General features: G+C 41.5%; 30 protein-coding genes, 2 tRNA genes, 3 pseudogenes and 1 riboswitch (1 of these 36 running past the window's edge). Of the genes and pseudogenes, 28 read left to right on the top strand and 7 right to left on the bottom strand.

Features of this window, described 5'->3' with window-relative positions; genetic code table 11:
* Nucleotides 1-93, top strand: a pseudogene (locus AC0SAP_RS05125) (IS5/IS1182 family transposase); the annotation flags it as partial.
* A 126-nt stretch (nt 94-219) separates the two neighbouring features.
* Here the strand turns inward: AC0SAP_RS05125 and AC0SAP_RS05120 are convergent.
* Entirely contained in the window at nt 220-1,005 is a 786-nt protein-coding gene (locus AC0SAP_RS05120) for an ion channel (protein WP_286482062.1), read from the bottom strand.
* A gap of 417 nt (nt 1,006-1,422) precedes the next feature.
* Here AC0SAP_RS05120 and AC0SAP_RS05115 point away from each other — a divergent pair, with 417 nt between their 5' ends.
* Nucleotides 1,423-2,241 (top strand): D-glutamate cyclase family protein, encoded by an 819-nt coding sequence (locus AC0SAP_RS05115; protein ID WP_473383234.1) that lies wholly within the window; start codon nt 1,423-1,425, stop codon nt 2,239-2,241.
* 146 nt (nt 2,242-2,387) lie between these two features.
* Here AC0SAP_RS05115 and recG read toward each other — a convergent pair whose 3' ends face one another.
* Nucleotides 2,388-4,439: an ATP-dependent DNA helicase RecG gene (gene recG / locus AC0SAP_RS05110; RefSeq protein WP_473383232.1), complete on the bottom strand. Its 2,052-nt coding sequence runs from the start codon at nt 4,437-4,439 to the stop codon at nt 2,388-2,390.
* A gap of 270 nt (nt 4,440-4,709) precedes the next feature.
* Here recG and ypfJ point away from each other — a divergent pair.
* Nucleotides 4,710-5,471 (top strand): annotated as a pseudogene (gene ypfJ / locus AC0SAP_RS05105) (KPN_02809 family neutral zinc metallopeptidase); the annotation flags it as partial.
* 156 nt (nt 5,472-5,627) lie between these two features.
* On the opposite strand, the gene AC0SAP_RS05100 reads toward ypfJ, so the two are convergent.
* The gene (locus tag AC0SAP_RS05100) at nt 5,628-7,019 is read right to left on the bottom strand and encodes an NAD-dependent succinate-semialdehyde dehydrogenase (protein ID WP_473383231.1); all 1,392 of its coding nucleotides are present in this window, start codon (nt 7,017-7,019) and stop codon (nt 5,628-5,630) included.
* Between the two features lie 290 nt (nt 7,020-7,309).
* Here AC0SAP_RS05100 and AC0SAP_RS05095 point away from each other — a divergent pair, with 290 nt between their 5' ends.
* The 3 genes from AC0SAP_RS05095 (at nt 7,310) to AC0SAP_RS05085 (ending at nt 10,768) form a co-directional block, all read left to right on the top strand.
* Nucleotides 7,310-8,245, top strand: coding sequence for a hypothetical protein (locus AC0SAP_RS05095; protein WP_473383230.1), 936 nt, complete (start codon nt 7,310-7,312; stop codon nt 8,243-8,245).
* Nucleotides 8,246-8,506: 261 nt separating this feature from the next.
* A complete protein-coding gene (ispB, locus tag AC0SAP_RS05090; protein ID WP_109236078.1) occupies nt 8,507-9,481 on the top strand; it encodes an octaprenyl diphosphate synthase in 975 nt (324 codons plus the stop codon).
* Nucleotides 9,482-9,643: 162 nt separating this feature from the next.
* Nucleotides 9,644-10,768 (top strand): sodium-potassium/proton antiporter ChaA, encoded by a 1,125-nt coding sequence (locus AC0SAP_RS05085; protein ID WP_473383228.1) that lies wholly within the window; start codon nt 9,644-9,646, stop codon nt 10,766-10,768.
* Between the two features lie 523 nt (nt 10,769-11,291).
* Here the strand turns inward: AC0SAP_RS05085 and AC0SAP_RS05080 are convergent.
* Nucleotides 11,292-12,209 carry an AEC family transporter gene (locus tag AC0SAP_RS05080; protein WP_473383226.1) on the bottom strand — a complete coding sequence of 306 codons (918 nt, stop codon included), beginning with the start codon at nt 12,207-12,209 and terminating at the stop codon, nt 11,292-11,294.
* A gap of 11 nt (nt 12,210-12,220) precedes the next feature.
* Nucleotides 12,221-13,318, bottom strand: a complete 1,098-nt coding sequence (locus AC0SAP_RS05075; RefSeq protein WP_473383225.1) for an extracellular solute-binding protein — start codon at nt 13,316-13,318, stop codon at nt 12,221-12,223.
* Between the two features lie 147 nt (nt 13,319-13,465).
* Nucleotides 13,466-13,574, top strand: a riboswitch (TPP riboswitch).
* A 43-nt stretch (nt 13,575-13,617) separates the two neighbouring features.
* Between AC0SAP_RS05075 and AC0SAP_RS05070 the strand changes: the two genes are divergently transcribed.
* The 5 genes from AC0SAP_RS05070 (at nt 13,618) to AC0SAP_RS05050 (ending at nt 17,592) form a co-directional block, all read left to right on the top strand.
* Complete coding sequence (locus tag AC0SAP_RS05070) at nt 13,618-14,268, top strand: thiamine phosphate synthase (protein ID WP_473383223.1); 651 nt, start codon at nt 13,618-13,620, stop codon at nt 14,266-14,268.
* Between the two features lie 103 nt (nt 14,269-14,371).
* On the top strand, nt 14,372-14,578 hold the full coding sequence (gene thiS, locus AC0SAP_RS05065) for a sulfur carrier protein ThiS (protein WP_286482114.1): 207 nt from the start codon (nt 14,372-14,374) through the stop codon (nt 14,576-14,578).
* A 1-nt stretch (nt 14,579) separates the two neighbouring features.
* Nucleotides 14,580-15,350, top strand: coding sequence for a thiazole synthase (locus AC0SAP_RS05060; protein WP_109236066.1), 771 nt, complete (start codon nt 14,580-14,582; stop codon nt 15,348-15,350).
* 134 nt (nt 15,351-15,484) lie between these two features.
* Complete coding sequence (locus AC0SAP_RS05055) at nt 15,485-16,585, top strand: ThiF family adenylyltransferase (RefSeq protein ID WP_473383222.1); 1,101 nt, start codon at nt 15,485-15,487, stop codon at nt 16,583-16,585.
* 197 nt (nt 16,586-16,782) lie between these two features.
* Nucleotides 16,783-17,592: an ankyrin repeat domain-containing protein gene (locus AC0SAP_RS05050; protein WP_473383220.1), complete on the top strand. Its 810-nt coding sequence runs from the start codon at nt 16,783-16,785 to the stop codon at nt 17,590-17,592.
* 105 nt (nt 17,593-17,697) lie between these two features.
* Here AC0SAP_RS05050 and AC0SAP_RS05045 read toward each other — a convergent pair whose 3' ends face one another.
* Complete coding sequence (locus AC0SAP_RS05045; protein WP_473383219.1) at nt 17,698-18,399, bottom strand: class I SAM-dependent methyltransferase; 702 nt, start codon at nt 18,397-18,399, stop codon at nt 17,698-17,700.
* 401 nt (nt 18,400-18,800) lie between these two features.
* Here AC0SAP_RS05045 and AC0SAP_RS05040 point away from each other — a divergent pair, with 401 nt between their 5' ends.
* The 11 genes and pseudogenes from AC0SAP_RS05040 (at nt 18,801) to AC0SAP_RS04990 (ending at nt 29,963) form a co-directional block, all read left to right on the top strand.
* Nucleotides 18,801-20,102: a ferredoxin reductase family protein gene (locus AC0SAP_RS05040; RefSeq protein ID WP_473383217.1), complete on the top strand. Its 1,302-nt coding sequence runs from the start codon at nt 18,801-18,803 to the stop codon at nt 20,100-20,102.
* Nucleotides 20,103-20,357: 255 nt separating this feature from the next.
* Nucleotides 20,358-22,295, top strand: coding sequence for a peptidase U32 family protein (locus AC0SAP_RS05035; RefSeq protein ID WP_473383216.1), 1,938 nt, complete (start codon nt 20,358-20,360; stop codon nt 22,293-22,295).
* Nucleotides 22,296-22,302: 7 nt separating this feature from the next.
* Nucleotides 22,303-23,193 carry an NAD(P)H-hydrate dehydratase gene (locus tag AC0SAP_RS05030; protein ID WP_473383215.1) on the top strand — a complete coding sequence of 297 codons (891 nt, stop codon included), beginning with the start codon at nt 22,303-22,305 and terminating at the stop codon, nt 23,191-23,193.
* A gap of 47 nt (nt 23,194-23,240) precedes the next feature.
* A complete protein-coding gene (locus AC0SAP_RS05025; protein ID WP_473383213.1) occupies nt 23,241-23,978 on the top strand; it encodes a murein L,D-transpeptidase catalytic domain-containing protein in 738 nt (245 codons plus the stop codon).
* A gap of 392 nt (nt 23,979-24,370) precedes the next feature.
* Nucleotides 24,371-24,886 carry a carbamoyl-phosphate synthase domain-containing protein gene (locus AC0SAP_RS05020; RefSeq protein WP_473383212.1) on the top strand — a complete coding sequence of 172 codons (516 nt, stop codon included), beginning with the start codon at nt 24,371-24,373 and terminating at the stop codon, nt 24,884-24,886.
* Nucleotides 24,887-24,897: 11 nt separating this feature from the next.
* A pseudogene (gene carB / locus AC0SAP_RS05015) lies at nt 24,898-28,029 on the top strand (carbamoyl-phosphate synthase large subunit); the annotation flags it as partial.
* A 311-nt stretch (nt 28,030-28,340) separates the two neighbouring features.
* Nucleotides 28,341-28,592 carry a hypothetical protein gene (locus AC0SAP_RS05010; RefSeq protein ID WP_473383211.1) on the top strand — a complete coding sequence of 84 codons (252 nt, stop codon included), beginning with the start codon at nt 28,341-28,343 and terminating at the stop codon, nt 28,590-28,592.
* Between the two features lie 99 nt (nt 28,593-28,691).
* Nucleotides 28,692-29,156: an amidase family protein gene (locus tag AC0SAP_RS05005; protein WP_473383209.1), complete on the top strand. Its 465-nt coding sequence runs from the start codon at nt 28,692-28,694 to the stop codon at nt 29,154-29,156.
* 23 nt (nt 29,157-29,179) lie between these two features.
* Complete coding sequence (locus AC0SAP_RS05000; RefSeq protein WP_473383208.1) at nt 29,180-29,515, top strand: hypothetical protein; 336 nt, start codon at nt 29,180-29,182, stop codon at nt 29,513-29,515.
* Between the two features lie 156 nt (nt 29,516-29,671).
* Nucleotides 29,672-29,747, top strand: a tRNA-Val gene (locus AC0SAP_RS04995).
* 140 nt (nt 29,748-29,887) lie between these two features.
* Nucleotides 29,888-29,963 (top strand) — tRNA-Val (locus AC0SAP_RS04990).
* A gap of 244 nt (nt 29,964-30,207) precedes the next feature.
* On the opposite strand, the gene clcA is transcribed toward AC0SAP_RS04990, so the two are convergent.
* Nucleotides 30,208-31,515 carry a H(+)/Cl(-) exchange transporter ClcA gene (gene clcA, locus AC0SAP_RS04985; RefSeq protein WP_473383246.1) on the bottom strand — a complete coding sequence of 436 codons (1,308 nt, stop codon included), beginning with the start codon at nt 31,513-31,515 and terminating at the stop codon, nt 30,208-30,210.
* 633 nt (nt 31,516-32,148) lie between these two features.
* Here clcA and trhP point away from each other — a divergent pair.
* From trhP to AC0SAP_RS04955, 6 genes are all read left to right on the top strand, one after another.
* The gene (gene trhP, locus AC0SAP_RS04980) at nt 32,149-33,597 is read left to right on the top strand and encodes a prephenate-dependent tRNA uridine(34) hydroxylase TrhP (protein WP_473383207.1); all 1,449 of its coding nucleotides are present in this window, start codon (nt 32,149-32,151) and stop codon (nt 33,595-33,597) included.
* Between the two features lie 310 nt (nt 33,598-33,907).
* On the top strand, nt 33,908-35,635 hold the full coding sequence (locus AC0SAP_RS04975; protein ID WP_473383205.1) for a ShlB/FhaC/HecB family hemolysin secretion/activation protein: 1,728 nt from the start codon (nt 33,908-33,910) through the stop codon (nt 35,633-35,635).
* A gap of 59 nt (nt 35,636-35,694) precedes the next feature.
* Nucleotides 35,695-44,622, top strand: a complete 8,928-nt coding sequence (locus AC0SAP_RS04970) for a hemagglutinin repeat-containing protein (protein ID WP_473383204.1) — start codon at nt 35,695-35,697, stop codon at nt 44,620-44,622.
* 538 nt (nt 44,623-45,160) lie between these two features.
* Nucleotides 45,161-47,146 carry a VENN motif pre-toxin domain-containing protein gene (locus AC0SAP_RS04965; protein WP_473383203.1) on the top strand — a complete coding sequence of 662 codons (1,986 nt, stop codon included), beginning with the start codon at nt 45,161-45,163 and terminating at the stop codon, nt 47,144-47,146.
* A 12-nt stretch (nt 47,147-47,158) separates the two neighbouring features.
* Nucleotides 47,159-47,566, top strand: a complete 408-nt coding sequence (locus tag AC0SAP_RS04960) for a barstar family protein (RefSeq protein WP_473383201.1) — start codon at nt 47,159-47,161, stop codon at nt 47,564-47,566.
* Between the two features lie 171 nt (nt 47,567-47,737).
* A protein-coding gene (locus AC0SAP_RS04955; RefSeq protein WP_473383200.1) for a VENN motif pre-toxin domain-containing protein crosses the window boundary here: on the top strand, nt 47,738-48,576 show its 5' portion. Its footprint extends 613 nt past the window's final position; 839 of the gene's 1,452 nt are visible here — the first part of the coding sequence; the start codon lies at nt 47,738-47,740; its stop codon lies beyond the right edge, outside the window.

Raw genomic sequence — 48,576 nt, 5'->3', positions numbered from 1 at the left:
TTTAGAAGTGTAGCAACAAGATATGACAAGCTAAAACAACATTATGAAAACAACGTGGCTTTAGCTTGTGCTTACATTTGGTTAAAATTATGAATGTTCAACAGCCCCTAGACTTTTATAGATTTTTGTAGATTTTACGAACACCCATCAGTTCTCACCATTTGTTGATGAGAGCTGATGGATAGAGAGGGATAGAGAGGAATGAAGTAGATAAATCTCTTATTGAGAAGGTGTGGAGGGAGTAGGGGGCGTTGCTGTTGCAATAGCTGATTGAACACTACCGCCTTTAGCAAGGAGCGCCGCCGTTTTTGCCTGCTCTTTCTCTTTCTCCTTTGTTTTCCAATCTTGAATCATAGTGGTGATATAGACTGTAAAGATAGGAAAGATCGTAATGCCGGTAATAGCAACGATAGCAGTACTGACTTTACCGATACTGGTCACGGGAATAATATTAGAGCCGAGTGTTGTCACCGTCATCGAAGCCCACCAAAGGACATCATAATAGTTTTTAACTTCTGGGTTGACAGGCGATTCTGTTAAAAAGAAGACGAGCGTCTGTATATAGGTAATGGAGATAAAAATAGAGAGGTAGGCGATAAAGAGCCCGGTAATTCGATTACTAATGACCAGATTAATTAAGAGAATAAGCGCAAAAACGCCTCGGAAGATTGGGATAAATTTTAAAAAGTAGACCGCTTCAGAGGTTAGGTCGATGGAGTAGTAGGCAAGAAGATTGCTATAAGGGATCGATAGTGGCAATAGTATAAAATACTTTTTAAAGTAGGCCATCTTATCCTCTGCAATGAGCATTAGAAGGATAAAGTCGATAATAAAGTAGATACAGATCCAAAATTGTAAGCGTGTTGGCTCAACATCGAGATTTTTCTGAATATTGGGAAGATCAACAATGGTGATATCTGCGATCAGAATCAGAGAGGCCAAGATGGTTGCAAAATAGAGGAACTTTCGGGCATAGAGCCGAAAATCGAAATGTCGCTTTGTCATCGGTTATTCACTTTAGTATAGATCGATATGGTAATTTTAGAAGGTGATTAATAAGCTCTATTGTAGACGAAAAAGCGCTTTGATTCTTCCTCTAGTAAAATGTTTTTACGATAGTTTATTTTGTAATGAGGCCTATTTTTAATGGGTAGCTTTTTAGCTAGATTGATCCATCTCTGATCTATCTCTTTATCTACCTCTTTTCCCTCCCTCTCTATTTATCAATAAATGTAAAAGATTGAGGACTAAAATTTGTGCGATTGATATAATGATCGATGGAGTATAAAAAGGAGGCCTTCGATTGATCGATAGCGCAGGAGCCCTTAAATACCAATAGAGATACCAATAGTAAATTTTTATCGAATTTTCTATCTAATGTTCTATTTATATTTGGGATAACTTTGAAGTCATTGGGAAAATATGTTGGATAATAATTACAATAGTGAGGTTCTTCAGCAACTACTGCCGCAGAAGGTTCGAGAGTTAATTCGAGAAGGGAGATTGCGTGAGCCAACGGCAAAGATGGCAACGCGTTATACAAAAGGGACATTGATCGTTATCCCTAAGTGTGAAGCATACGATTTTTTAATCTATACACAGCGAAATTCAAAAGCGTGTCCGGTTTTAGAGGTATCGGATGCGGGATCGAAAGAGTTTCGTCTCACCGCCCCAGGTTCTGATATTACGCGAGATATTTCTCGTTATTCGATCTATGAGCGGGGAGAGTTGGTAGGCGAAGCAGATTCCTTAGAGCGTTACTGGCGTCCCGATTTAGTCAGTTTTCTATTAGGCTGTAGCCGTAGTTTTGAGGCAGTCTTACAATTTGCCGGTGTTCAATTGCGACATGTAGATGATGGCTATGATATTCCGCTCTTTATTACCAATATTAAGACGATTCCTAGCGGTCATCTTAGTTCGCCGCTTGTGGTCAGTATGCGCCCAATCAAACGTCAAGATTTGATGAAAACGATGAAGATCACAAGTCTGTTAGAAGATATCCATGGTGCGCCGATCCATATTGGAGATCCAGAGTTGATCGGAATTAAGGATCTTCGGACGCCCGATTTTGGTGCGCCTCTACTGTTAGCTGAAGATGAAGTCCCTGTCTTTTGGGCAAGCAGTATTACAGCAAAGCTAGCATTGATTAGAAATCGTAGTGAATTTCTTATCACTCAAGCACCGGGGCACGATTTTATTACAGATATTTTAAGCGCGGATCTGTCATCACTAATGGAGTAGGAGTGGTAAGAGGGATTGGAAGGCGCTCAGATTGATGAGGGTTATTTCTGTGCTGAAATATAGATAATCCAACCTTCATCTTTTTCTCAATCTATTATCTCTCAATCTATTATCTCTCAATCTATTATCTCTCAATCTATTATCTATTAACTCCAGATAAATTCATTACTCTCACCAATCCAGCGATCGATCAATTTTTGACTGAGCTGATCATCTTTAATGACGTTATCGGCAATAGCGGTCGCCTTCTCAATGAGATGTTGGTGTTCAAAGAGATCGGCCATTTTAAATTGAAATTCTCCAGTTTGACGTGTGCCAAAAATATCGCCGGCGCCGCGAAGTTCAAAGTCTTTTTCTGCTATCTCAAAACCATCATTGGTCAATTGCATAATCTCTAATCGCTCTCGAGTCATATGGGAGAGAGGGGGAGAGTAGATTAAGAGGCAGAAAGAGGCTTTTGAGCCACGACCAACGCGACCTCTTAATTGGTGGAGTTGGGAGAGTCCAAGACGTTCGGCATTTTCAATCACCATAATCGATGCATTGGGAACATCGACACCCACTTCAATGACGGTTGTTGCCACTAAGATATCGAGTTCATGCGCTTTAAAGGCATTCATAACCGCCTCTTTCTCAGCACTCTTTAAGCGTCCATGAATTAAGCCGATACGAAGATTTGGCAATTTTTCGCAAAGATCAGTGTATGCCATTTCTGCAGCTTTTGCCGGGAGCTGCTCCGATTCTTCAATTAATGTACAGACCCAATAGACTTGAGTTCCCTCTTCACACTGTTTTTTTACGCGCTCAATCACTTTGTCGCGAGCTTTATCACTCACGACAGAGGTAGTGATCGGGATACGGTTTGGTGGGTATTCATCAATCACAGAGCTTGAAAGGTCGGCGTAGAGTGTCATCGCTAATGTTCGGGGAATAGGCGTTGCTGTCATCATCAATTGATGAGGCGTGAAACCTTCTGGTGCTTTCTTTTGTAGCATGAGACGTTGCTCAACCCCAAATCGATGCTGTTCATCGATCACAACTAGGTTGAGGGCTTGATAGGAGACGCTCTCTTGAAAGAGGGCATGTGTTCCAATAATGACATCAATTTTGCCCGTTGCGATCTCCTCAACTCGTTCCCGCTTCTGTTTCTCTGTCAACTTTCCTGTTAAGAGCGCTGTTTTGATACCAAGAGGTGTTAACCAGCGTTCTAGATTGATAGCGTGCTGCTCTGCGAGAAGTTCTGTCGGCGCCATGAAGACCGCTTGAAATCCGGCCTTTGCTGCATGAATTAATGCGCTTGCAGCAACAACTGTTTTTCCAGAGCCGACATCGCCCTGCACAAGACGCATCATCGGAGAGTGGGATTGGATATCATTTTCAATCTCTTTCACAACACGCTCTTGTGCGTTCGTTAAGGTAAAGCCTAAGCTTCCTTTAAAGGTGTTAAGAGCCTCAGGATCGAGATAGATCGGATTCGCTCTCTCTTGGAAGAAGCGATTACGTGATTTTTTAAGTGCTACTTGATGGGCGACAATCTCTTCAAGTGCAAGAATTTCTTGAACGGGATAGTGCTTCTTCTCTAACCGCTCAATATTGACATCTGTGGGTGGCTTATGCAGGAAGTAGAGCGCATCTTTTAGATTAGTCTCTCTCTCTTCTAAAAATGCGGGGAAGTGTTCATCTTGTAACTCTTCGAGCAGATTATTGATCAATGCTTGCATCTGTTTTTGGGTGATGCCGGCAGTGAGGGAGTAGATCGGGGTCATGCGCTCTTCTAACTCAACATTTTGATCGGCAAAGTTGAGAACTTCGGGGTGGCTCATCTCTAAGCGGTTAAGCCCGTAACGTACTTCGCCGTAGCAACGTAATACTTTTAGTGCATCAAAGCGCTTAATCATGCTGGTGTAGAAATTAAAAAAGCGAACAGCAATAACGCCACTCTCATCTTTAAGCCAAACAAGAAGAGTAGGGCGACGACCATGAGTCATCTCTTTTTTAAAGATCTCCCCTTCAATAATGGCGATTTGTGAAGGCTGAAGTAGTGCAATCGGTGTGATACGTGTCCGATCTTGGTAACGAAATGGTAGATGGAAAAGGAGATCAAGATAGCTCTTAATTCTCAACTTTTCTAATGTTTCAGCCATTTTCGGCCCTACACCTTTTAGTGTTGTAATAGGTCGGTTTTTTAAAGTTTCCACAATTGCGCTCTAAGAATCCTTCATGAAATTCGTGAGTTGATTTTAAAGATAGTTCTACTTTCAGCTATTTTGCCATCTTTTAATGGTGTTGCGAATACTTTTCATGATTTCTGTTTCTGCCATTAGATGCTTTAAGCCTAATGATCAATATATTATGCAGTGTTTTATAGGCCGTTTCTGTGACTCTAGCGCTCTTTTTTCTAGGCATATGCTTGTTTTACTTTTTTATCTTGCTGATAGATCTGTTTCTTGGGGGGATAGAGAGAATCAATTTTAGCCGTAGTGATTGCTGCGGGTTATTTTGGTCTTGATTTAACACCACTCCTACAAGGTGAAATACTGACATTGGAGCAGAGTAGTCAGCAAGGATCTCAGGCATCTTATCAAGCATCACCGGCAGAGCAGAGAATGGCAGACTTTACAGCGGTTGCTCTCGCTAAGACAGAAGATCTCTGGAGAGCTCGTTTTAAGGAGCAGGGAATGCGTTATCGTGAGCCGACCTTAGTGATCTATAGTGGCAGCACAAGTACAGCTTGTGGTTATGGGCAAGCGGCGATGGGGCCTTTTTACTGTCCTGCCGATGAGAAAGTCTATCTCGATCTGAGCTTCTATAATGATATGAAACGGAGTTTAGGGGGCGGTGGTGATTTTGCTCAAGGATATGTGGTTGCCCATGAAGTGGGGCATCATGTACAAAATCTTTTGGGAATTTCAACAGCCGTTCGTCAAGAGCAGACTCGGGTGAGTAAGGTTGAGGCGAATCGCTTATCGGTGAAGATGGAATTACAGGCAGATTGCTTTGCTGGTATCTGGGGGCGATCGGTACAAGAGCAAAATCTCCTAGAGGTTGGCGATGTTGAAAAAGCGATGAAAACCGCAGCGGCGATTGGCGATGATCGACTACAGAAACAGGCAAATGGCGTTGTTGTTCCCGACAGCTTTACACATGGCACCTCTAAAGAGCGTCAAGAGTGGTTTATGCGAGGTTTTAATAGTGGTGATATCAAAGCTTGTAATACCTTTGAGAATTGATATGAGTATTGATGTAAAGTATCTGCCACTGAGATTTCACATCTTAGTTATAAAGCGCTGATAGAGAAGAGCTGATAGAGAAAATGAAGAGGGCGAATCAATGATGATTCGCCCTTTTTCTTATAAAGTCTATTAGCTATATCGAGAATGATGGAACTAGAGTCCGGCAATAGACAGATATTTGGTTTGAAGATAAGGCTCGATCCCTTCTGTTCCCCCTTCACTCCCAATACCGCTCTCTTTCATACCACCAAAGGGTGCTTGTGCAGTACTTGGTAGGCCATCATTCCAACCTAAAATGCCAAAATCGAGGTTTTCTTGGAAGTAGATACCGCGTTTATAATTATCTGTAAAGAAGTACGCAGCTAATCCAAATGGAGTGCTATTAGCGATCTCGATCGCTTCTTCATCACTTTTGAATGGGGTGATGGGTGCTACAGGGCCAAAAGTTTCTTCCTGCATAATCTTCATATCTAACGTAACATTCCCCAATACCGTTGGATTAACAAAATAGAATCCTTTTTCATCATCAAAGTGGGTTGTTCCGCCGGCAAGGAGTGTTGCCCCTTTTTCTTTCGCATCCTCAATTTGCGCCACAATCTTATCAAACCCTTTTTTATTGATCACAGGGCCAACTTCAACTCCCTCTTCTAAGCCATTTCCTACTTTGAGTGCTTTTGCGGCTTGTGCAAATTTTTCACTAAACTCATCAATCACCGCTTCATGGACGAGGAAGCGATTAGCGCAGACACAGGTTTGGCCAGCATTACGGAATTTTGAAGCAATCGCTTGTGTTACGACATAATCAATATCAGCATCTTCACAGATAATAAAAGGGGCATGGCCACCAAGCTCCATTGAGACCCCTTTCACAGTTTCAGCACTCTGTTGGATCAGTAGTTTTCCAACAGGTGTTGAGCCAGTAAAGGTGATCTTTCTAACATAAGGACTACCGGTAAAAAGCGGACCGATATCAGCGCCCCTACCATTGACGATCTGCACCACATCTTCCGGAATCCCCGCTTTATGAGCAAGCTCGACTAGGCGGATCATGGTAAGGGGAGTATCTTCTGCCGGTTTTACAATGAAGGTACAGCCTGCCGCCAATGCCGGACCCGCTTTTCGTGTCATCATTGCCGCCGGAAAGTTCCATGGCGTAATAGCCGCCACTAAGCCAACACCCTGACGCGTGACTAAAAGTCGTTTATTAGTGCTATTAGCAGGAATTGTACGACCATAGAGTCGTTTTGCCTCTTCTGCAAACCAAGTGAGATAGCTTGCGGCGTAGAGAACTTCACCACGAGATTCAGCGAGTGGTTTACCATTCTCTTCGGTCATAATTTTGGCCAAATTTTCTTGATCTTCAATAATCAGCTCAGCCCAGCGATTGAGTAGTTGCGCTCGCTCATAAGCACTACTTTTAGTAAATGTTTTAAACGCTTCATATCCCGCTTTGAGTTTAGTCTCGATACTCTCAGGGCTATCGATGGTTACTTTTGCTAAAGTTTCTCCCGTAGCGGGGTTTGTGACTATTAATTGTTCGCTCATAACGTCTCCTATCTGTGTGATTAGTTATCGTGTATCTCCATTATTTATCTATATTTTGACAATATCTATTAATTTACCTATTAAATTTCTATATAAGTTTTACGCTATCTATTTGGACCGAGTATTACTAACGTTAGTGGCAATATTAAATATGAGTGAGAGGACCTGGAAACTTTATTGTGACGATCTTAGAAAAATTGATCTTGAATATCTGATCTTTAAGACAATTTTAAGCTAATATGGTGCCATTATAATTGATAATGTTAAGCAAAAGAGGAGTCATATTAGCGATGAATCGACACTGGAATAAGATTGCTTTATTAGTCGGCAGTTCACTTTTACTAGCGGCCTGTCAGCCTGCGGGACCTGATCTTGCTGATCTTCAGGCGCTTCGTGATCCATCTTCCGGAATTGAGATTACAAGTAGTCATATTAAAACCGTCTCTCCGATAGATGAGCATCGAGCGCTCTATGATATTAATGGCACCTTTAAATATCGTGATGGTCGCTATCAGTTTTTGACCACCTTTGGCAATATTAAGATCTACACGCCTTTAAATGGGGAAGAGAATAATCAGTTTGATGCCGTTGTTGTTGCCCAAGAGGGAGATGATCAAAAATGGCTGATTGAGATGGAGACATTACCTCGTTTTACCGGAGAGGAGACGGCGCAAACGCTCTCTCATCGAGCGCTCTTTGCCAATAGTGTTGAGCATCTTCCCGGCATCTATACTCATCAAGATGGTACGCTTTTTGCCCTCAATGATAAGACGCTCGATAAGCGCATTAAGAACTTAATGAATGAGTATGAGGCGCAATTGCAGAAGAATTTAGAGCTCGATAAAGATCTCAAAGCAGTCGATGAGGCGCTTGCGCTCCACTATCGAAAGCAGGAAGAGGCGAGTCGAAAATATTTAAAAGAGCAGTTAAAAGAACCCTTAAAAGCAGTCGATAATGGGGACGATCTATTGCAAAATCATGTTGAACAACAGCTAGCAACCGATGAAAAATATCAGCACCTTTTACAAGAGCGTGAAGGGTATCGTTTAGCGCTGCAAGATCTCCAACAATCGATGCCGGAGCTTTGGCGCGTTGATCAATGTTATGAGAGTGATTACCGCTTTCATGGACGTATGTGTCATCAGCTGATGAGTATTAATCGTGATTATCTACCAAAGATCCGCTTTCAGTATCGTCCTGATGCATCTCTTTATACGGCTCAGTAATATTAGGAAAATTGAGAACTTAAGGTGATTATGTCATAACTTCTTAGCAACTTTGATCGGGAGAGATTACCTTTGTCGCTAATAACCCTTATAATGGGGTATTAAGCATGATCTTTGAAGGAATCTCCCCTTCTTTGGGGATATTTTTGTAGAGATTCGCCCGAAAGATCCAAGGAAGATCGGAAGAAGATCAAGGTAGAAGTAATTTATCCTGTAAAATGGATACTATTTATTTTATTTAATCATTAAGGTAGCAAAGCAATGTCAATAGAAGCTGTTCAAGCGCTTGCAAAGAAAGATTTCAATGCTGTTAACGAGAAGATATTAACGGCACTCCATTCAGATGTCGTCCTGATCAATCAAGTCGGACAATATATTGTCTCATCTGGCGGCAAACGTTTACGGCCCTTGATTACGCTTCTTGCTGCGCGTGCTGCAGGGTATGAGGGAGAAGGGCATATCACGGCGGCTGCCTTGATTGAGTTTATTCATACGGCAACGCTTCTTCATGATGATGTCGTTGATCACTCCGATATGCGTCGTGGTCGAGAGACCGCCAATGAGTTGTGGGGAAATGAGGCCGCGGTCCTTGTGGGCGACTTTATCTATACTCGCTCTTTCCAGATGATGGTCAGTCTCGATTCGATGCCTATTATGCGGATTCTCTCTGATGCGACAAATGTGATTGCAGAAGGGGAGGTGATGCAGTTGATGAATATTGGTGATCCCGATACCACCGAAGAGAATTATATGAATGTCATCTACTCTAAGACGGCGCGTCTTTTTGAAGCTGCCGGGGCAGTTGCCGGAATCCTAACGCGAGAAGCGGGAGGCGATGATTTTGAAAAAGAGCTGGCAACTTACGGCATGTATCTAGGGACAGCGTTTCAATTGATTGATGATATCTTAGACTACACCGCAACGGCCGCAGAGATGGGTAAAAATACCGGGGATGATCTTGCAGAAGGAAAACCGACGCTCCCCTTGATCTATGCGATGCGTGCAGGGACGGAAGAAGAAGCAGCCTTAATTCAAGATGCACTTGTCAATGCCGATATCTCAAAATTAGATGCTATTTTAGCGGTGATTGAGAAGACAAAATCGCTCGATTACACACATCAAGTAGCAGTTGCGCAAGCAAAGCTTGCGATTGAAGCATTGAGCCGTCTACCAGAATCTCCTTATAAAGAAGCGCTGAAAACATTGGCAAATTATGCTGTAGAGCGAAAATTTTAGAGAGCAGCTTTATCAAGAGTGATCGAAGTTGAAGAAAGGATGGCAACATCCTTTTTTTATTGCCTTTAATTTATACTCTCGATTTTTTTAACGTCTTAATTTATAAAGTGAGATAATAGAACAATAGGCTATATCGACAACAGTTAGCAAGAGGAGTTGCAGATGAGTGAAGTAGTGAGTGAAAAGAGAGGAACGCGGCATAAGGAGTATGCGCTCCTATTGGCAATTACTGTAATTGCATTTGATCTCTTTTTTGGAAGTACGAAATCGACCCTTTTTTTGATCTTAATTAATCTCATCTCATTAGTGGCTATTCTCTATAGTGCCTTTAGTGTGGTGCGTCATGCAGATATCTTTGCCCATCGCTTAGGAGAGCCTTATGGTTCGTTGATCTTGAGTCTTTCAGTTGTGATCTTAGAGGTGAGCTTAATTACGGCGGTGATGTCATCAAGTCCTGGTGTTGGGGAGAATGGGGTCGATCCTTATGCCACACTGATGCGAGATACGCTCTATTCATTAATTATGTTAGTAATTAGTGGTTTTGTGGGGATTTCGCTACTTTTAGGGGGGCGAAAGTTTAAGACACAACATGTCAATTTAGGTGGGGTGACGCAATATACAACAGCGATTATTCCACTTGTTCTAGTGGTTTTGATTCTACCAAGCTTTATGCCGGGTGGAGCCTTTAGCAAAGGACAATTAATTGTTGTAGCATTTCTTTCAGCTGTTCTTTACGCTGTTTTCCTTGTGATTCAGACAAGAACGCATCAGAATCTCTTTATCTATGATCATGAAGATCAGGATGAGAATCATGAAGGGATTCCCTCTCCACATTCCAATCTTTGGCATGGTATCTGGTTGGTGATTCATCTGATCTCGGTGGTTGCAATTACTAAGGTGGATTCAGCTCCTTTAGAATCTCTTCTCGATAATCTCAATGCACCGAAAACTTTAACAGGGTTGATTGTGGCGATTTTGATCTTTGCGCCGGAAGGATTAGGTGCGATGCGAGCAGTCTTGAATAATAAGTTACAACGCGCAGTTAATATGTATTTCGGTTCTGTTTTAGCAACAATCTCTCTAACCGTTCCTGCGGTGGTTATTATCTCTCTCTTAACAGGGCATCAGATTGTTTTAGGTCTGCCCATTACCGATGTTGTTCTGTTAGCAGGATTATTTGTACTCTGCCAGGCAACATTTGATAGTGGCCGAACCAATAAGGTGGATGGTGTTGCTCATCTTGTCATTTTTGGCGCATTTTTAATGTTGCTATTAGGCGGTGAATAGAGAACAATGTTCAAATCGATCTTGCTCTATAGAGTAGAGAGTTAGGAATATGGAAAGGCATCATCATTGATGGTGCTTTTTTGCTATCTGAAGTAAGAAGATTTGAGTGCTGCCGGAGAGAACGATCATGTTCTTTTAACAATCGTATGCCGGCATGTTGGTATTTTCAATACTAGAAAAAAGTATTTATGCTAATACCGCGACGATAACGCTGGTCGCTTCTGCACATTAGTGTAAGGTTTCAACTGTTGCAGCCATATCTGTGTCCAGATATTCTGTAATGGCTTACTGGTATCAACCATATCGAGTGTGGTTGTTTCTTCTTGATGTTATGCTACTAGACTGCAAAATCACAGTATCACCTTTTAGGCTTTATTAGAGATATTTTAATTCAATAGTATGATTTAACAGGTGTTTTGTAACTTTTGCTGCTGTGTTGATCACACTTTTATTGATAGGGAGAAGATACTTTCTAAAATAGCATTATCGAGTGATGGATAGTAATATTTTTTGTATCTTAATATTAGGACACTACACTCATAATCAGTGGGATTGTGATGATGGAGAGCAGGGTGCTCCAGGTGATTATCGAGGCCATAGCATCGGAGTCACCTCCCATCTGCCTTGAGAGGATATAGGCATTGCCGGCAGAGGGCATCGTGGCAAAGAGTAGTGCAATGCCGGCAGTGACTCCTTCAACCCCCAATATCTTTAAGAGAAAAATAGTGATGGCCGGCATTAAAAGTAGTTTGAGAGCAATTGCAAATGTGATCGCTTTCATCTTGCCGGCATCCATCATAATAATTAGCCCCGCACCGACGGACATCAGGCTCAAAGGAGTTGCGCTATTGCCAAGATAGAGCATCCATTGTTTAAATGGACCACTTAACTCGATCTGCAGAAGATTGGCGGCAATTCCGATCAGAACTCCGATAATGAGCGGGTTTTTAAGAAGGGCGAGCAATATTCCCCCAAGACTCTTTTTCCCACTCTGATTGCTCCCATAGAGGTTGAGAACAGAGATACAGAGAATATTGATGGTGATAATCATATAGGCCATAAAAACACCGGCAATAATAATGCCGGGACTGCCAAAAAGCGATTGTGATAGCGCTAAAAAGACATAGGAGTTATAACGTGTTCCGCCTTGAAAAATGGAGGTAAAGAGTCGATTTTCGATCTTAAAAAAGTGTTTGATCGGAAAGAGTAAGAGGGCGATAAGAAGCGTTGCAAAAAAAGTAGCTAACAGCGCCTCTATCAACCCCGGTTCTGAGAAGTTTGCTTTTGAGATCTCTAAAATCAGTAAGATGGGGAAGAAGAGGTAGTAGACCAAGGCTTCAATCCCCTTCCAGAGATCATGGCTCGGGAGGAATCGTTTTGCGATAAATCCTGTCATTACAAGTCCAAAGATAGGAATGACCGATAAGAGCGTTGCAAACATCCGATTTTTTCCTATTGACCACTCTTCATCTTAATCCACATACGCGTGAGTGCTTTCTGTTGGCGAAGATCATAGGGGCGCTTAATATGAACATTTTTTAAAGATTCTTCCGAGGGGAAGATGATCGGATTATTGCGTAGTTCCGGCTCAATATACTCAAATGCGGCCTCATTTGCGGTGGGGAACATAATCTTGTTTGCAGCGCGCGCACTATTTTTAGCATCTAACATAAAATTGATAAATTGATACGCTTCATCCACATTTTTCGCATCTTTGAGAATCACCATCTCATCAAACCAGACAATGGTTCCCTCTTTGGGGAGGATATATTGGATATCATTCTCTCTTCCCATCTCTTCTGCGGCATTTTTAGCAATAAAGAAATCACCAGACCAACCTACCGCAAGACAGGCATCGCCATTGGCAATCGCACTAATATATTCTGATGAGTGAAATTTTTTTACATAGGGACGAATGCTCTCTAATGTTGCTTGCACCTGTTCGATATCTTTTTTATCGGTCGACTCTGGGTCGATTCCAAGATACATATTGATCAGTGGCGTTGTCTCAATTGGGCTATCGAGTACATAGATACCACACTCAGCCATTTTTGAGGCATATTGTGGATCGAGCAGTAACGCATAAGAATCGAGTGGTGCATCGGGTGCAAGTTCTTTGATCTTTGCTGCATCAAAGCCTATTCCGGTAGTTCCCCAAAAATAGGGAATGGCGTAATCATTGATATTTTCAAAAGATGAGAGACTCTCAAGTGCAAAAGGCCAAATATTTTTATAATTGGGAATCTTCTCCTTATCGAGTTTTAGCAGTTGATCTGCTTCCATCAGATAGGTGACGGCAAAATCAGAAGGGACAACAATATCATATCCAGAATTGCCAGTGAGCGTTTTAGCGAGTAGCGTCTGATTGCTATCTAGAGCATCCGCAATCACTTTAATGCCAGTTTGTGCCGTAAATTCATCGATCAGCTCTTGATCGATATAGGAGACCCAGTTATAGATCTTTAACTCTTTAGTGGGCTCTTTAGCCATTGAGAACTGTGTCAATCCGCAGAGAGCGGTGAGAGTGATTAAGCGAAAAATAGCGCGCATTGAGATCTTCTCCTCATAGAAAGATATCGAATTCTGATTTTTAGCATAAAAGGGGAGAAGATGATAGCCCTAAAAAAAAGAGATTTGCTCAAAGGGGTGAGATCTTCTATACTCAAAATCGACTGAAAAAACATTAAAAAATGATTGTTATTCCCCTAGAGGTGCTGTTGAAAACAGCTGAGATTGAAGTAGAACTTCGGGACTCTTATCACCTGATCTAGTTAATACTAGCGGAGGAAAGTGGCGAATACACTGCGCTCGTGGCTGTGTGTGCCGACTCTCTGCAATGGAGAAAATAGATGACATTATTACACGCCGTAACGAGAGATATCCCCACCATTTCAGATGAAAATTTAGTGGCAATGATCGAAGCGATTACCCCTTATGTGGATTATATTCAGCTTCGAGAAAAGTCACGTTCTTCCAAAAGTTTAGGTCTTTTAATAGAGCGAATTTTAGCGCGTGGAATTCCCCTTGAAAAATTGATTGTGAATGATCGGGCGGATATTGCCCAAGTTTTTGGTATTTCTCGCACCCATCTGACAGAGCAGAGCCTCTCTATTGCGCGAATGCAAGATGCTTTTCCGGAGATGAAGTTTGGCCGCTCTTTTCATACGGTCACTGCTGTTGAACGGGAGCTCTCCCGTTATGATTATGGCTATTTAGGCCATATTTTTCGTACCAGTGAAAAACATTATCCGGCTTTAGGTATCGAGCCTTTAATCTCCGCATTTAAGACGATTAATCGTGAAGATGGAGAGTCACGGGGAAAATTGATTGCGATTGGCGGGATCGATGTCGATACATTACCGAAGATACGGGACTATATCGATGGCGTTGCTGTGATGTCGGCGCTCTTTCCTGTGGCAAATCATCTTTTCGATATTGAGCGAGGACGATTGAAGGCAAAAGCATTGAGAGAGATCTTAGAGCAGAGATCGGGGCAGTAGGGAGAGATCATAAAGATAGCAGAAATGGTATCGATAGGGATCTTTATCTAAAGATCAGTTAGCAGGCCAATGAGAGGGAGATCAATGATAGGGAGATCACTATATGAAGATTATGATTAATGGTGAAAAGGTTAAGATCGCGGCAGATATTGATAATATCGCCAAGCTGATTGAACACCTTGATCTAAAGAATCGAAGGTTCTTTATTGTTGAGAAGAATCGTGAAGTTGTAAAAAAGGAAGATTACGCAACAACAGCAGTTGTTGCTGGTGATCAATTTGAAATTGTACATTTCGTAGGCGGCGGCTAGGATGACACTTAAAATAGGAAAATTTGAATTTAACTCCCGACTCTTTTTAGGAACAGGGAAATATCGCACATTTGAGGAGCAGAAAGGGGCGGTAGAGGCGAGTGAATCGGAGGTATTAACTTTCGCTGTTCGTCGTATGAATATCTTTGATGATAATCAACCTGATCTTCTTGAAGCGCTCGATCTGACAAAGTATAAGTTGCTCCCTAATACTGCCGGTGCAAATACGGCAGAAGAGGCGGTAAGAACTGCAAAGCTTGCGCATGCTTCTGGTCTTTGCGATATGGTCAAGGTGGAAATTATTGGCTGTCCTAAAACATTGCTACCCGATCCTGTAGAGACGCTTCGGGCAACAGAGATGCTCCTTGAAGAGGGGATGACAGTATTGGTCTATACCTCTGATGATGTTGTTTTAGCAAGACGACTGCAAGAGATGGGCTGTCATGCCATTATGCCGGGAGCTTCACCGATTGGTAGTGGTTTAGGAATTATCAATCCGCTCAATCTGCAATATATTATTGAACAAGCAACTGTGCCGGTAATTGTTGATGCCGGATTAGGGAGCCCCAAAGATGCTGCTTTTGCTATGGAGCTTGGGGCAGATGGTGTCTTGATGAATAGTGCCGTCGCTTATAGTGAAGATCCCATCAAGATGGCATTAGCGATGAATCTTGCAACAAAAGCGGGACGCTTAGCTTATGAGGCAAAGCGGATGCCGATGAAGGGGCATGCCACCGCAAGTAGTCCATTGACAGGATTGATCAGCTCCTGACCCCTGACCTTGTAATAAGCTTTAACTTTGCAATGAGCTTTAATTTTAAGGGCCTCATCAAATCGGTGGGGTCTCATCATAAAATAGAGTGATAATTTAGAGTGTAATTCCCTCAAGAGATAGAGAGAGTGTAGATGAGTGAGATCGATTCCCGTTATGATCGTTTAGCCCGTTTTTATAAGATTGGCACTGCCGGGATCAAGGCATTTAATCGTGCGAATGTAGTGATATTAGGTTGTGGGGCGTTAGGTGCTCAACATGCGGAAACTTTAACGCGCGCTGGTTTTGGGCGATTAACATTGATCGATCGAGATTTTGTCGAGCGCTCTAATCTACAGCGGCAGACGCTCTTTACTGAGGAGGATGCGGAAAAAGCACTACCTAAAGTGATCGCTCTTAAAGCGCATCTGAGTAAGATCAATCAAGATATTGAGATTAGTACCCATATTGCTGATGTTTCGAGTGATAATATTGAATCCTTGATTGCAGGGCATGATCTACTACTCGATGGGACCGATAATCTTGCATTACGGATGTTGATCAATGATGCTTGCTATAAGTTGGGTATCCCCTGGATTTTTGGTTCAGCGCTAGAGAGTTATGGCATGAGTTATAACTTTAATTTTGATTTTGATTTTGACTCTAAATCTAACATCTCTTTAGAGAATAGAAATATTCGGAATAGAAATATTCGATCGAATCAAGAGATTGCCCCCTGTTTACGATGTCTTTTGCAGACGCTCCCATTAGAGAGTCATGATACCTGTAGCTCTGTGGGGGTGATTCAACCCATATTGCAGATGATCTCTAGTATCCAAACCACTGAAGCGATGAAATTTTTTGCCGATCGCGAGGCGGTCAGAGAGACCCTCTTCTCTATCGATCTTTGGGATTTTCATCCTCAAAATATCTCCCTTCATCGCCTTAAAGATCCGGAGTGCCTAACATGCGGGCCTAATCCTACCTATCCTGCGCTGAATCAGAAAAATCGAGAAGCACAGCGCCTCTGTGGTGATGGATCTGTGATGATTCGGGAAGTGGCACCGCTCAATCTCAAGCAGCTAAAAAATCGTCTTGATCAGCGTCATATTGATTCTCAATATAATGAGTATTTTCTCAATATCCATCTTCCTTCACATCGCGTGATTCTCTTCGCTGATGGGCGGGGAATTGTTTATGGTGTTACCGATACGGAGGAGGCGTTACAACTCTATAATAGAGTTGTGACGTTTTAATGGTGTTGAGCTATTTGATTCTATATAGATCTCATTGACACTCCTATTGTTATTAATGCCGCGTAGGCACAACTTAATTTCTTAAAGAGTTGTTTTTCTTCATTTAAAAGCGTGTTATTTTGTGCAGGTTGATTAATGATCGTTATTTAGAACGAATCATATCCCCATTTTTTGATGCTTTTTAGGAGAGTTAGTGGATGAAAACAAATGTGCAATCTAAAAAAAATTTAAAATCTTTCAGTCAGCAGATTTTAGCGGCAACCCTTGCCTCTCTGCTCTTCTTCTCTCATGCTGATGAGATTGTCGAAGTAGTGACTACAGATGTTGTAGATGTTGCGTCAGAAGCAATGCCCGCGGATAGTGGATTTCGATTCAATTTAGAAGAGATGCAAGATATTGCTAATGAGAAGAAGCTACGTCATCGGATCTTTTATCAAGAGCCCTCTAAGGGGCCTGATGCGCTCTGGTTTGATGCCGTCAAACAGGGAGATCTTGAAAAGGTGAAAGCGATGGTGGCTAATGGTCAAGATATTGAAGTGAAAGATGTTGGCAGTTTAGATCAGACTGCGTTAGGGTGGGCCGCATTTATTGGTTATGAAGATATGGTCGATTTCTTAATGGAACAGGGGGCAGATCTTTGGGCGACTGATAAGGGTGATGTCTATCACGCCTTAAAATCGGCCGTACTCGGTAAAAATGTCAATATTGTGAAGAAGCTCCATGAGGCATTAAAAGAGCAATATGATATTAACGATACCTCATATGAAGATGATGGAGAGTCACTGGTGATGGTCGCAGCGAGTAATAATCGCTTAGATGTTGTGGAGTATCTGATCGCGCAAGGCGCCGATCTTAATAAAGTCACCACCGAACAGAATCCTAATCGACCCTCCTATAATCAGAGTGCATTGAGTTATGCTTGCCAAAATGATTATAAAGAGATGCAAGCACTACTCATTGCGCATGGTGCAATCAATCATCGGACCGGTGATGCAACCTGTCAGTAAATCTAGTCAGTATTAGTTATAGTATTAATAAAGCATCAATAAAGTATCTGCGCATCAAGATTGATGTTATCTAGTTTAGTTTTGGATCAATCTTGAGCGCTTTTTTTAAGTCGTTCGCTGATAAACCATTAAACGACCCCGGTAAGGTTCATTGTTAACAGGGCTCGTTAATAGCAGCATCTCTATTAAACTAAAACCATATTGTGCCATGGCGCGTTTAAAATGGTTATGGTATCCGCGATTAGGATCGATAATCCAAACGGTACACTCTTTCGCACCAAAGCGATCGATCAGTTGGGCGACCTCTTTTGCCGCATTGGGCTCATAGAGAACATCACTGGCGATGATGTGATCATATTGGGATTGTAGAAGAGGTGCGTTAGTATCCTCTAAGGAGGGGGTTGGAACATCCCCCCATTGACTATGTTTAAAGCGAATCGTGGGAATCTTATTTTGTTCGCTATTTTTTTGTAGAAATTTTCCGGCAAGTGGATGTCGATCACTGGCGGTTATATCATAACCTAATAGTTTTGCGGTCATACTGGCAATACCAAGGCCACAACCAATCTCAAGGAGCGACTGATCTTTTGCTATCGGGCGTTTAATTAATTTATTGGCTAATTGAATACTAGAGGGCCAGAGCATTCCAAAGAGAGGCCAAGCAGCGGAACAGATACCGAGTCTTGCGGCTTGGTTAAGTGGGTCGAAGAATTGTTGTTGATCGAAGAGGGAGGTGATATTAAGCGAGAGATCAGGATGAATCTCGATCTGCTGCTCTTTAGTCTTATAGGGAGTTATATTATTCATGAATGCGTATGAAGATGCCTCACTTAATTGCCAATAGAATATTCACTATCGCAAATCCCCTGTCATAAAGCTAATAATGGGGAATATAAATAACATTTTTAAAAATAGCATTTTGAAAATAATATTTTCTTCTGCTTAAAAATGTAATCTCTTATATTTTGTAAATAACAAAAGCTCTCCAAAAAACATCCAACAAAGCACCTAGCAAAACATTTAGTAAAACATTCAATAAAAAATTCAATAAAGCACTCAACAAAATCCCATAAAAATAACTAGTCAACAATTTTTAAAATATTTTTTATTATCCGTCGCAATGCTTAAGATGCCTTTAAGATTAAATTGTCATGATAATGATACCGGTAGTCGGTAGAAGCATAAAATAGCAAGTAAGAGGCGATAAAATGGTAAGAGAGAAGCAGATTGTTTGGGGGGTATTGATCCTCTCCTTTCTTTTATGGGGTGCAGATGTTGTTAGCAATTATAGTGCAAGCGATTGGGGCGTATGGCTTTGGCGTAAGGAGCTTATCAATCTGACCGGCATCTTAGCGCTTATTCCGATGGGCGTAATTATGTTATTAGCGCTTCGTCCTCGATTCTTAGAACCGCTCTTTAATGGGATGGATAAGATCTATTATGTCCATAAATGGTTAGGAATTTGGGCGATTACGGCAGCACTTCTCCACTATGGTGTCAAATTGAGTAAGAGTTTCTTAAAGCCCTATTTTGGACAAGGTCCTAAGCCGAAAGCGGAGACCCTCGCTTGGCTCGATAGCTATCACTCCTTAGCAAAAGATGTGGGGGAGATCCTCTTCTATCTCTTTGCCATTATGCTCATTATTACACTGCTGAAAAAGATCCCTTACCGATTTTGGCGGAAAATTCATAAAGTGATGGGTTTACTCTTTTTAGCCGTTGTTTTCCATACGGTTGTTTTAGCACCGGCACGTTATTGGGGGGAGCCGCTCGGCATTGTTTTGATCGTTATAATGCTCATTGGTATTTATGCTGCATTGGTCTCTCTTTTCGGGTTTATTGGTCGCGGTAAGCGTTATCAGGCGACAATTAAATCGCTCGACTTCTCCGCAAATAGCGCCATTGTGGATTGTGAAATGCCGATGAATTGGACGCATACTTCAGGGCAATATGCTTTTGTGCAACATCCAGCGTATAAAGAACGACATCCCTTTACGATTGCTTCAAGTGTGCATGATGATCAAACAATCCGCTTTGTGATTAAGGAGTTAGGGCATTATACGCGTAAGATCCCTAAACGTTGGAAAGTGGGGGATAGACTCAATATAGAAGGGCCTTATGGTCGATTCTCATATGAGAGTTCACTTTTACCGAAACAGATCTGGATTGCCGGCGGCGTTGGAATTACCCCTTTTATTGCTTGGTTAGAATCCTTGCAAGGGAAAGTGTCGAAGTACGATATCACTCTCTATTATCTCGTAAGAAATCGAGATGAAGCGTTAATGGTCGATTATTTGGTAGCGCTTGCTGAGAAAGCAGGAGTTACACTATATATTCATTATAGTGATGAGAAAGGGTATCTTGATTTCAAAAAGCTTCCCTTTGATACGGAGACATCGGTCTGGTTCTGTGGACCAACAGGGATCGCAAAAACGATTCGATCTACCTTAAAAAGTAAAAATCTATCGCCGAAAAAATATCTTCATTGTGAATATTTTGAGATGCGTTAATGGGAGGGTTATTAGAGGTAATTGAAGTTGATGCGTTCGCGTCAATACTCCTTTGATGCACTTTTTAAAAGTCTGCAAACTTTCTCGATTCTTAGTATCCTATAGTTGATTAGAGTATCAGCCAAAGATCCCGCAATGTGTGGGATCTTTCTAATTAAACGACACTTTTTTTCATATGTGTCTCTCTTATCGATTCTTATCGATTTTCTGTCCTATTTTCCTATTTTAATAATTACTTGAGCTGTAGCGAGAAAGATGAGCCTATTATCCCACGAATTAGAGTTATTAAGTCCTGCCCGAAATGTTGAGATTGCCCGTGAAGCGATTATTCATGGAGCCGATGCAGTCTACCTAGGCGGTCCTGAATTTGGTGCTCGGCATGCCGCAGAGAATGATGTTGTTGAAATTGCCAAGCTCACCTCTTTTGCCCATCGATTTAATGCAAAGGTCTTTATTGCGCTCAATACGATTTTGCATGATAACGAGTTAGAATCGGCCCGTAAGCTTATTTATGAACTCTATGATGCCGGCGTTGATTCTTTGATTATTCAAGATATGGGATTATTAGAGCTCGATCTTCCCCCGATTGAGCTACACGCTTCGACACAGACAGATATTCGGACACTGGATAAAGCGAAATTTATGGCGGATGTCGGCTTTTCTCAATTAGTGCTGGCACGTGAATTGAGTCTTAAAGAGATCCGGGCGATTCATGAGGCGCGTCCTGATACGGCATTAGAATTTTTTGTCCATGGTGCGCTCTGTGTCGCCTTCTCTGGGCAATGTTATATCTCTCATGCCGAGACGGGGCGCTCAGCGAATCGGGGAGATTGTTCACAAGCTTGCCGTTTACCCTATACACTGAAAGATAGTGAGGGGCGTGTGATCGCTTTTGATAAGCATCTATTATCGATGAAGGATAATAATCAATCGAATAATATCGATGCGCTGATTGAAGCGGGGATTCGCTCATTTAAAATTGAGGGGCGCTATAAAGATATGGCGTATGTTAAGAATATTACGGCCCATTATCGTCGTCTGATTGATCGTTATATTGAGCAAAATCCTGAATTTACTCGCGCTTCCTATGGCAAAGTCGTTCACCATTTTGAACCCAATCCTGATAAAACCTTTAATCGTGGCAGTACTGATTACTTTGTTAACGAGCGCAAAGGGGATATCGGTGCATTTGATTCTCCTAAGTTTGTGGGTTTACCGATCGGTTATATTCTCGATATTAAGAAGAACTTTATCGAGGTAAAAACCACAGAACCTCTGGCAAATGGTGATGGGCTCAATATTCAGATTAAGCGAGAAGTGGTGGGATTTGCCGTCAATCGCGCGGAGAAGATTGGGGAGAATCACTATCTTGTTTATCCCAATGAGATGCCGGAGGAATTTGTCACAGAACGCGCCAATATTCAGAAAAAGCATCCTCTGAATCGTAACCATGATCAGGTTTGGAGTCAGTTATTAACGAAAGAGTCGGCAGAGCGTCTTTTAGAGGTATCACTCATTTTTAGTAGAGTGGCAGAAGGGTATCAATTAGAGCTCTTTACAAAAGAGGGGCACTATGCAAAATCGATCTTAACGGGAGATTTTGAGCCGGCGAATGATCCTGAAAAAGGATTATCGGCATTAGAGAAGAATCTTAAGCGTTTTGGCGGTACGGGCTTTGAGCTGATAGATGTGATGATTCAGCTAGATGAGATCCCTTTTATTCCGGCAAGTATGATCAATCAGCTACGCCGTGATGCTATCGAGCAGCTAGAGGCTGCGATAGAACAAAATTACGTTAGGGGTACACGTCAATCTCCGGTTGAACCGCCGGCGATTTTCCCTTTTGAGGAGCTCAGCTTCTTAGCAAATGTCTATAATGAGAAGGCGCGAGAGTTCTACTTTAAGCATGGCGTGAAGATGATTGAACCTGCCTATGAGGCGCATGAAGAGCTTGGGGAAGTACCGGTGATGATCACGAAACATTGTCTTCGTTTTTCATATAATCTCTGCCCGAAACAGACTATCGGTGTGACCGGTGTTCAAGGGCAGATTAAACCCACGCCACTCACGCTTTCCCATAAAGGGGAAGAGTACACACTGAAGTTTAATTGTCGCCCCTGTGAAATGCATGTGATGGGGAAAATGAAGCCCCACATTGCTAAACAAGCGTTATTAGGATCAGAGCTGAAATAGAGGCCCTATGAGATTAACCATTGATGAAAAAGATTGGTTTAGAGCACAGTTCCCAACATTAGTGCAACCGCGTCCTGAGGAGAGCCATAAGGGGACTTTTGGCACGCTCCATATTATTGGAGGCGGAGTCGGTATGACAGGAGCGCCAGTACTTGCTGGGATGGCTGCATTAAAAAGTGGTTGCGGGAAGGTGATTTTAGGATTGAATCAAGAACCACTTGAACTCTCTTTAGTGGCGACAGCGCCTGAATTGATGTTGCATCAGGCGAAAGATCTCATGAATGAGAAGAGCGCGAGCGCTTGGGTCTTTGGTTGTGGCTTAGGTGTTGATCATTCAGCACAAGCATTGCTGGCGCTTCTTTTAAGGGAGATCCCAGCTTATCAACCACTGTTGATTGATGCCGATGGACTCAATCTCTTATCAGAGCGGTGGAATATTGATGGGAAGATCAATTGTGGGACGATAGGGTTAGGTGCGCAATCGGTTTTAACGCCGCATCCTAAAGAGGCGGCAAGATTATTAGGAGTCTCTGTAACAGAGGTTCAGGCAGATAGAGCCGGAGCTGCAAAGCGATTAGTGGAGAAGTTTGGTTGTTGGGTGATCTTAAAAGGGCACCATACGCTTATCGCCTCTCCTACTCAAGAGATTTGGCGCAATGAGACCGGTAATAGTGGCTTAGCTACCGCAGGAAGTGGCGATCTGCTCTCAGGGATTATTGGGAGTCTATTAGCGCAAAATATTCCGATGATGGAAGCGGCTCGCAGCGGTGTTTGGCTCCATGGTAAAGCGGCCGATCTTCTTGTTGCTAAGGGGATGGGTCCCATTGGTTTAACGGCTCATGAAATCATTGATGAGGTACGAATGTTGAGAAATCGATTAGTTCTCTCTTATGTGTGATAAAAATCAATCCACCATGATCGTATGATCGAGCAATAAGGTTTTATGTGAAACATATCGATAAAAAAGATTCCCATCGCGCCTCTTACCATTCTCTTAAAAGAGTGGGAGGAGCGCTACTTCTGCTTCTTCTCATCTCTCTTGTGGGAACAGCGCTCTATTTTCATGATCGTTTATGGTTATTACCGAAATATTTTGAGTCAGGTGAAACATCGCCGGTGGAGATAGAGAAAGAGAGGGATCCACATTTTTCCCCAGTAGATTTGGAAGTTCGTGCATTAGAGGCATATCAATATGCAAAGGCAAATGATTTTGATTTGGAACATGCGATTTTGATCGATTATGGCCGGCATTCTGGAAAGAATCGTTTCTTTGTTTGGAATTTTACAGACAATCGCGTTGAGATTGAGAGTCTTGTCGCCCATGGTTATGGTAATCAAGGATTTGAGAGTAGCAATCAAGAGATTGTCTTTAGCAATACGCCCAATAGTTATGCCTCTTCCCTTGGGAAATATCGTATTGGGGCGCGTGCGCCGAGTCGGTGGGGGATCAATATTCACTATAAGATGCATGGTCTAGAACCGACGAATGATAAGGCTTTTGAACGTTATATTGTTCTGCATTCTTTTGAGATGATTCCTGATGAGGAGCAATATCCTGCTTATCTGCCGATGGGATTTAGCCAAGGATGTCCTGTGATCGATAATGGTACGATGGTGAAAGTTGATCAGTTATTGCAGCATAAAGAGAAGCCGGTATTACTTTGGGCTTACTATTTAGAGTAAGCGTGGTGAGCGTTATTAAGTGGTAAAGCATCTCTGCTATTTGGCCTACTATTCTGGCTTTTTTCTCATCATTTGATAGGGGATTTAGCCTAAGACTTAAAAAAAACTTTCTGTAAAAAAAAGAGCTTACCGCAATAGAGGTGAAAAAATATTGTATAAGAAAAGGGATCTCGTTATGATGAAATGCTTCTAAGGCATGAAGCATTGATTGTCTAAAAGCACGTAAAACTCTCATCTTTGAGAGGGACGTGTTTTTTTTTGCCCTAAAAAAGTGAAATGATAAAGCGTGAAATGAAAGCACAGCTCAATCACCGCTGAGTCAGAGTTCAATCAGAGTTCAATCAGAGTTTAATTAAAACACAACACAATATAGAGATGGAGAAAGAAGAGAAATGATAAATCCTGCGGCATTGGTATTAACAGATGGCTCAATTTTTAGAGGAGAGAGTGTTGGCGCTGAAGGTGAAGTGGTTGGTGAATTGGTTTTTTATCGCAGCGCAACAGGGTATCAGGAAGCTTTAATAGATCCTGCTTATGCCGGAAAAATCGTGACCTTCACTACTTCCCATATCGGAAATACCGGAATCAATGATCAGGATAATCGCTTCGCATCGATAGCGCCCTCTGCTGTTGTGATGCGAAGTCTCTCTCTTATTCCCTCCCATTTTCGAAGTCGGGAATCCTTTTCTGATCTTTTGCGGCGACGAAATATTATCGCACTCTCCGAGATCGATACTCGGGAATTGAGTCAACGCGCATTAAGTGCCGGCACTCTACTAAGCTGCATTATCACCGGCAACTATAGTGATCGAGAGCTACAAGAGAAGGCCGCACAATCTTTCACCAAGAGAGAGTCCACTCTTCTGACCACTTTTTCTAATTTAAGTAATCATCCATTAGAGGCATAAGGGGGAGCATCATGCCAAAACGTCAAGATTTAAAATCGATTCTTATTATTGGTGCTGGCCCTATTGTCATCGGTCAAGCTTGTGAATTTGATTATTCAGGTGCGCAAGCATGTAAAGCAATTAAGGAGGAGGGGATTCGCGTCATCCTTGTCAACTCTAATCCGGCAACGATTATGACCGATCCGGAGCTTGCAGATGCCACCTATATTGAGCCGATTGAGTGGCAGACAATTGCTAAAATTATCGCAAAAGAGCGTCCCGATGCGATTTTGCCAACGATGGGTGGGCAGACGGCACTCAATTGTGCGTTAGATCTCAGTCGTCATGGGATATTAGCAAAATATGGAGTGGAGCTTATTGGGGCCACAGAAGATGCTATCGATAAGGCGGAGGATCGAGGTCGCTTTAAAGAGGCGATGGAGAAGATTGGTTTAAAGTGCCCGCAAGCATTTGTTGTTCACTCCATGGAGGCGGCATTTGAGGCGCAGAAGAGAGTAGGTTACCCCACATTGATTCGCCCCTCTTTTACTATGGGGGGAACAGGAGGTGGTATTGCGCATAATGAAGCGGAATTTATCACCATTTGTGAGCGAGGATTTGAAGCTTCTCCTACACACGAGTTATTAGTTGAGCAATCAGTCCTCGGTTGGAAAGAGATTGAGATGGAAGTTGTACGGGATAAAAAAGATCACGTTATGATTATCTGCTCCATTGAGAATTTTGATCCTATGGGGGTTCATACCGGCGATTCGATTACGATTGCACCGGCACAGACCTTAACAGATTCGGAATGTCGAGCGATTCGTGAGGCGACTTTTGCTATTATTCGAGAGATTGGGGTTGATACGGGGGGCTCTAATGTTCAGTTTGCCGTAAATCCCGCGAATGGTGAGTTGGTGGTAATTGAGATGAATCCACGCGTCTCCCGCTCATCTGCGCTTGCTTCAAAAGCAACAGGATACCCCATTGCGAAGATGACCGCTAAGTTAGCGGTGGGTTATACGCTCGATGAACTCAATAATGAGATTGTTGGTGATGCTCTTAGTGCTACTGTGGAGCCTGTAATCGACTATGTTGTAACAAAAGTACCCCGTTTCGCTTTTGAGAAATTTCCTAAAGCGAATGACCGGCTCACCACACAGATGAAGTCGGTTGGCGAAGTCATGGCGATGGGGCGAACCTTTCAAGAGTCGTTACAGAAGGCGCTTCGAGGTTTAGAGGTCGGTTTGTCAGGGCTTAATCCGCGAACAAGATCAGAAGCAAGCGTGATTGCCGAATTAGCGATGCCGGGACCGGAAAGATTACTCTATGTTGCCGATGCTTTTCGTTTAGGAATGAGCCGGGAGGAAGTTCACCACTATTGCCAAATCGATCCGTGGTTTTTGGCACAAATTGAGGATCTGATTGTCGAAGAGCAACAACTCGAGAGAGAAGAGTTGCGAGATCTCAATTTTGAGCGTCTACTGCAATTGAAGCGTAAAGGATTCTCTGATCATCGTATTGCGACATTATTAGATATGAAAGAGTCCCATATTCGCGCATTGAGAAATGAGTATCAACTTCATCCTGTCTATAAACGTGTTGATAGTTGTGCCGGGCGTTATCCTACGGATGTGGCTTACTTCTACTCAACTTATGAAGCATATTGCGAAGCCCGTGTGAGTGATCGCCGTAAAATAATGATCTTAGGGGGAGGTCCCAATCGAATTGGGCAGGGGATTGAGTTTGATTATTGCTGTGTACATGCTTCTCTTGCGCTTCGAGAATCAGGCTTTGAAACGATTATGGTCAATTGTAATCCAGAGACTGTGTCGACCGATTTTGATATCTCCGATCGTCTCTATTTTGAACCGCTCACATTAGAAGATCTTTTGGAGATTATTCGTATCGAAAAACCTGAAGGGGTGATTGTGCAATATGGCGGGCAGACACCGCTTAAATTGGCAAAAGCCTTAACTGCTAATGGTGTTCCCATTATTGGAACATCGGCTGCAAGTATCGATTTAGCGGAAGATCGGGAACATTTTCAAAAAATTGTGGATCAACTCGGTTTAAAGCAGCCTGAAAATCGTATCGCTCATCATAATGATGAAGCGTTACTGTTAGCTGAGGAGATCGGTTACCCATTAGTCGTCCGCCCATCTTATGTTTTAGGTGGCCGGGCGATGCAGATTGTTCATTCTAGTGAAGAGTTAACACAATATATGGTGGAAGCGATTGAGGTATCTGAAGAGACGCCGATCTTGTTAGATCATTTCTTAGATCACGCTATTGAAATTGATGTTGATGCTGTCTCTGATGGTGTTGAGGTTATCATCGGTGGAATGATGGAGCATATTGAAGAGGCGGGTGTTCATTCTGGTGATTCAGCCTCCATTTTGCCACCTCACTCCCTTAATCGGGATATACAAAAAGAGATAGAGCAGCAGACAAAAGCGTTAGCTAAAGCGCTCAATGTTGTGGGATTGATGAATGTTCAATTTGCCGTTCAAGATGGGGAGGTATATCTGCTAGAGGTCAATCCTCGAGCTTCAAGAACGGTTCCATTTGTGAGTAAAGCGACATCTCTTCCATTGGCGAAGATTGCAGTACGAGCAATGGCGGGAATCTCCCTTAAAGAGCAGGGTGTCACCGCAGCGATAGCGCCTTCCTACTATTCGGTTAAAGAGGCGGTATTTCCTTTTAATAAATTTGCAGAAGTGGATGTTATTTTAGGACCAGAGATGCGCTCAACTGGTGAGGTAATGGGGATAGGAGAGAGTATCTCAAGCGCCTATTTAAAAGCGCAATTAGGTGCGGGTGAACGACTTGTTAAAAAGGGGAAGATCTTCTTATCGGTACAGGATCGTGATAAAGCGTTATTGAAGAGAGTCGCCAAGAACTTTATCGATCAAGGTTACTCTCTAGTGGCAACAGAGGGAACGGCCAATTTTCTTCATCAAGCGGGATTCTCGGTAGCATCGATTGCAAAAGAGGCAGGAGATCATCTTCCGATTCTTGAGATGATTAAAGCAGGTGAAATTGCATTGGTGATCAATACCGTTGAGCGAAATCCTCAGGCAATCGAAGCAAGTTATCAGATCCGCCGGAGCGCACTAAATCATCGTGTCCCTTATTACACAACAATTGCCGGGGCCAAAGCGGTGAGCGAAGGAGTTGCAAATTTAGATCATCTTGAAGTAGCCTCTCTTCAAGAGCATCATCAGACTTTAAAGGTCTAACTACAAAAAGATCGACTGAAGATCGATTAAAAGATTATAAAGTAGGTTATAAAATCCTCAAAATAGTGCATTTTAATGGACTATTTTTGAGGATTTTTTAGTATCTCTTTTTTATAAAAAGTGAGCGACTAATCACCTATAAGTAAAAGCTTTATAGAGATGGAGAACTCTATCTAAATAATTCTCCCGGCCTTAATATCGAGGGTGCTCAATTTTTGGTAGGATTAGGTGCGATGATTATAGGTGCTGATAATATCGCACTTGAGCAGACATCATCTGCAGAGCCTGATAATTATTTCCCGGTACATACCTATCTCTTTGCAGAGGCGGGCGTGACTATTTTAGAAGTTTTCAATCTTGAAGAGCTAGCGCGTGATCGAGTCTATGAAATGGCTTTTATTGGAAGAGCGATGCCGATTAAAGGGGCGACAGGCGCACCGATTCAGCCGGTAATTTTTCCATTGAAACATTCATTGGCAGCGTAATAGTTAAGCGTGGTAGAGAAGAGAGAAATGGTTGAGTTACGATTGATCAGAAGTCGATCAGAGGTCGATCAGAAGTTGACTAGAGAGGAGGGAGTAATAATGAAGCGATATCGAACAGTACGTGCATTGCATGAGGCTTACCGTGTAGGGGAAACAACTCCTTTAGCGTATACAGAGTCTCTCTTAGCAGAAGCGGAGAGTGATCATTATGAGTGGGGAACATTTACTGCGATTTTGCGAGAGCGTGCTTTAGCAGAAGCCGCTGCAAGTAGTGAGCGTTGGGCGCAAGGTACCCCTCTTGGTCTCTTTGATGGTGTTCCGCTTGTCTGGAAGGATCTTTTTGATATTACCGGCACTCGAACAACGGCTTCTTCCCTTGCTTATTTCGATGCTCCGGTAGCGGAGCGGGATGCTGCTGCGGTTGCCTTTTATAGCGCTCAAGGCGGCGTTAATTTAGCAAAGGTTGGATTGTCTGAATTTGCCTACTCAGCTTTAGGGATTAATCCTGGCTTAGAGCATTATTACAAGATGAACGCCGGCAGAAGATCCATCCTCGTGTTTTGAGTCGAATGGCAAGGGCTAATTCGATGAGTGCAGTGGATTATTTAACATTAAAGGCAAAGAGAAGCGAAATTCTAGCGTTGATGCGTGAACAATATTCCTCAACTATCTTCTTAATGCCGACGGTAGCGATGGAAGCTCCCTTATTAGCGCCTTTAGAGGTCGATGATGAAGCATTCTTTCGTGAGAATTTGCGAGCGATGAGATTGACGGTTGTCGGTAATTTTTTAGCGTGGGATAGCATTACATTGCCGATGGGGGTCGGTGATGAAGGTTTGCCGTTAGGATTGATGGTCTCTAATAATGGATCAGATCCTGATCTACTCTTTGATGAAGCAACAAAGATTGATCGATTGATTTAAGAGATGATGGGCTGTTCTGTTGAGCTCTGTTTAGAAAATAGCCTCTGATGAAATATTGCGCATAAAAAGTTTTGACACTAGAGGAAAATCACGTATACTTACTTTCGTCGATCAGGACACTCAATGAAAATTGAGTAAGCATATAAGCTTCTATTTGGGTGCTTAGCTCAGCTGGTAGAGCATCGCCCTTACAAGGCGAGGGTCGGGGGTTCGATCCCCTCAGCACCCACCAAATAGTAAAAGAGGCCCTGTGTTGAAACAGGGCTTCTTTTAATTTAGGTTTATCATGCAGCTTCAATATTAATTGATAAAAGATAAAATCAAATAGTATTGACAGATGCCAATAAGTAAAGATATAATCATTACTCTATTGGGTGCTTAGCTCAGCTGGTAGAGCATCGCCCTTACAAGGCGAGGGTCGGGGGTTCGATCCCCTCAGCACCCACCAAATAGGAAACCCTACAACTTCGGTTGTAGGGTTTTTTCATATCTCGAGATAAAAATTTAAGATCAACAAAATCTAAGATTATAAGATCATATATTCAGGGAATAGTTTCGGAATCATATTAGATAAAAAAGCGCTAAAAGAGAGCCCTTCCATTTTAGGGGAAGGGCTTTCTGACGCTTCAATTCTTGAATTTGTTTTTATATTTTTTAATTTTTTAGCATCTCCTCTTTTTTATGTTGCTTAGTTAGTTTTGATCCAGTGGAAGTTTGAGTTGTTTATTCTCTTTAGCCAATGTCTTCTTCAGTAATGTTGTGTAGAGTGGGCGGCCACCGAAGAGCTGTGCAACTATTGTTGCGCCCAAACAGGTAATCAGCATCGGGAGAATAAGGGCGAAATTACTGGTGAGTTCTAGCACTAAAAGGGCACCTGTCAGTGGTGCACGTACCGTTGCGGCAAAGAGAGCACCCATTCCTGCAATGGCAAACATACCGGCATGAAGTCCATATGTTGGGAAGAGATCCGCTGCAATATCGCCAAAAAATGCCCCTGATAATGTTCCTAACGCTAAAAGTGGCGAGAAGACACCGCCGGGTGCGCCGGAGCTAAAAGAGATAATGGAGGTGAAAAAGCGGATCACGAAGAAGATTAGAATCATCTGTAGGGTGAATGATCCTTTCGTCCAATCATGGATCACATTGAACCCTTCCCCCACAACGACAGGAAGGTAGAGGGCAATGACACCACAACTCCCACCAATGATTCCCCCCATCAAGATAAAACGATAAGTTTTACCCTTGTAGAATGCTTGGAAACAATCTTGGAGAAAGAGTAGGGAGCGATTGAAGAGAAGCCCTACGACACCAATGATGAATCCCATGACAATAAAGAGCCAGAGAGACTCCATCGGCGCATAACCAAAGACACCAACATCAAGAAGGGAGGCATTCCCATTGATAAAACGGTAGACCACTGTCGACATAATCGCACCAATAAGTACCGCTTTAAAAGAGATCAATCCATATTTAAACTCTTCCCGCATCTCTTCAATAACAAAGATTACGCCGGCAAAAGGGGCATTAAAGGCAACAGAGAGGCCGGCAGCAGCTCCAGAGGCAAGAAGAATATGGCGATTCTCTGATAGTTTAACTTTAAAGATCGCTCCCACCATTGCAGCTAAGTTAGCCCCGAGTTGTACGGTTGGCCCTTCTCGTCCTAATACCATGCCGGAGCTTAAAGTTCCGAGTCCTCCAAAAAATTTGACCGGCAGTACGCGCCACCAACGAACGGGGCGAACATCTTGCAATGCTCCTTCAATCTCTGGAATCCCTGATCCTCCAGACTCTGGAGAGAACTTTTTAACAATATAGTAAGCAAAGAGACTTAAAGTGAAGGAGATGGCAAAAGTTGTTGCGACCACTTGCCAGGTCTCGGAAAAGTATTGTTTAGGAATACTCTCCCTCAGTTGTGAGAGATAGTCGACACCTTGTTGAAAGAGGACGCCCATAAAGCCGACTAAAATTCCTACAATCGCAGCAAGAATTAAGATCTGCATTGGGGTTTTATCACTATGGATAAATTTCTTGAGATAGTTCAAATTCAGAATCCTTTTTACTTTTTATTGTAGAAGTAGGATAGCTTTTTCCTATTAGCACTAGTTATTTATTGAATCACCAGTAATCACTATTAATCACCAGTAATCAATAGGGGTGGATTATTCTCGATCACTATTATGAGGCTATTACTAATATGTGATCGCCTTATATTAAATACTTAACGTCATTATCTTCAGCGTAATTGATTGCTCATAACTCACTTATAACTCACTTATAATTCATTAATAATTTACTGATGATGATTACTGATAACCACAAAATATATTACGAAATTATGTTACGAAATTATTGTGAAATTATTGTGAAATTATTACAAAAGCATTACAAAGTTGATTCAATTATAAGAAAGTTTATTAATATAGCGAAATTATTCAGGAATTATTGAGCGCTAACTTGATAACGTGAGGATTATCTAGCCGGCTATTGCAGATAAATATCACCGATATTTCGATAGTAAATTTTCGATAGTGTAGTAGAATACTGCACTTAGAGATAGGAGTAGAGTTCTATCACACATTAAATTTTAAATTGATTGCAGCACAGTCTGCTTTCCCCTGGAAGGAACTATTTAAATGAGAAAACGATCAGTAGAGCTTCTTGCCCCGGCAGGAACATTTAAGAACTTACAATATGCATATGCTTATGGTGCAGATGCCGTCTATGCAGGATTGCCACGTTATAGTTTACGTGTTCGTAATAATGATTTCCGAAATACTGAACGCGTTAAAATGGGGATCGATTATGCCCATGAATTAGGGAAGAAATTCTTCTTAGCGGTCAATACGATGCCTCATGGCGGTAAATTGAAGACCTTTATTGATGATATGGCGCCTGTACTTGATCTTAAACCTGATGCGCTCATTATGTCTGATCCAGGCTTAATTATGATGGTTCGTGAACGTTTTCCAGATCAAGAGATCCATCTTTCTGTACAATCGAATGCGGTCAATAGCGCGACAGTTCAGTTTTGGCAAAAACAGGGTTTAACTCGAGTGATTCTCTCAAGAGAGCTCTCTTTAACTGAGATTGAGGAGATTCGTCAGGAATGTCCTGATATGGAGCTTGAGGTCTTTGTTCATGGTGCGCTCTGTATTGCTTACTCCGGTCGTTGCTTACTTTCAGGTTATTTTAATCATCGTGATGCGAACCAAGGGACTTGTACCAATGCTTGTCGCTGGAACTATGGTTTAACAGATGCGACGGAAACGCCAGAAGGGGAGTTGGTACCCGTAGGCACTGATATGCAACGCATCTATCGTGAAGAGAGTCAGCATCCTAATATCGGCATCAATCCTGTGACCTTTATTCAAGATGCAATGAATGAGGTAGCTTATACCGATCTTTCAACAGGAAAGGCATATACCCCTCATCCTGAAGCAGTAAAACCTTATCTTATTCAAGAGAATGGTCAGCGCAAGGGGGAGTGGATGGAGATTAGTGAAGATGAGCATGGGACTTATATCATGAACTCTCGTGATCTTCGTGCGATTCAACATGTACAAAAATTGATTGAGATCGGCGTGGACTCCTTAAAAATTGAAGGACGCACAAAATCACCATACTACGTTGCGCGAACCACGCAGCTCTATCGACAAGCGATTGATGATGCATTAGCGGGTAGGGAGTTTAATCCAGAGCTCTATGGAAAGCTTGATGGCTTAGCAAATCGTGGCTATACCGAAGGTTTCTTACAGCGTCATGCGCCCCATGCATATCAGAACTATCTCACAGGAAATTCAATTCACTCACGTCAACAATATGTCGCAGAGGTGCTTGAATATGATCCTGAAACCGGATTATCGAAACTTCAGGCGAAAAATCGATTTTCAACAGGAGATCGCTTAGAGGTGATTCATCAACATGGTAATCGCGATATTATCCTCGGTGAAATGAAGACAGAGAAGGGCGAAGTGATCGATTCTGCAAAAGGTTCTGCCTATGTTGTATGGGCGGATATTGGTCCAACTGATGAGATGACGATGCTTGCACGCTATCTTGATAGTGATGAATCTGTTGATTAATATATTTATATAATATTTTAAATTGCCTGGCTTATTCTGATCTACTCTGTCTATTAAGTAGTAATTCATTGGAGTAGAAAGTATTAGATTGATATCTATAGATATCAATATATCTTATTATAAATAATTAGATGTTTTTCAATTTTAAAACCCGCTGTATCAATTAAAGGATACAGCGGGTTTTTTTAAGGGCAGAATATTTATTTTTTGGCCTGTAATTTATGCGTAATTATTTTGCCATATATATTTTTTATCACATAGATTTAATTTATCTAAAAAAGATATTACAAGGCATATTTTATAGAATGGCATGAAAAATTTATTACGTTTAGTTCCTATTATTATTCTGCTTTCTCCATGGGGTTTGCTAAAAGCTCAAACAATTTCAGTACAAGAAGAGGTAAGGGCAGAAGAGCGGTATCAACAATTGCAAAGAGCGATGGTGCCAGATGAAGATGTGATGCTAATAGAGCCTACTAAGACTCTAAATTATGAGTCTCTACCTAAGGAGCAGGTTTGTTTCCCAATTGAACGCATTGATTTGTTGGAAGATGAAGAGCAGGTTATCTCCTTTCAGCGATATCTTTTTCATATTTTAAAAAGAGTGGGGTTTGAATCCGGAAGTTGTATCGGCGGCATGGGTATTAATCAGATCATGACAGAACTGCAAAATATGATTATTGGTCAAGGTTATACCACCACACGAATCTTAGCGCCGGCTCAAGATTTAACTTCGGGGACATTGCAGTTGAAAGTATTAGTTGGGCGAGTGCGGCATATTAAGATGACTAAAGCAGGGAAACCTTATGCCCGTGTATTAAGTAACGCTTTTCCTATAAAGAAGCAGGTTCCTTTAAATTTGCATGATATTGAACAAGGACTTGAAAATTTAAAACGAGTACCGTCTGTTGAGGCAACTATGGAAATCGTCCCAACAGATAAAGTCGATGAGAGTGATATTATCGTTGACTGGAGTCAAGCTTCAATCCCTTATCGTTTTAGTATTAGTGTTGATGATTCAGGAAGTAAAGGAACTGGTAAATATCAAGGATCAGTGACTTTTTCGGCAGATAATCCGCTAGGTCTGAATGATCTGTTTTATGCGAATTATAATCATGATTTAGGCGGAGGTGGATATTCTTCAGCTGCCAATAATCGGCGTGGCGCAAATGGAACGAATGGGTACGCATTACATTACTCAATACCTTGGGGTAATTGGCGCTTTTCTGTCAATAAAAATCGTCACCAATATCACCAAACAATTGCAGGAATTAATAGCGATTATCTTTATAGCGGAGATAGCAATAATTTTGAAGGTTTGATCCATTATATGCTTTATCGTGACGCTCGTCGTAAAACTGAGTTTAATTGGGGGTATTGGGCACGGTCTTCACGTAATTTTATTGATGATATGGAAGTTGATGTGCAGCGTCGAAAAATGGGTGGATGGAAGATTGGGCTATCTCATCGTGAATATATTGGCAATACTGTTTTAGATCTTTTCCTTGAATATAAACGTGGTACCGGTGCAAATAATAGCATTCGAGCACCGGAAGAGTCTTTTAATGAAGGGACTTCTCGCCCAAAAATTATTACAGCTTCTTTAGGGATCAATATTCCTTTTCGCTTAGGTGATTTTCAATGGAGTTATAGCGGTTATGGGCGTGCGCAGTGGAATCGCACACCACTGATTACACAAGATATGTTTTCGATTGGTAGTCGTTATAGTGTCCGCGGGTTTGATGGTGAAATGAGCTTAATGGCTGAGCGGGGATTTTTCTATCAAAATACGATTGCTTTTCATTATAAACCCGCGCACCAACTCTATTTAGCGCTTGATGTAGGAAAAATATCGGGGCCTTCTGCGAAGTATCAAGTCGGGCATACATTGGTAGGGGCCGGAGTGGGTATTCGTGGCCAATTTTCAGGGTATGGTCGTTTAAACTATGATCTTTTTGTCGGTACGCCTGTGCGAAAGCCCAAAAATTTTAGAACTGCCTCTACGAATGTTAATGCAAGCTTTACCTATTCATTTTAGTGGGTGAATGCAGTCTATTTATATACGGAATTATCGAGTTTTACATGAAGGAAGTTGTTATGAGTCAATCTTTTGTTTTTAATCACAAAAAGCCATCATCTCTTGTAAAAATGGCAAGAGTAATTTTGGGAGTTTTTCTTCTTAACACTTTACTTCCGCCGATGGTGATTGCGCAAATTGTTGCTGATCCGAACCAATCACGCCGACCCATTATCCATGAGAGTGCAAACGGTACGCCACAGGTCAATATTCAGACGCCTAATCATAATGGGATTTCGATGAATCATTACGCTCAATTTGATGTTGATGGGCGAGGAGTGATTCTTAATAATTCTCGCAAAGATACCCAGACTCAGCTAGGTGGATATGTCCAAGGCAATCCTTGGCTGGCAACAGGTGAAGCCAATCTTATTGTGAATCAGGTCAATAGTGCCAATCCGAGTCATCTTAATGGGTATATCGAGATCGCAGGTAAACGAGCAGATCTGATTATTGCCAATCCCTCGGGTTTAAATATCGATGGTGCGGGGTTTATTAATGCCAATCGTGCAGTTTTAACAACCGGTGATCTTCTATTTGAAGGAGGTAGGCTTAATGGATTCTCTGTTCAGCAAGGCGAAATTAATATTTCGGGAAAAGGCCTTGATGCGAGAGATACCAATTTCACACAGATTCTGACCTCTGCTGCCAATATTAATGCTGGCATTTGGGGGCAAGATTTAAAGATTGTGACGGGGCATTTTGAGTCAGATTACGAAGGGAACAGTATTAAGGGGCAAGCGTATCAATATTCAGAGGATATCCCTGCTTATGCAATCGATACTAAAAATCTTGGTGGTATGTACGCAGGTCAAATTACGTTAGTGAGCACAGACCGTGATCGTCACATTAATATTGAGGGAGAGGTTTTTGCAAATGCAGGTGGGGTTGTTATTAATGCTGATGGGACTATTAGTAATAGCGGTGTCATTAATAGTAATCAAGAAACAGCAAATATCACTATTAATGCTAAAAAAGTAGAAAATAGTGGCACGATCTCTTCCCAACATTATCAAAAAATTAGTGCGAAAGAGATTATCAATAGTGGGTTAATGGCTGCCCGTGGTGAGTTGTCTGTTAAAGCAAAATATTTAACGGTAAATCAAGGTGCGATGAATGCCGGTAGAATCGATATTACGGCAGATGAGCTGACCAATAAAGCGGGCAAGATTGTTCAGACAGGCTCTCAAACATTAGCAATTAATAGTGATAGCTTTACAAATATCAATAATGCATTAGTGGGATCAGTGCCTTTAGATTTAGGTACAGGTAATGGGGATGATCCTACAAACCCTGGTAGTGAGAGACCCGATCCAACTGAAAAAGGCCCTATTCCAGGAGGTGATGGAAAGCCTGGAATTGTTGAAACGGCTCCTCCGTTACCGCCATTAACACTCGCTGATGGTGCAATTAACGTTAAAAATATCGTCAATGATAATGGTGTTTTAACAGGCAATGGTGATATTCACCTTACGGCTAAAGAGTCATTAGTGAATGATGGCAGTGCCATGCATATTGGGAATCTTCGTCTTGAAGGGAGTGATTTTACCAATAAAAATGGGGTGTTAAATGTTGTTTCTCTCTCTGCGGATGTTGACCACTTTGTGAATGATGCTGGGAAGTTACAAGTTCAAAAAACAATCGATTTTAATATTGAAGAACTGGAAAATATCAATAAAGGAGTGATTGTTGCCGGTGATCAGATCTCAATTGCTGCAAAGAATGTTGTCAATGAGGGCAATAGTACTCTTGCCAGTGATGGTGCTATTATTTTGCGCACTGAAGCACTCAAAAATTATGATAGTGAGATTTTTGCCAAAGGTCTTGAGATTAAGGCAAAAGACGTGGATAACAAATCAGGAACATTGACCTCACTAGAAATGCTTTCCATTAAAGCAAATAATCTTGATAACCGCCAAGGAAAAATCCAAGCGAATCAGGGTATTGCGCTCTCTATTCAAGATGAGCTTGATAATAGTGCCGGCATTATTGCGACTGGTGAGAATCTTCAATTAACGGCAACGACTTTAGATAATCAAAAAGGGATTTTCAATGTTGGTAATGCAGCCATTCAAGTAGCTCAACTTTATAATCAAGAAGGAGAGATTGGCGCCCATGAAAATCTAGAGATTACGGCACACAGCTTAGATAATCATCAAGGAAAAGTTCTGGCTGAATCTGCTGATCTGAAGATAGAAAATATAGATAATCGTCAAAAAGGTGCGCTTTTAGCGAGTAAAGCGCTTCAAATAGTCGGTATTCAACTTAATAATGAAACCGGCGTTATGAGCGCTGATGATATCAATCTAACAATTGAAAATATCAATAATCAACAGGGTGAAATGAGTGCCGAAAAAGCGCTTGTTTTAACCGGAAAAATGCTTGATAACCGCGATGGACTGATTGCGAGTAATCAAAATCTCACGATTTATAATGATAGCACTCAAAACCGATCAGGTAAGATTCTTGCAGGTAAAGATAACCAACTCAATATTAAGGATCTTCATAATCAGCAAGGATTGATTGAAGGTCATAATCTCTCTATCACCGGGAACCATTTAGATAATACTAGTGGGAAAATCCATGGTAATGATCAGGTTGTTTTAACCTTAGATAAAACCCTCAATACACAAAATGGGGAGATCACAAGTGCTAAAGACTTAACGATTATCGCTTCTAATCATCAAGTAAACACCCCATCTGAGCTTAAAATCAATATTGATGGGAGCGAGCTCCTTGCAGGTAATGATCTTCTCATTAATGGACAAGCATTAGTAGGAAAAGGCACGCTTGCCGCCGGACAAGATTTAACCTTATTATTAACGGATGATTTAATCACAAGCTCTACGATTCAGGCAGGTCGAGATCTCTTAATTGATACCGATGGGAATCTCACCAATAGTGGGGAAATAACCTCATTAGGCAGTGCAATGATTCATGCCAATGATATTGTTAATATCGAACAGGGGAGTATTGAGGCGAATCAAAAGGTTGTATTAACATCTCAAAATAACCTCGAAAACCGAGGTCTCATTAATAGTAATGGTTTAACGCATTTAGATGTTCAAGGTACAATCTATAATATCGCAACAGGAAAGATCTATGGCGATCTTATTGCGATTAATGCCAAAGAGCTTCATAACACCTATGAAGCGATTGATGGAAAGAAAGTCTCAGGAAGCATTGCCGCGAGAGAGCAGCTCAATATTGGTGTGGATTATCTTCTAAACGAGGAAGGCGCTCTTTTATTTAGTGGTAATAAGCTGGTGATTGGTGGTGAGCTTGATGATAATCTCAATGTTGCTGGTAATGCCGGACTTGTAGAAAATAAAAGTGCCACCATCGAAAGCCTTGGCGATATGTATCTAGGTGCCGATAAACTCGTTAATAGTAATGAGCATTTTGAAGTTAAGCATGTAGAGATAGGTAAGGAGTATCTGGAGTGGCTTCGTCCAGAAGGTTCTAATGAGGTTTATGATAAAAGTCTATTTCGGTGGGAGAATTGGAGTCGAGCAGGTCGTTATCGCTGGGCAACGAGTAAACCTATTACTGAGGCTGGTATTCCGGGGAAAACTTTATTAGTCGAGGTCAATGGTGCTTACTGTGAGGATCTTAATGATCCCGCAACGTGTACTTTAATTCCTGGCTCAGATTACTTACCAGATAATCCCGCCTGGAACTATTTTGGTATTACTGCTCCAACAAACGCCCCCGAAAAACATACAGTACCTAGACCGGTGTACCATGGTTTAACAAAACCAGTTGCGCCTTTAGAGCCAGAAGAGGGATGTGAAATTATTTCAGACCTCTGTTTGGCTTACGACTCTGAATTTGAAAACTATCAACGTGAATTGGCACTATATAATGAACTAGAAGATCGTTATTTAGCAGATTTAGCAAAGTATATTGAAGCGGATGAGGCTTATAATGCTGCTTTAGAAGCATGGTATGTAGAAAATGATTCTATTTATGAATCTCTAGATGATGCCATTTATAATTATAATCGATCTTTAACAGGTAAAAATGGTGGTGAGATCCGTAACTATACGCAGTATTGGATTACTAGAACAACCTCTGAAGATCAGATTGCTAAAACAGATCCTGGAAAAATTATTGTTGGAGGTCACTTACAGTTAGAGGGTGGAGAATTTATTAATGATAAAAGTACCGTGATTGTCGGTGGAAATATTAAAGGAGATATTGGCAACCTTCAGAATTTGGATCAAAAAGGGGCGTTGATTACTCATGATTTTGGTTCATCTCAATATTCTAAGTCGCGATGGAGAGGGGGGTTTAAACGTTATCATCAACGTGATTACAGCCGAGTTCAAGGATATGATACTACACAAGTTACAGAAATAGACCTCAATGCCTATACCGTTAAGACGAATACGCGTATTCAGAGTGACAATGTAGGAAGTGTCGGTAATGTCTCTAACATTTTTGTGACAAATGCCGGCAATAGCGGATTTATAAATCATGATCTAGCAGATACTAACAATCAAAATGAGCAGTATCATAATGACCAGAATCTCGTCATTGCAAATGTGGATGTGAATACTGATCTACCGAGCAGTAGTATTTATAGTATTAATCCTAACTCCCAAGATTATTTGATTGAGACAGATTCCAAATTTACGAATTATAAAAATTGGTTAGGAAGTGATTATTTACTCAATCGCATGGGAATGAACGGTGATTTGACCTTAAAACGACTCGGCGATGGTTTTTATGAACAACGTTTAGTGAATGATCAGATTGCAGAGTTAACTGGTCGTCGTTTCTTAGACGGTTATGCGAATGATGAGGCGCAATTTAAAGCGCTCATGGAAAATGGTGCGACGTTTGCCATAGGTATAGGGATTGCACCAGGTGTGAAGTTGTCCGCTGATCAAGTTGCTCGCTTAACGAGTGACATTGTCTGGCTGGAGACTGAAACGGTCACATTAGCAGATGGTTCTCGTGTGGATGTGTTAGTACCGAAAGTGTATCTGATGATTGATCAAAATAGTATTCATCAATCAGGAACCTTGATTGCCGGAGATTCCATTGAGCTCAATATGAGGGGTGACCTTGTGAACCAAGGCACGATTGCTGGACGGGATATTACCAGCCTAAAAGTCAATAATATTGAGAATATTGGGGGGACGATTAGTGGCAATCGTGTCGGATTAACTGCAAAGGAAAATATCTCAATTGCTGGTGGCTCTGTACTAGCAGATTCTCAGTTGGCACTCAATGCCGGTCAAGATGTCACAATTGAAAGTACCACTTATGAGACTAATTCTCGCAATAATTCCCGCAGAGGCATTAAACGTGAAGCAGCACTTTATGTGAAAAATCCGGATGGAACGCTCTCCATCCAAGCAGGAAACGATATTACATTAAAAGCTGCTAATATTGAAAATGCTGGAGAAAACGGTAAAACACAATTGTTGGCTGGTGGTAATATTAATGTTAGTACCCTCTCAACTCATGAAACTGAGAGCGCGCAGCAAGATGCTAAAAATTATCTTTATGATTCTAAGAGAAGGGATATCGGTTCTAAACTCTCGGTAAAAGGCGATCTTTTGTTAAAGGCAGAGGATACTCTTAACATCAAAGGATCAGATATTGAGAGCCAGTCAGGTAGGATCACTATTTCGGGAGACCAAGGTGTTAATATTTTAGAGGGACGTGAAGAGTTAGATTTTAGAGAAAGTCACTACTCTAAACATAGTGGTACTTTAGGAAATAGTTCACGAGAAGTCTCCTACACAGACAAAAATGATACTTCAATTAGCAGTAATATCACCGGTCAGAATGTCGTAATCCTTACTAAAGATGATCTCAATATTCAAGGGAGCAATGTCGTTGCTGACGAAAATGTCACGTTCGTTGCCGATAAAAATATCAATATCACGGCAAGTGAAGATCACTATTACCATGATGAAGAAGAGATTATTAAGAAATCAGGCTTAATGGGCGGCGGTGGTTTTGGTTTCTCTGTGGGTAAAAAAGCGCAGGAAACCTATGATGAAAATAGTTCTCTCATCCATAACGGCAGCATGGTAGGAAGCCTTGGCGGTAACGTCAATATCAAAGCTGGTGAAGACTATACGCAAGAAGGCAGTCACGTTAGTGCTGCGATCGGTGATGTGAATATCACAGCAGAATCTGTCGATATCAAAGCAGCAGAAGATGCTTATAGCAGCTATCACCGTGAGAAATTTAAACAATCAGGTTTAACAGTCTCTCTTGGTGGCAGTATCGTAGACGCGGTGAATCAAATTCAGAGCGTTCAAGAATCCATTAAAGATGTGGGCAAGAGTAAAAATGATCGCGTCAATGCAATGGCGGCGGTTAATGTGGCAATGGATCTTAAACGTTTAGGCGATTCTATGGGGGCAGCACAAGATCTATTGTCCAATGGAATGGCGAGTGATCAAACGGTTGCAAAAATAACGGCAACCATCGGCTCAAGTCAATCACAAAGTGAAACGTGGAGAGAAGATAAAGTTGCCTCAGGCAGCGCTATTCAAGCCGGTGGTAATGTCAATATTACGGCAACCGGCGGTGGAGAAGATTCCAATATCACGATCGAAGGCTCTTATGTCGGCGGCGGGCAATCAACAAATCTCACTGCTGACAATGATATTAATATTCTTGCTGGTGAAAATAAATCTACAGAAGATAGTAGAAACAGCAGCTCAGGCTGGAATGCCGGCGTTGTGGCTTCGATCGGGAAAGAGACAGGTTTTGGTGTCACAGCCGGCGCGAATAAAGGCAAAGGGAAAAGTGAAGGGAACGAGACCTACTACACGAATAGCGTTGTAGGTACAGAAACTGGAAAAACAACGATTACAAGTGGTGGCAATACCAATATTATCGGTGGTGAAGTTCATGGTAAAGGTGTTGAACTAGATGTTGGCGGTGATCTTACGATTGCTAGCACACAAGATCGCTCTGATTATCATAGTGAGCAGAAAGATTCTTCAGTTCAAGGAACGGTCATGTTTGGGGGTGGTGGCTCGGTCTCTGGAAGTCATAGCCAATCTAAAATCAATGCAAATCATCAATCCGTCACTGATCAAAGCGGCATTTTTGCCGGGGATGATGGCTTCCAAGTCAAAGTTGATGGGAATACACATCTTTCTGGTGGCGTTGTGGTTGCGAATGATAAGGCAGAAAAGGAAGGATTAAATAGCTTTGAAACCGGTACTATCACCTCAAATGATCTGGTAAACAAATCTGAATATGATGGTGAAGGTTTTGGCATTAGCGGTGGTTATGGTTATCAAAATGATGGCCCAAACAACCCGAAAGGCACAAATCCAACGCAGACAGAAACGGTACATGTGCCAGATGGCTCACATAGTATTAATAAAAATGTGGGCTATGGTAAGGATAAAGAGTCCGAAAGCAGTATCACCCAATCAGGCATTGGTACCAGCAATATTACGGTCACTAATAACGAGAAGCAAAAAGAGCTAACGGGTCAAACGGCAGAGGAAGCCGCGAAAGGAGTTGAGAGCGATCTCACAACGGAAACGGTTGCCGATAGTAGTGGTGCGATAGAGAACATCTTTGATAAAGATAAAGTCCAAGCAGAGATTGATCTACAGGTAAAAGTTACCCAGCAGTTTGATAGAACACGTCAGGATATGAAGCAGATCATCAATAAGAAGATTGATGAGTACAAAGATGCTGACCCAGAAAAAGCCAAAGATTGGCAAAATGCTGGCTTACTGCTCGATATGCTTGCCGGTGGTTTATCAAGCCCCGGAGATGGCTTATTAGGTTCACTTTCCGGAGCGGCGAATCCACTAGTTGCACAAACAATAAAAGGACTAACAGATGGTACCCTTGATAAAGGTGGCTTAGGTCATATTCTCGCCCACGGAATTGCCGGTGCAGCGATGGCAGCTGCAAATGGCGGAGATCTACTTTCAGGCGCATTAACCGCCGGTGGAGCAGAAGCTTTAGCCCCTATTATCGCTGAATTCCTTTATGGTAAAGAAGCGAAAGACCTGACGGCAGATGAGAAAAACACTTTAAGCGCGATTATCGGAATCCTAGGAACTGGCGCCGGTGCTTTAACGGGAGACTCAGCCATCGATGCCGTAATTGGTGATAGCGTTGCAAGCAACGCGGTAGAGAATAATTACCTCAAAAAGGATCAGGTTAAAAAACTTCATCAAGAATATTGGACTCTAGGGCTGTCTGAAGATGATGCCGATAAAATTATAGAAAAATATAAAGCTTTGAGTCACCTTCAAGATGAAGAGCTTATTAGTATATGTAGTAACAGCCCCTCATCTGTGCAATGCACTCAGTTAATAAAAGAATCTTTAGATTATAATGGTGGAGTGTGGGGGCCTGGAGAAAAAGTACGAGAAGATTTGCTGGGTGATCAGGCTTTATCATCAGCCTTATTATTAGACTTACTCTTTAATGGTAAAGAAGCTCAAGAATATTTTAAAGATCGAATAGATACAATTGATGATAGAGCTAACTTTTTTGGAATTAATAGTGATTATTATTCTGGTAAAGGTATAGATATTAGATGGTTTGGAGTTGCTGAAGATGTTAGTAGGGATTTTTTAACAGGCTTAGGAGCGGATGGTTATGGTTCTTATGCTTCATTTTGGGTGGGAAATTTTGTGGGGGGTGGGAGCCTTTCAGGCGGAGGAAGCTTATATGATTGGAGGGATGAGGCTGGAAATGCTTTAATAGGAGGAGGTTTTAATAACTTTAAAGATGCATTTAACAACCAATATCAATCTACCAAAAAATGGGATATGGATCAGTTAAAAGGTGAACAGAAAGTACTAGATCCTATTCATAATAAATACTTGAATGATTGGGGGCTGATTCGTCTTTTTGCCATACCAAAAGGGATTGACAATATAAAATCGTATGATGATCGAGTGCAATATGGCTGTGAACAAATGGGATATTGTAATTAAAAGGCGGTGAAAAATGAGTTTTTTGATAGGGGGGTTGCAAGTCTTTTTTTTTATTATACTTTGTGGGATTCCCATTATTAATATTTTTATAGTAGTAAAGTATTACAGAGGGGTATTTCCAAGAATATTATCTTATTTATTTTTTGTTGTTTTTTATTTGTTTATTGCAGTTTATTTAATATTTTACCCGTCAGTTTTTGTTGCTAATTATATTAAAGTGGATTTAAATTTTAATAAATATATTGATTTTTTTGTAGTACCTTTTTTGATTTTTCTGGGTTTTTTCTGGGGGTGGGTATTCTCTTTAATATTCCGTCTTTTTTTAAAAAAGCGGGATATTACAGTCATTTTTTTTCAAAGTAGTTTGTATACGGTGTTAGCAATAGTTGTATATATAGCAATCTCAACCACATCTAAAGTTTGAATATATAAAATCAATGCAAATCATCAATCCGTCACTGATCAAAGCGGCATTTTTGCCGGGGATGATGGCTTCCAAGTTAAAGTTGATGGGAATACACATCTTTCTGGTGGCGTTGTGGTTGCTAATGATAAGGCAGAAAAGGAAGGATTAAATAGCTTTGAAACCGGTACTATCACCTCAAATGATCTAGTAAACAGATCTGAATATGATGGCGAAGGTTTTGGCATTAGCGGTGGTTATGGTTATCAAAATGATGGCCCAAATAATCCGAAAGGCACCAATCCTACGCAGACAGAAACGGTACATGTGCCAGATGGCTCACATAGTATTAATAAAAATGTGGGTTATGGTAAGGATAAAGAGTCCGAAAGTAGTATCACCCAATCAGGCATTGGTACCGGCAATATTACGGTCACTAATAATGAAAAGCAAAAAGAGCTAACAGGTCAAACCGCAGAGGAAGCCGCGAAAGGAATTGAGAGCGATCTCACAACGGAAACGGTTGCCGATAGTAGTGGTGCGATAGAGAATATCTTCGACAAAGATAAAGTCCAAGCAGAGATTGATCTACAGGTAAAAGTTACCCAGCAGTTTGATAGAACACGTCAGGATATGAAGCTGATTATCAATGAGAAGATTGATCAGTATAAAGATTCTGATCCAGAAAAAGCGAAAGGTTGGCAAAATGCTGGATTGCTGCTTGATATGCTTGCCGGTGGTTTATCGAGCCCCGGAGATGGCTTCTTAGGTTCACTTGCCGGAGCAGCAAATCCTGCAGTAGCGCAAATGATCAAAGGAATGGTCAATGATGGGACGCTTAAAGAAGGTGGTTTAAGTCATATTCTCGCACACGGAATTGCTGGTGCTGCGATGGCAGCGGCAAATGGCGGAGATCTACTTTCAGGTGCATTAACCGCCGGCGGAGCAGAAGCCTTAGCACCTATCATTGCAGAATTCCTTTATGGAAAAGGAAAAACTCCCGAAGATTTAACCGCCGATGAGAAAAATACCCTAAGCGCCATTATCGGAATCTTAGGAACCGGTGCCGGCGCATTAACGGGCGACAGTGCAATTGATGCGGTAATCGGAGATAGCGTTGCGACCAATGCGGTGGAGAATAATTATGTTTTAAATAAGATTGATAATTGTAAAAACCTATCGAGTAAAGAATGTGGTCGAGCGGGTGATTTGGTTAATCAGATCTTTGAATATAATCCTGAATTACCAAGTTTAGATGACTTAAATAGTTTGCTTTCTAATTGTGAAACAGAATCGTGTGCAGTTAAAGTTTTACAGGAACATCATAAAGAGATTAGTGATGCAACTCTAGCAACGATTAAAGAGATGGGGATACAGGGAGAATTAAGTCGAGAAGATATAGCCTTTATAGAATCGATGGTTGGTTCCGAGATATTAGCGCAACTTCAAGGGAACTCTGGGGAAATTGGTGGTGGAAAATTATGGCAACATGAGTTATTAAACTCTTGGACTAATGGTCAGGAGCTTTACTCTTTTTTAGATAATGAATATCGTATTAAAGAGCTTATGAATGAAGGTTATTCACCGGAGGACGCTGCAGCCAAAGTTGGAAAAGAAGAGTTCTTAACGACCTTAGCCTCAATACTTGTGGGGGGGGAAAGTGGTAAAAAGCCAAGTACAAACAAAGTCACTGATGGTAAGACCTCTGTAGAGACTAGTAACAAAGATAAAGGAAAAGGAGAGTCTGGAAAGCAAGGGCAGACATCGGATAATAAACCGAATACAGATAAAGATTTGAGTTCTTCGGCAATTGTTGGACAAAAAAGCTTAGATCAATTACCTAAAAATGTGCAAGATATGTATATTAAGTATTCTCAGTCAGATTGGAAAGGTGGTGTATCTGGACAAAGTCCAGGAACCAAAGCGGGTGGAAGATATAACAATGATCCTCCTTCATTACCAACTACAGATAAATCTGGAAATGCAATTAGTTACAAAGAATATGACGTGAATAATAAATTGCCACAAGAAAAAAGAGATGCTGAACGATTTGTCCGTGGAAGCGATGGTTCAGTATATTATACAAAAGACCATTATGAATCATTTATAAAAGTTAAATAATAAGAGGTAACTATGGATTGCTTATTTAAAGACCCCATATTTTTTTTAAAAGAAGGAGATAGCTTTTTATTAGATAAAGCCAAAGAAAAAAATTTTTTTATTGCTGAGCTCAATGGGGGAGTATTGCACGATAAAGATTCTGTATTATTTGCAATGCATCAGATATTTCAGACTCCTGATTATAATATTTATAATTTAAATTCTTTAAATGATTGGCTAGGGGATTTAAGTTGGCTCGGAAATAAAGCAGGATATATTGTTTTAATTAAAAAAATTGACGATTTTTTAAAAGAAGATGTCGTATTTAAAAATAAATTTTTATCTTTTTTGAGTAGTTTTACATCCTATTGGAAAGAAGAAGTACAGCATGTTGTTGTGGGAGGAGAAACTAAAGAGTTTTATGTATGTGTGAGTTTATAAAGGGGATTAATACTTTATTAAGTTAACAGTCCAGAATATGAGGGCGAAGGTTTTGGGATTAGCGGTGGCTATGGTTATCAAAATGATGGTCCAAACAATCCGAAAGGCACGAATCCAACACAGACAGAAACTGTCAATCTTCCCGATGGCTCGCATAGTGTCAATAAAAATGTGGGTTACGGTAAGGATAAAGATTCTAAATCGAGCGTCACGCAATCGGGCATTGGTACCGGTAACATTAAAGTTACGGATAACGAGAAGCAAAAAGAACTCACAGGACAAACTGCCAAGGAAGCAACGAAAGGGATTGAGAGTAATCTCACCACAGAAACCGCAGATGCGGCCAATGCTGCAATGGATGCTTATTATCTTGGTAAATCGGGAGAAACAGCGAAGAATATCTTAGCAGGTGCCCTAGCTTCCGGCGGCGCAGAAGCCCTAGCCCCAATCATCGCAGAATTCCTCTATGGCAAAGGCGATCATCCAGAAGATTTAACCGCCGATGAGAAAAACACCTTAAGCGCGATTATCGGAATCCTTGGGACAGGTACAGGTGCATTAACGGGAGACAGCACAATTGATGCTGTGATCGGTGACAGCGTTGCAGCCAATGCGGTGGAGAATAATTATTATGGTTGGTTAGTTCTCGGGAGTAGTTCAATTGAAGGAACTGTTTTAGCGGGAGGCTCATCAACTCTTATTGATAAAGAAGAGTTGGGACAGGCTGCTGCTGAACTATTAGAATCTATCCTTAATAGTTTAGGTTATGGTGACCTAGATGACTATGCAAATGAAGATGGTGATATTGATCTAGGTGCTTTAGATTCAAGGGCTTTAGAAGAGGTTAAAGCTCAAACGAGAGAAGCTCATGCATATGCTCTTGGAAAAAGAGACCAGATTGATAATTCATATTTTACAAATAATGAATTTGGCCAACTACTCGGCCAAACTTTAGAAATAGTCGGTGTGGATGATCGCGGGAATCCTGTATATTCAGCAAATAGTAAGGG

Source organism: Ignatzschineria sp. PL_is040 (genome assembly GCF_055813795.1).
This window is presented reverse-complemented; position numbering and strand designations above follow the sequence as displayed.

Excerpts from the sequence above, each read along its gene's own strand:
- AC0SAP_RS05060 (WP_109236066.1), top strand. The coding sequence starts at position 14,580 with ATGACACTTAAAATAGGAAAATTTGAATTTAACTCCCGACTCTTTTTA.
- AC0SAP_RS05100 (WP_473383231.1), bottom strand. The coding sequence starts at position 7,019 with ATGAGCGAACAATTAATAGTCACAAACCCCGCTACGGGAGAAACTTTA.
- AC0SAP_RS05030 (WP_473383215.1), top strand. The coding sequence starts at position 22,303 with ATGAGATTAACCATTGATGAAAAAGATTGGTTTAGAGCACAGTTCCCA.
- trhP (WP_473383207.1), top strand. The coding sequence starts at position 32,149 with ATGAGAAAACGATCAGTAGAGCTTCTTGCCCCGGCAGGAACATTTAAG.
- AC0SAP_RS05000 (WP_473383208.1), top strand. The coding sequence starts at position 29,180 with ATGAGTGCAGTGGATTATTTAACATTAAAGGCAAAGAGAAGCGAAATT.
- thiS (WP_286482114.1), top strand. The coding sequence starts at position 14,372 with ATGAAGATTATGATTAATGGTGAAAAGGTTAAGATCGCGGCAGATATT.
- AC0SAP_RS05080 (WP_473383226.1), bottom strand. The coding sequence starts at position 12,209 with ATGTTTGCAACGCTCTTATCGGTCATTCCTATCTTTGGACTTGTAATG.
- AC0SAP_RS05040 (WP_473383217.1), top strand. The coding sequence starts at position 18,801 with ATGGTAAGAGAGAAGCAGATTGTTTGGGGGGTATTGATCCTCTCCTTT.
- AC0SAP_RS04975 (WP_473383205.1), top strand. The coding sequence starts at position 33,908 with ATGAAAAATTTATTACGTTTAGTTCCTATTATTATTCTGCTTTCTCCA.
- AC0SAP_RS05010 (WP_473383211.1), top strand. The coding sequence starts at position 28,341 with ATGATTATAGGTGCTGATAATATCGCACTTGAGCAGACATCATCTGCA.
- AC0SAP_RS05070 (WP_473383223.1), top strand. The coding sequence starts at position 13,618 with ATGACATTATTACACGCCGTAACGAGAGATATCCCCACCATTTCAGAT.
- AC0SAP_RS05035 (WP_473383216.1), top strand. The coding sequence starts at position 20,358 with ATGAGCCTATTATCCCACGAATTAGAGTTATTAAGTCCTGCCCGAAAT.
- clcA (WP_473383246.1), bottom strand. The coding sequence starts at position 31,515 with ATGCAGATCTTAATTCTTGCTGCGATTGTAGGAATTTTAGTCGGCTTT.
- AC0SAP_RS05050 (WP_473383220.1), top strand. The coding sequence starts at position 16,783 with ATGAAAACAAATGTGCAATCTAAAAAAAATTTAAAATCTTTCAGTCAG.
- AC0SAP_RS05115 (WP_473383234.1), top strand. The coding sequence starts at position 1,423 with ATGTTGGATAATAATTACAATAGTGAGGTTCTTCAGCAACTACTGCCG.
- AC0SAP_RS04970 (WP_473383204.1), top strand. The coding sequence starts at position 35,695 with ATGAGTCAATCTTTTGTTTTTAATCACAAAAAGCCATCATCTCTTGTA.
- AC0SAP_RS05120 (WP_286482062.1), bottom strand. The coding sequence starts at position 1,005 with ATGACAAAGCGACATTTCGATTTTCGGCTCTATGCCCGAAAGTTCCTC.
- AC0SAP_RS05005 (WP_473383209.1), top strand. The coding sequence starts at position 28,692 with ATGAAGCGATATCGAACAGTACGTGCATTGCATGAGGCTTACCGTGTA.
- ispB (WP_109236078.1), top strand. The coding sequence starts at position 8,507 with ATGTCAATAGAAGCTGTTCAAGCGCTTGCAAAGAAAGATTTCAATGCT.
- AC0SAP_RS05055 (WP_473383222.1), top strand. The coding sequence starts at position 15,485 with ATGAGTGAGATCGATTCCCGTTATGATCGTTTAGCCCGTTTTTATAAG.
- AC0SAP_RS05020 (WP_473383212.1), top strand. The coding sequence starts at position 24,371 with ATGATAAATCCTGCGGCATTGGTATTAACAGATGGCTCAATTTTTAGA.
- AC0SAP_RS05095 (WP_473383230.1), top strand. The coding sequence starts at position 7,310 with ATGAATCGACACTGGAATAAGATTGCTTTATTAGTCGGCAGTTCACTT.
- AC0SAP_RS05045 (WP_473383219.1), bottom strand. The coding sequence starts at position 18,399 with ATGAATAATATAACTCCCTATAAGACTAAAGAGCAGCAGATCGAGATT.
- AC0SAP_RS05075 (WP_473383225.1), bottom strand. The coding sequence starts at position 13,318 with ATGCGCGCTATTTTTCGCTTAATCACTCTCACCGCTCTCTGCGGATTG.
- AC0SAP_RS04960 (WP_473383201.1), top strand. The coding sequence starts at position 47,159 with ATGGATTGCTTATTTAAAGACCCCATATTTTTTTTAAAAGAAGGAGAT.
- AC0SAP_RS05085 (WP_473383228.1), top strand. The coding sequence starts at position 9,644 with ATGAGTGAAGTAGTGAGTGAAAAGAGAGGAACGCGGCATAAGGAGTAT.